The sequence below is a fragment of the Segatella paludivivens DSM 17968 = JCM 13650 genome (assembly GCF_000373185.1).
Taxonomy (GTDB): Bacteria; Bacteroidota; Bacteroidia; order Bacteroidales; family Bacteroidaceae; genus Prevotella; species Prevotella paludivivens.
In genome coordinates this window covers 1-57,671 of sequence record NZ_KB890632.1, presented here as the reverse complement: position 1 = coordinate 57,671, position 57,671 = coordinate 1, and the positions used below count along the sequence as shown (strand labels likewise).

The 57,671-nt window shown below is 39.0% G+C and carries 55 protein-coding genes, 5 tRNA genes and 2 rRNA genes (1 of these 62 running past the window's edge); 7 read left to right on the top strand and 55 right to left on the bottom strand.

What is annotated here, in order from left to right:
- The 36 genes from rplE to B045_RS0103555 all read right to left on the bottom strand — a co-directional run.
- Window positions 1–88, bottom strand: partial view of a 50S ribosomal protein L5 gene (rplE, locus tag B045_RS0103730; protein WP_018462929.1) — the start only. Its footprint begins 467 nt before the window's first position; 88 of the gene's 555 nt are visible here — the first part of the coding sequence; it begins with the start codon at window positions 86–88; the stop codon falls past the left edge of the window.
- Window positions 88–405, bottom strand: a complete 318-nt coding sequence (gene rplX, locus B045_RS0103725; RefSeq protein WP_018462928.1) for a 50S ribosomal protein L24 — start codon at window positions 403–405, stop codon at window positions 88–90. The genes rplE and rplX overlap by 1 nt, the downstream gene beginning before the upstream one ends.
- A gap of 22 nt (window positions 406–427) precedes the next feature.
- Entirely contained in the window at window positions 428–793 is a 366-nt protein-coding gene (rplN, locus tag B045_RS0103720; protein WP_018462927.1) for a 50S ribosomal protein L14, read from the bottom strand.
- A 2-nt stretch (window positions 794–795) separates the two neighbouring features.
- Entirely contained in the window at window positions 796–1,062 is a 267-nt protein-coding gene (gene rpsQ / locus B045_RS0103715) for a 30S ribosomal protein S17 (protein WP_018462926.1), read from the bottom strand.
- Window positions 1,063–1,064: 2 nt separating this feature from the next.
- A complete protein-coding gene (rpmC, locus tag B045_RS0103710) occupies window positions 1,065–1,259 on the bottom strand; it encodes a 50S ribosomal protein L29 (protein WP_018462925.1) in 195 nt (64 codons plus the stop codon).
- 3 nt (window positions 1,260–1,262) lie between these two features.
- Entirely contained in the window at window positions 1,263–1,691 is a 429-nt protein-coding gene (gene rplP / locus B045_RS0103705) for a 50S ribosomal protein L16 (RefSeq protein ID WP_018462924.1), read from the bottom strand.
- Between the two features lie 14 nt (window positions 1,692–1,705).
- Complete coding sequence (gene rpsC, locus B045_RS0103700) at window positions 1,706–2,437, bottom strand: 30S ribosomal protein S3 (protein WP_018462923.1); 732 nt, start codon at window positions 2,435–2,437, stop codon at window positions 1,706–1,708.
- 8 nt (window positions 2,438–2,445) lie between these two features.
- Window positions 2,446–2,850: a 50S ribosomal protein L22 gene (gene rplV, locus B045_RS0103695; protein WP_018462922.1), complete on the bottom strand. Its 405-nt coding sequence runs from the start codon at window positions 2,848–2,850 to the stop codon at window positions 2,446–2,448.
- Window positions 2,851–2,885: 35 nt separating this feature from the next.
- Window positions 2,886–3,155 (bottom strand): 30S ribosomal protein S19, encoded by a 270-nt coding sequence (rpsS, locus tag B045_RS0103690; RefSeq protein ID WP_018462921.1) that lies wholly within the window; start codon window positions 3,153–3,155, stop codon window positions 2,886–2,888.
- Between the two features lie 10 nt (window positions 3,156–3,165).
- Entirely contained in the window at window positions 3,166–3,993 is an 828-nt protein-coding gene (gene rplB / locus B045_RS0103685) for a 50S ribosomal protein L2 (RefSeq protein WP_018462920.1), read from the bottom strand.
- Between the two features lie 7 nt (window positions 3,994–4,000).
- On the bottom strand, window positions 4,001–4,294 hold the full coding sequence (gene rplW / locus B045_RS0103680; protein ID WP_018462919.1) for a 50S ribosomal protein L23: 294 nt from the start codon (window positions 4,292–4,294) through the stop codon (window positions 4,001–4,003).
- A gap of 18 nt (window positions 4,295–4,312) precedes the next feature.
- Window positions 4,313–4,942, bottom strand: coding sequence for a 50S ribosomal protein L4 (rplD, locus tag B045_RS0103675; protein ID WP_018462918.1), 630 nt, complete (start codon window positions 4,940–4,942; stop codon window positions 4,313–4,315).
- On the bottom strand, window positions 4,942–5,556 hold the full coding sequence (gene rplC / locus B045_RS0103670; RefSeq protein ID WP_018462917.1) for a 50S ribosomal protein L3: 615 nt from the start codon (window positions 5,554–5,556) through the stop codon (window positions 4,942–4,944). Before rplC ends, rplD begins: the two co-directional genes overlap by 1 nt.
- A 41-nt stretch (window positions 5,557–5,597) precedes the next feature.
- Window positions 5,598–5,903: a 30S ribosomal protein S10 gene (gene rpsJ, locus B045_RS0103665; RefSeq protein ID WP_018462916.1), complete on the bottom strand. Its 306-nt coding sequence runs from the start codon at window positions 5,901–5,903 to the stop codon at window positions 5,598–5,600.
- 95 nt (window positions 5,904–5,998) lie between these two features.
- Window positions 5,999–8,113, bottom strand: coding sequence for an elongation factor G (gene fusA, locus B045_RS0103660; RefSeq protein WP_025883835.1), 2,115 nt, complete (start codon window positions 8,111–8,113; stop codon window positions 5,999–6,001).
- Window positions 8,114–8,134: 21 nt separating this feature from the next.
- A complete protein-coding gene (gene rpsG, locus B045_RS0103655; protein ID WP_018462914.1) occupies window positions 8,135–8,611 on the bottom strand; it encodes a 30S ribosomal protein S7 in 477 nt (158 codons plus the stop codon).
- Between the two features lie 130 nt (window positions 8,612–8,741).
- Window positions 8,742–9,125: a 30S ribosomal protein S12 gene (gene rpsL / locus B045_RS0103650; protein WP_018462913.1), complete on the bottom strand. Its 384-nt coding sequence runs from the start codon at window positions 9,123–9,125 to the stop codon at window positions 8,742–8,744.
- Between the two features lie 202 nt (window positions 9,126–9,327).
- On the bottom strand, window positions 9,328–9,639 hold the full coding sequence (locus B045_RS0103645; RefSeq protein WP_018462912.1) for a DUF3467 domain-containing protein: 312 nt from the start codon (window positions 9,637–9,639) through the stop codon (window positions 9,328–9,330).
- 557 nt (window positions 9,640–10,196) lie between these two features.
- A complete protein-coding gene (gene rpoC, locus B045_RS0103640) occupies window positions 10,197–14,519 on the bottom strand; it encodes a DNA-directed RNA polymerase subunit beta' (protein ID WP_018462911.1) in 4,323 nt (1,440 codons plus the stop codon).
- Window positions 14,520–14,546: 27 nt separating this feature from the next.
- Window positions 14,547–18,356 carry a DNA-directed RNA polymerase subunit beta gene (rpoB, locus tag B045_RS0103635; RefSeq protein ID WP_018462910.1) on the bottom strand — a complete coding sequence of 1,270 codons (3,810 nt, stop codon included), beginning with the start codon at window positions 18,354–18,356 and terminating at the stop codon, window positions 14,547–14,549.
- 142 nt (window positions 18,357–18,498) lie between these two features.
- Window positions 18,499–18,873 (bottom strand): 50S ribosomal protein L7/L12, encoded by a 375-nt coding sequence (rplL, locus tag B045_RS0103630; RefSeq protein ID WP_018462909.1) that lies wholly within the window; start codon window positions 18,871–18,873, stop codon window positions 18,499–18,501.
- A 76-nt stretch (window positions 18,874–18,949) separates the two neighbouring features.
- Window positions 18,950–19,468, bottom strand: a complete 519-nt coding sequence (rplJ, locus tag B045_RS0103625) for a 50S ribosomal protein L10 (RefSeq protein WP_018462908.1) — start codon at window positions 19,466–19,468, stop codon at window positions 18,950–18,952.
- Window positions 19,469–19,480: 12 nt separating this feature from the next.
- Window positions 19,481–20,179 (bottom strand): 50S ribosomal protein L1, encoded by a 699-nt coding sequence (gene rplA, locus B045_RS0103620; protein ID WP_018462907.1) that lies wholly within the window; start codon window positions 20,177–20,179, stop codon window positions 19,481–19,483.
- A 21-nt stretch (window positions 20,180–20,200) separates the two neighbouring features.
- A complete protein-coding gene (gene rplK / locus B045_RS0103615) occupies window positions 20,201–20,641 on the bottom strand; it encodes a 50S ribosomal protein L11 (RefSeq protein ID WP_018462906.1) in 441 nt (146 codons plus the stop codon).
- A gap of 60 nt (window positions 20,642–20,701) precedes the next feature.
- Window positions 20,702–21,247, bottom strand: coding sequence for a transcription termination/antitermination protein NusG (nusG, locus tag B045_RS0103610; RefSeq protein WP_018462905.1), 546 nt, complete (start codon window positions 21,245–21,247; stop codon window positions 20,702–20,704).
- Window positions 21,248–21,260: 13 nt separating this feature from the next.
- Complete coding sequence (secE, locus tag B045_RS0103605) at window positions 21,261–21,452, bottom strand: preprotein translocase subunit SecE (protein ID WP_018462904.1); 192 nt, start codon at window positions 21,450–21,452, stop codon at window positions 21,261–21,263.
- Between the two features lie 16 nt (window positions 21,453–21,468).
- A tRNA-Trp gene (locus B045_RS0103600) sits at window positions 21,469–21,541 on the bottom strand.
- A gap of 50 nt (window positions 21,542–21,591) precedes the next feature.
- Window positions 21,592–22,782, bottom strand: a complete 1,191-nt coding sequence (gene tuf, locus B045_RS0103595; RefSeq protein ID WP_018462903.1) for an elongation factor Tu — start codon at window positions 22,780–22,782, stop codon at window positions 21,592–21,594.
- Window positions 22,783–22,865: 83 nt separating this feature from the next.
- A tRNA-Thr gene (locus B045_RS0103590) sits at window positions 22,866–22,937 on the bottom strand.
- A 9-nt stretch (window positions 22,938–22,946) separates the two neighbouring features.
- Window positions 22,947–23,019, bottom strand: a tRNA-Gly gene (locus B045_RS0103585).
- Window positions 23,020–23,034: 15 nt separating this feature from the next.
- Window positions 23,035–23,116, bottom strand: a tRNA-Tyr gene (locus tag B045_RS0103580).
- 41 nt (window positions 23,117–23,157) lie between these two features.
- Window positions 23,158–23,231, bottom strand: a tRNA-Thr gene (locus B045_RS0103575).
- A gap of 105 nt (window positions 23,232–23,336) precedes the next feature.
- Complete coding sequence (hpf, locus tag B045_RS0103570; protein WP_018462902.1) at window positions 23,337–23,636, bottom strand: ribosome hibernation-promoting factor, HPF/YfiA family; 300 nt, start codon at window positions 23,634–23,636, stop codon at window positions 23,337–23,339.
- Window positions 23,637–23,657: 21 nt separating this feature from the next.
- The gene (locus tag B045_RS0103565; RefSeq protein WP_025883829.1) at window positions 23,658–24,539 is read right to left on the bottom strand and encodes a tyrosine-type recombinase/integrase; all 882 of its coding nucleotides are present in this window, start codon (window positions 24,537–24,539) and stop codon (window positions 23,658–23,660) included.
- Window positions 24,540–24,618: 79 nt separating this feature from the next.
- A complete protein-coding gene (gene rpsU / locus B045_RS0103560; RefSeq protein ID WP_018462900.1) occupies window positions 24,619–24,810 on the bottom strand; it encodes a 30S ribosomal protein S21 in 192 nt (63 codons plus the stop codon).
- Window positions 24,811–24,947: 137 nt separating this feature from the next.
- The gene (locus B045_RS0103555; protein ID WP_018462899.1) at window positions 24,948–26,732 is read right to left on the bottom strand and encodes an aminopeptidase P family protein; all 1,785 of its coding nucleotides are present in this window, start codon (window positions 26,730–26,732) and stop codon (window positions 24,948–24,950) included.
- A 160-nt stretch (window positions 26,733–26,892) separates the two neighbouring features.
- Here B045_RS0103555 and B045_RS0103550 point away from each other — a divergent pair, with 160 nt between their 5' ends.
- Window positions 26,893–27,903: a malate dehydrogenase gene (locus B045_RS0103550; RefSeq protein ID WP_018462898.1), complete on the top strand. Its 1,011-nt coding sequence runs from the start codon at window positions 26,893–26,895 to the stop codon at window positions 27,901–27,903.
- Between the two features lie 1,166 nt (window positions 27,904–29,069).
- Here B045_RS0103550 and B045_RS0103545 read toward each other — a convergent pair.
- The 6 genes from B045_RS0103545 to B045_RS0103520 form a co-directional block, all read right to left on the bottom strand.
- Complete coding sequence (locus B045_RS0103545; protein WP_018462897.1) at window positions 29,070–29,771, bottom strand: phosphate signaling complex PhoU family protein; 702 nt, start codon at window positions 29,769–29,771, stop codon at window positions 29,070–29,072.
- Window positions 29,772–29,814: 43 nt separating this feature from the next.
- Window positions 29,815–30,597 (bottom strand): phosphate ABC transporter ATP-binding protein PstB, encoded by a 783-nt coding sequence (gene pstB / locus B045_RS0103540; RefSeq protein ID WP_025883827.1) that lies wholly within the window; start codon window positions 30,595–30,597, stop codon window positions 29,815–29,817.
- 7 nt (window positions 30,598–30,604) lie between these two features.
- Window positions 30,605–31,504 carry a phosphate ABC transporter permease PstA gene (gene pstA / locus B045_RS0103535; RefSeq protein ID WP_018462895.1) on the bottom strand — a complete coding sequence of 300 codons (900 nt, stop codon included), beginning with the start codon at window positions 31,502–31,504 and terminating at the stop codon, window positions 30,605–30,607.
- Window positions 31,504–32,355, bottom strand: a complete 852-nt coding sequence (gene pstC / locus B045_RS0103530) for a phosphate ABC transporter permease subunit PstC (RefSeq protein WP_018462894.1) — start codon at window positions 32,353–32,355, stop codon at window positions 31,504–31,506. The genes pstA and pstC overlap by 1 nt, the downstream gene beginning before the upstream one ends.
- Window positions 32,356–33,393, bottom strand: coding sequence for a phosphate ABC transporter substrate-binding protein PstS (gene pstS, locus B045_RS0103525; protein WP_018462893.1), 1,038 nt, complete (start codon window positions 33,391–33,393; stop codon window positions 32,356–32,358).
- Between the two features lie 77 nt (window positions 33,394–33,470).
- Window positions 33,471–34,457: a hypothetical protein gene (locus B045_RS0103520; protein WP_018462892.1), complete on the bottom strand. Its 987-nt coding sequence runs from the start codon at window positions 34,455–34,457 to the stop codon at window positions 33,471–33,473.
- A 541-nt stretch (window positions 34,458–34,998) separates the two neighbouring features.
- Between B045_RS0103520 and B045_RS0103515 the strand changes: the two genes are divergently transcribed.
- From B045_RS0103515 to B045_RS0103500, 4 genes are all read left to right on the top strand, one after another.
- Window positions 34,999–35,841, top strand: a complete 843-nt coding sequence (locus B045_RS0103515; protein WP_018462891.1) for a DUF3737 family protein — start codon at window positions 34,999–35,001, stop codon at window positions 35,839–35,841.
- 2 nt (window positions 35,842–35,843) lie between these two features.
- On the top strand, window positions 35,844–37,043 hold the full coding sequence (locus B045_RS0103510; protein WP_018462890.1) for a MalY/PatB family protein: 1,200 nt from the start codon (window positions 35,844–35,846) through the stop codon (window positions 37,041–37,043).
- Window positions 37,044–37,297: 254 nt separating this feature from the next.
- Entirely contained in the window at window positions 37,298–40,180 is a 2,883-nt protein-coding gene (locus B045_RS0103505) for a M16 family metallopeptidase (RefSeq protein WP_025883822.1), read from the top strand.
- A gap of 58 nt (window positions 40,181–40,238) precedes the next feature.
- Entirely contained in the window at window positions 40,239–40,763 is a 525-nt protein-coding gene (locus B045_RS0103500) for a nitroreductase (protein WP_018462888.1), read from the top strand.
- A 48-nt stretch (window positions 40,764–40,811) separates the two neighbouring features.
- Here B045_RS0103500 and B045_RS0103495 read toward each other — a convergent pair whose 3' ends face one another.
- Window positions 40,812–42,035 (bottom strand): 3-deoxy-D-manno-octulosonic acid transferase, encoded by a 1,224-nt coding sequence (locus B045_RS0103495; RefSeq protein ID WP_025883819.1) that lies wholly within the window; start codon window positions 42,033–42,035, stop codon window positions 40,812–40,814.
- 32 nt (window positions 42,036–42,067) lie between these two features.
- Entirely contained in the window at window positions 42,068–43,585 is a 1,518-nt protein-coding gene (gene gltX / locus B045_RS0103490; RefSeq protein WP_018462886.1) for a glutamate--tRNA ligase, read from the bottom strand.
- A gap of 99 nt (window positions 43,586–43,684) precedes the next feature.
- Between gltX and B045_RS0103485 the strand changes: the two genes are divergently transcribed.
- Entirely contained in the window at window positions 43,685–45,763 is a 2,079-nt protein-coding gene (locus B045_RS0103485; protein WP_018462885.1) for an HD family phosphohydrolase, read from the top strand.
- 166 nt (window positions 45,764–45,929) lie between these two features.
- Window positions 45,930–47,459 (top strand): hypothetical protein, encoded by a 1,530-nt coding sequence (locus B045_RS0103480; RefSeq protein WP_018462884.1) that lies wholly within the window; start codon window positions 45,930–45,932, stop codon window positions 47,457–47,459.
- A 2-nt stretch (window positions 47,460–47,461) separates the two neighbouring features.
- On the opposite strand, the gene priA is transcribed toward B045_RS0103480, so the two are convergent.
- The 11 genes from priA to B045_RS0103425 form a co-directional block, all read right to left on the bottom strand.
- The gene (gene priA, locus B045_RS0103475; RefSeq protein ID WP_026234322.1) at window positions 47,462–49,732 is read right to left on the bottom strand and encodes a replication restart helicase PriA; all 2,271 of its coding nucleotides are present in this window, start codon (window positions 49,730–49,732) and stop codon (window positions 47,462–47,464) included.
- Between the two features lie 95 nt (window positions 49,733–49,827).
- Window positions 49,828–50,445 (bottom strand): porin family protein, encoded by a 618-nt coding sequence (locus B045_RS0103470; RefSeq protein WP_018462882.1) that lies wholly within the window; start codon window positions 50,443–50,445, stop codon window positions 49,828–49,830.
- Window positions 50,446–50,484: 39 nt separating this feature from the next.
- Entirely contained in the window at window positions 50,485–51,528 is a 1,044-nt protein-coding gene (gene porN, locus B045_RS0103465; RefSeq protein ID WP_018462881.1) for a type IX secretion system ring subunit PorN/GldN, read from the bottom strand.
- A 1-nt stretch (window position 51,529) separates the two neighbouring features.
- On the bottom strand, window positions 51,530–53,086 hold the full coding sequence (gene porM / locus B045_RS0103460; protein WP_018462880.1) for a type IX secretion system motor protein PorM/GldM: 1,557 nt from the start codon (window positions 53,084–53,086) through the stop codon (window positions 51,530–51,532).
- A complete protein-coding gene (gene porL, locus B045_RS0103455) occupies window positions 53,086–53,838 on the bottom strand; it encodes a type IX secretion system motor protein PorL/GldL (RefSeq protein WP_018462879.1) in 753 nt (250 codons plus the stop codon). Before porL ends, porM begins: the two co-directional genes overlap by 1 nt.
- A gap of 6 nt (window positions 53,839–53,844) precedes the next feature.
- A complete protein-coding gene (gene porK / locus B045_RS0103450; RefSeq protein ID WP_025883811.1) occupies window positions 53,845–55,281 on the bottom strand; it encodes a T9SS ring complex lipoprotein PorK/GldK in 1,437 nt (478 codons plus the stop codon).
- 4 nt (window positions 55,282–55,285) lie between these two features.
- Window positions 55,286–56,227: a PorP/SprF family type IX secretion system membrane protein gene (locus B045_RS0103445; protein ID WP_373277751.1), complete on the bottom strand. Its 942-nt coding sequence runs from the start codon at window positions 56,225–56,227 to the stop codon at window positions 55,286–55,288.
- 98 nt (window positions 56,228–56,325) lie between these two features.
- On the bottom strand, window positions 56,326–56,547 hold the full coding sequence (locus tag B045_RS0103440; protein WP_004373526.1) for a DUF2795 domain-containing protein: 222 nt from the start codon (window positions 56,545–56,547) through the stop codon (window positions 56,326–56,328).
- Between the two features lie 134 nt (window positions 56,548–56,681).
- Window positions 56,682–57,263: a hypothetical protein gene (locus B045_RS0103435; RefSeq protein WP_025883810.1), complete on the bottom strand. Its 582-nt coding sequence runs from the start codon at window positions 57,261–57,263 to the stop codon at window positions 56,682–56,684.
- Between the two features lie 107 nt (window positions 57,264–57,370).
- Window positions 57,371–57,483 (bottom strand): 5S ribosomal RNA (rrf, locus tag B045_RS0103430).
- An 85-nt stretch (window positions 57,484–57,568) separates the two neighbouring features.
- Window positions 57,569–57,671: ribosomal RNA gene (locus B045_RS0103425) — 23S ribosomal RNA — on the bottom strand; the annotation flags it as partial.

The following is a 57,671-nucleotide window of genomic DNA, read 5'->3' as shown; positions in this document are numbered from 1 at the left end:
TCTGCATTGTTGAAGAATAGTTAAACTGCTTTTGAAGTTCAGGAGCTATTGTCTCCTTGTATACTTTCTTTAACTGTGCTGTATCCATTATTTGATTTCCTCCCCTGACTTTTTAGCGATGCGAATCACATTCTTGCCATCATGCTTGATAGCAACACGAGTAGCCTTACCACTCTTAGGATCGATCAGACTGAGATTTGAAATATGAATTGAAGCCTCTTGCTTAATAATACCTCCTTGAGGATTTTTAGCTGAAGGCTTAGTGCTCTTAGACACGAGGTTTACCCCCTCGACGATAGCACGGTTCTTTTCAACCAACACCTTGAGCACCTTACCAGTCTTGCCCTTGTCACCACCGGCAAGAACAACTACTGTGTCGTCTTTCTTTATATGTAACTTACTCATTACTTACTTGTTTTATGATTAATTAAAGAACCTCAGGTGCCAAAGATACGACTTTCATGTTTACTGCACGAAGCTCACGAGCTACAGGGCCGAAGATACGACTACCGCGAAGTTCACCAGCATTATTGAGCAATACACATGCGTTATCATCGAAACGGATATAAGAACCATCAGCACGACGAATTTCCTTCTTTGTGCGTACGATCAAAGCCTTTGATACTGCACCTTTTTTCAAATCGCTAGAAGGTATGACGTTTTGTACAGCAACTACTATAACGTCACCAACACTAGCATAACGACGACCGGTACCACCGAGAACACGGATGCATTTAGCCTCACGTGCGCCGCTGTTATCACATACTGTAAGTTTTGATTCTGCCTGTATCATAATTACTTAGCTTTTTCTACAATTTGTACTAATCTCCATCTCTTTGTCTTAGATAGAGGACGAGTTTCCATAATCTGCACTGTATCACCTACATTTGCTTCATTATTCTCGTCATGAGCATGGTACTTTTTTGTCTTCTGGACAAATTTACCATAAATAGGGTGCTTCTCTTTGAACTTAGAGGCAATAACAATGGTTTTATCCATTTTGTTGCTGACAACAACACCCTGTCTTACTTTTCTTAAATTTCTTGTTTCCATCTGGACCATTATTATTTATTAAGTTCTCTCTGACGAAGTTCTGTTTCAATACGTGCTATGTCACGACGAGCAGCCTTAATCTGTGATGGATTCTCAAGAGGAGCTATTGAATGGTTCAACTTCATTTGATTGAGTTTTGCCTTTGATGTCTCCAACTTTTCTGCCAATCCCTTGACATCAAGTTCTTTTAATTCTTTAATCTTCATAGTTTAAGCGTTTTTATCGAAATCACGTCTAACAACAAACTTTGTCTTGACAGGAAGCTTCTGAGCAGCAAGGCGAAGCGCCTCTTTAGCGATATCAAAAGAAACTCCCTCTACTTCAAAGAGGATACGTCCCGGTGTTACTGGTGCAACCCATCCAGCAGGATCACCCTTACCTTTACCCATACGGACATCAGCAGGTTTACGAGTGATTGGTTTATCAGGGAAGATTCTTATCCAAACCTGTCCCTGACGATTCATATAGCGGTTTACAGCTACACGAGCTGCCTCTATCTGACGACTATTAATCCATTTTGACTCAAGAGTCTTGATGCCAAACGAACCAAAAGCCAATTGTGTACCTCTGTGCGCGTTACCTTTATTACCGCGACCATCTTGAGGTCTTCTATATTTTACTCTTTTTGGCTGTAACATGATAGCTTCTACTTTTAACGGTTATTGTTTCTCTTACGATTACCGCCGCGACCATTACGGCCACCATTAGAACGGCCACCATTTTGCTTCTCCTGAGTAAAGTTAGGTGTTAAGTCACGCTTGCCATAAACTTCTCCACGGCAAATCCAAACCTTAATACCCAGAAGACCAACCTTAGTGAGGGCTTCTGCCTGACAGTAATCGATGTCTGCGCGGAAAGTGTGCAATGGGGTACGACCCTCTTTGAACATTTCCTTACGAGCCATTTCAGCTCCGTTCAGACGACCTGTAATTTGAACCTTTATACCTTCTGCTCCTGCGCGCATTGTATTTTGAACAGCCATTTTAATTGCACGACGGTAAGATATCTTACCTTCAACCTGGCGTGCTATGCTGTTACCAACTATGTTTGCATCAAGCTCTGGTCTCTTAACTTCAAAGATGTTAATTTGAATATCCTTATTATAGAGTTTCTTCAACTCTTCCTTAAGTTTATCAACATCCTGACCACCTTTACCAATGACGATACCCGGACGGGCTGTACAAATAGTGATGGTGACGAGTTTCAGTGTACGCTCGATGACAATGCGAGAAACACTAGCCTTAGCTAGGCGCTCATTAAGATACTTGCGGATTTTGCGATCCTCAACGAGGCTATCTCCGAAGTTCTTGCCACCAAACCAATTTGAATCCCAACCACGGATAATACCAAGTCGGTTGCTTATTGGATTAACTTTCTGTCCCATTCTATTAATTATTTATCGTCGTTAGTTTTGGCTTCTACAAACAAAGTGACGTGATTAGAACGCTTACGAATTCTAAAACCACGACCCTGTGGTGCAGGTCTCATACGTTTCATAGTAACACCTCCGTCAACGAAGACCTTACTAATATAAAGTTCACCATCTTCAGCCTTGCGGTCATTTTTATTCTCCCAGTTAGCAATTGCTGAGCGTAACAGCTTCTCAACGTCTGCAGCAGCCTGTTTCTTAGAGAACTTAAGTACTCCGAGAGCGCGGTTAACTTCCATACCACGAATCATGTCTACAACGTAGCGCATTTTACGTGGAGAAGAAGGAACGCCTTTGAGCTTAGCGAAGTACAAATTTTTGCGAGCTTCCTTTAATTTTTCAGCTGCGATATGTTTTCTTGCTCCCATTATTTATTCTAATTTGTTAAATGGTTTAAACCCGCTTACTTTCTATTGTTACCAGAGTGTCCGCCGAAACGACGTGTTGGTGCAAACTCTCCGAGCTTGTGACCAACCATGTTCTCAGTAATGTAAACAGGGATAAATTTGTTTCCGTTATGAACTGCAACAGTGTGTCCCACAAAATCAGGGGAAATCATTGATGCTCTAGCCCATGTTTTAACAACACTCGCCTTACCGCTCTCGTTCATAGCGAGAACCTTCTTTTCGAGTGATACGTTTATGTATGGACCTTTTTTTAATGAACGACTCATAATTTACTCTTTATTTTTTGTTAGCTCTTTCGATAATATACTTGTTTGAAAGCTTCTTCGGTGCACGAGTCTTAAGACCCTTTGCGTAAAGACCCTTACGAGAACGTGGATGACCACCACTCTGACGACCTTCACCACCACCCATTGGGTGATCAACAGGGTTCATAACAACGCCACGGTTATGTGGGCGACGACCCAACCAACGAGAGCGACCAGCCTTACCAGACTGTTCCAATGCGTGGTCAGAATTACCAACACTACCAATAGTAGCTTTACAAGCACTCAAAATCTGGCGTGTTTCACCAGAAGGGAGCTTAATAACACAATAACTGCCCTCACGAGAAGTCAACTGAGCAAAATTACCAGCCGAACGAACTAACAACGCACCCTGTCCTGGACGTAATTCAATGTTATGAATTACTGTACCAACAGGAATGTTAGCAAGAGGAAGAGTATTACCAATTTCAGGAGCAGCATCTGCGCCAGACATCAGAGTAGTACCTACCTGCAGTCCATTAGGAGCAATAATGTAACGTTTTTCACCATCTGCGTAATAAAGAAGAGCAATACGAGCTGATCTGTTTGGATCATACTCAATTGTCTTAACTACAGCAGGAACACCATCTTTCTCACGTTTAAAGTCTATCAGACGAAACTTCTGCTTATGACCACCACCAATATAGCGAACGGTCATTTTACCAGTGTTGTTTCGACCACCAGTTGAGCGTTTGCCGTAAACGAGAGACTTCTCTGGCACGGATGCAGTAATATCCTCGAACGTGCCAATAACTTTGTGTCTTTGTCCCGGTGTAACCGGGTTTAATTTACGTACTGCCATTTTTTATTTAAATATTGCTGTAAAAATCAATTGTATCGCCATCCTTTACAGTGACGATTGCTTTTTTGAACGCATTCTTCTGACCCTTAACGAGTCCAGCCTTTGTAAAGCGGCTAGAACGCTTTCCGGCGTAACGAAGAGTGTTCACATCTACTACTGTAACATTATACAGACCTTCGACCTCTTTCTTAATTTGGAGTTTATTAGCCTCAGGTCGAACGATGAAGCCATAACGGCTAGCGTTCTTCTCCGTGATATTGGTCTGCTTTTCAGTAACCAATGGTTTTATAATAAATGCCATATTCTAATTTCTCCTTTTTTACTTTGTTAAGATACCGTCGATAGCCTTTAGTGAGCTTTCTGTTATAACCAAGACTTCAGCATTCAAAACTTTATACGAATTGAGCGTTGAAGCAGTCATTACATCAGCACGCTTTAAGTTACGAGCAGACAAATATACGTTTTTATTAACTTCTGGCAAAACAACAAGTGCCTTCTTGCCATCAACTTTAAGATTTTTAGCAAAATTTACAAAATCTTTAGTTTTTGGAGCTTCAAAGTTGAAGTCTTCAACTACAACTATAGCACTTTCCTGAGCCTTATATGAGAGTGCAGACTTACGAGCAAGAACTTTTACTTTCTTGTTTAATTTAAAGTCATAATTACGTGGTTTTGGACCGAAAACACGACCACCACCAACAAGAATTGGTGAATTGATATCACCACGACGAGCACCGCCGCCACCTTTTTGACGACCAAGTTTGCGAGTAGAACCACTTATTTCACTTCTTTCCTTAGATTTAGCAGTACCCTGACGCTGTTGTGCAAGATATTGTTTTACATCAAGATAAAGAACGTGATCGTTAGGTTCAATTCCGAAGATAGCCTCATTAAGAGTTACCTTTCTTCCGGTCTCCTGACCATTTATATTTAAAACGCTAACTTCCATTACTTATTGATTAAAACGGTTGAACCATTACATCCAGCAACTGAACCCTTAACAAGAAGGAGATTATGCTCTGGAATTACCTTTAACACCTGGAGATTCTGAGTAGTAACACGGTCACCACCCATTTGACCACCCATGCGCATGCCCTTAAACACCTTTGCAGGATAAGAACAAGCACCAATAGATCCCGGTTTACGAGCTCGGTCATCCTGACCGTGGGTACTTTGACCTACACCAGCAAAACCGTGGCGCTTAACAACACCCTGGAAACCTTTACCTTTAGAGGTACCAACGATGTCTACAAACTTAGCATCAGCGAAAAGTTCAACAGTAATAGTATCGCCGAGGTTATGCTCCTCGTCAAACTTGAACTCGGCCAAGTGCTTCTTTGGTGTTGTGCCAGCTTTCTTAAAGGCTCCCATCATTGGCTTAGAAGTACGATTCTCCTTAGCCTCTCCGTAACCTAATTGAACAGCTTTGTAACCATCAGTCTCTTCTGTTTTGATCTGAGTTACAACACAAGGACCAGCTTCGATAACAGTGCACGGTACATTCTTACCGTCGGCGCTGAAAACGGATGTCATTCCGATTTTTTTTCCAATTAATCCTGGCATTTCAATAAAAATTTAAAAGATTAATACTAAACTTAATAAAATTAGACCTTAATTTCAACTTCTACGCCTGATGGCAAATCAAGTTTCATCAAAGCATCAACAGTTTTTGCTGTAGAACTATAGATATCAATAAGACGCTTGAAATCTGAGAGCTGGAACTGCTCACGAGCTTTCTTATTAACGAAAGTACTACGGTTCACTGTGTAGATACGCTTGTGAGTTGGCAATGGAATAGGACCGCTAACAATAGCGCCTGTAGCCTTAACAGCCTTCACAATCTTTTCAGCTGACTTATCAACCAACATGTGGTCATAAGACTTCAGCTTAATTCTAATTTTCTGACTCATTGTTTAATTTAATTATAAATGTATTAATAAAGAAGTAAGAAGATTGTCGCTTAAGAGTCATTCGCTAAGCGACTCTCCCCTGACTTTAATATTCTTTACAGTAGTTCTGAGTGTCCATGAGCTTCCTCTAGGACAGCCTTAGCTATTGTTGTAGATACAGGTGCGTGATGATCGTACTCCATTGAAGAAGTAGCGCGACCTGAAGTGATTGTACGCAAAGCTGTTACATAGCCGAACATTTCTGCCAATGGAACCATAGCCTTAACAATACGTGCACCACTACGAGCCTCTTCCATACCCTGAACGAGACCACGACGCTTATTCAAGTCACCGATAACATCACCCATGTTCTCTTCAGGAGTAACAACCTCAACCTTCATGATTGGTTCCATAAGAACAGGACCAGCCTTAGGGCAAAGAACTTTAAATGCCTGATGAGCTACTAGTTCAAAAGACAACTGATCAGAGTCAACTGGGTGGAAGCTACCATCAGAAAGAGTAACCTTAAGACCAGTCATAGGGAAACCTCCAAGAACACCATTAGACAAACAATCAGCAAAACCTTTCTGTACAGATGGTATGAATTCCTTAGGAACATTACCACCCTTTACAGCATTAACGAATTGTAAATCGCCTTCCTTATAATCATCGTCCTTAGGACCAATAGTAACATCGATACAAGCGAACTTACCACGACCACCAGACTGTTTCTTATAAGTTTCACGGCTTTGTGCTGTGCGAGTAATAGCCTCCTTATAATTAACCTGTGGCTTACCCTGATTACATTCAACCTTGAACTCGCGCTTAAGACGGTCAATAATGATATCAAGGTGAAGTTCACCCATACCAGAAATGATAGTCTGACCGCTCTGTTCATCAGTACGAACTGTAAATGTTGGATCCTCTTCTGCAAGTTTAGCAAGACCAGTATCCATCTTAGCGACATCAGCCTGGCTCTTTGGTTCAACAGCAACAGAGATTACAGTATCAGGGAATGTCATTGACTCAAGAACGATAGGATGATCCTCATCGCAAAGAGTATCACCAGTACGAATATCCTTAAAACCTACACCTGCGCCGATATCACCAGCGTCAATAGACTCCATTGGAATTTCCTGCTTTGAGTTCATCTGGAACAAACGGCTGATGCGCTCACGCTTACCAGAACGAGGATTGTATACATATGAACCTGCAGCAATTTTACCTGAATATACACGGAAGAAAACTAGACGTCCCATAAATGGGTCGGTAGCAATCTTAAATGCAAGAGCTGATGTTGGCTCTTCTTCTGTTGGCTTACGACCCTCTTCCTCATCAGTATCAGGATTAGTACCAAGAATAGCTTCTGTATCAAGTGGAGAAGGCAAAAATGCACAAATATAATCAAGAAGTGGCTGTACGCCCTTGTTCTTATATGAAGAACCAAGAAGCATAGGAGTTAGTTCCATAGAGATAGTACCCTTACGGATAGCAGCAATCAACTTATCTGTTGGAACGTCTTTACCGTCAAGGTAAAGTTCCATAACATCATCATCAAAATTAGCTGCATTCTCTATCATCTTATCATGCCATTCAGTAGCTTCGTCAAGAAGTTCTGCAGGTATATCTTCTACATCATACTCAGCACCCATTGTCTCGTCATGCCAAAGAATAGCCTTCATGGTGATAAGATCTACAACACCTTTGAAGTTCTCTTCAGCACCGATAGGAATCTGAATTGGGCAAGGGTTTGCGCCAAGAACAGTTTTCATCTGGCGAACAGTTTCATAGAAATCTGCACCAGAACGGTCCATTTTATTAACATAACCGATACGAGGAACGTTGTATTTGTCAGCCTGACGCCAAACAGTCTCTGACTGAGGTTGAACACCATCAGCAGCAGAATATGTAGCAACAGCACCGTCAAGTACACGAAGAGAACGTTCTACCTCAGCGGTAAAGTCAACGTGTCCTGGAGTATCAATCAAGTTAATCTTGTATGAGTTATTTTCGTAATTCCAGTTACAAGTGGTAGCCGCAGAAGTAATAGTTATACCACGCTCCTGCTCCTGAGCCATCCAGTCCATTGTAGCCGCACCATCATGAACCTCACCAATTTTATGAGTTTTACCAGTGTAAAACAAGATACGTTCAGACGTTGTCGTCTTACCCGCATCAATGTGAGCCATAATACCGATGTTACGAGTTAAATGTAAATCGCGATTTGCCATTTTCTTTTTACCTTTATATGATTAGAATCTGAAATGAGCGAATGCACGGTTAGCCTCAGCCATACGATGCATATCTTCCTTACGCTTAAATGCGCCACCCTGATTGTTATAAGCGTCCATGATTTCGGCAGCTAGCTTCTCAGCCATTGACTTACCACCACGCTTACGTGCAAACTGGATTAGGTTCTTCATTGAAATACTTTCCTTACGGTCAGGGCGTATTTCTGTTGGTACCTGGAATGTAGCACCACCAATACGGCGGCTTTTTACCTCAACCTGAGGAGTGATGTTATCAAGAGCCTGCTTCCATATTTCAAGAGCTGGTTTCTCTTCTTTTGCCATCTTATCCTTTACAGTATCAAGAGCCTTGTAAAAGATTTCATAAGATGTATTCTTCTTACCATCATACATCAAATGATTAACGAACTTTGAGACCTTTTGGTCATTGTAAACTGGATCCGGAAGGATCACGCGTTTCTTTGGTTTTGCTTTTCTCATTTTGTTTGAAAAATAAATTCTGCATGGGGCTGTTTCTTACTGTCCTTCAATGTTCGCTCCCGAACATTTACTCAACCTGTTATTAACAATATCTCCAGCAAAACGGATAAAAATTTCTTTAATTTCAGAATTACTTCTTAGCTGCCTTTGGACGTTTAGCACCATACTTAGAACGACGCTGAGTACGATTAGCAACACCTGCGGTATCAAGAGTACCACGAACGATGTGATAACGTACACCTGGAAGGTCCTTTACACGACCACCACGTACAAGAACGATTGAGTGCTCCTGAAGGTTATGTCCTTCTCCTGGAATGTAAGAGTTCACTTCCTTCTGGTTTGTCAAACGTACACGTGCAACCTTACGCATTGCTGAATTAGGCTTCTTAGGTGTTGTGGTGTAAACACGAACACAAACACCGCGGCGCTGAGGGCAGTTGTCCAAAGCTGGTGACTTGCTCTTGTCAACAATCACCTTTCTGCCTTTTCTTACTAACTGTGAAATAGTAGGCATAATTTTACTTTTTTAATTTATATATTTATTTTATTATTGTCACTTAATACGAAATCAGGCATCAAAACATGCCCATTTCGGGCTGCAAAGGTACGAACAAAACTTTGAATTACCTAATTATAAAGAATGCGAAAAGTCTATATCTTACTGAAATTAGCAAGATATAGACTTTATTAACATTTATTTTAGAAATGAAATAAATCTATGACTCTTTTTTAGGTAAATCAAACGGAGCGATAATACCAGAGTGCTGTTCTGGTATAACAATTTTACCAAATTGCTGTTCGTACTTATACACATTTTCCTGCAAAGCCTGAAGTAAACGCTTAGCATGCTCTGGAGCCATTATTACACGAGCATTTATCTCTGGCTTTGGTAGACCTGGTAGTATACTGGCAAAGTCAAGAACAAAGTCTGAACTTGAATGTGTTATTAGCGCAAGATTGGCATAAACACCCTTTGCAACATCTGGTTTTAATTCTATCTGTAATCCCTGATTTTTATTATCTTCCATAACTATTAATAATCGAAAGGTTTATTATATATACAAAGGTACGGAAAAACTTTCGCACACACAAGAAAACAAACAAAATTATTAACTACTTATTTGCATTAGTATAATACTATTTCTAGTTTGGGGAATGATAATTTTTTACTTAAGTATTTATATTGCCACATCAAAAAGCAATGTTTAAGATAATATATCTAAAGGAATAAAATACAAAACATATATTATCTGTGACAAAAGAATAAGTATCATACAGATAATATAAATGGTATAGTTCATACTTCATATCATTCATGTCCAATTGAATATAAAATTACGATGGAAATATGTGTGCCCTATAAAATTAACTAGAGTGTCCACTGAAAGTAGATTAGCTTATAACGTAGCAAATGATAAAATAAATGTTTAGAGCTTAGATTTTTCGGTAATGATTTAAATTTCGCACATTTGGGTAGCTTACCTATTTTTTGTGTGTTTTAAGCGAAGCAATAATAACCTTATATAATAAAAAGAGTAGGCAACAATAAATGCTGCCTACTCTAGTATATTAATCCATATCGTTATTATTCTGTAACTACCCCGTGTTCAGCGAAGTCAAGAACATTTTTACGATTAGCTTGCATACGTTCATACTCTTCTTTTGAACCGACAACAAGTTTATCCCATTGACGAAGTCCAGTACCAGCAGGTATCAAATGTCCACAAATAACATTTTCCTTCATACCTTCAAGCTTATCCTGCTTACCACGAATGGCAGCCTCATTAAGGACCTTTGTTGTTTCCTGGAAAGAAGCGGCACTCATAAAACTCTTAGTTGCAAGAGCGGCACGAGTAATACCTTGCAGAATCTGAGTAGATGTTGCAGGGACAGCATCACGCACCTGAACGAGTTTGAGATCGCGACGTTTCAGAGAAGAGTTCTCATCACGCAATTTACGTGCAGTAACAATCTGACCTGGTTTCATAACATCAGAATCACCAGCATCCATGACAACCTTCTTGCCCCAAATACGATCATTCTCTTCTGCGAAATCCAACTTATCAGCCAATTCCTGCTCCAAGAATGAGGTATCACCTGGATCATCGATACGAACCTTACGCATCATCTGACGAACGATAATTTCAAAGTGCTTATCATTAATCTTAACACCCTGTAGACGATAAACGTCCTGAACCTCATTCACAATATATTCCTGCACAGAAGTAGGACCCTTAATTGCAAGGATATCACCAGGAGTGATAACACCATCAGAAAGAGGTGTACCAGCACGAACAGCATCATGTTCCTGAACAAGAATCTGCTTAGACAATGATACTAGATATTTCTTTTGATCACCAGTCTTTGAAGTTACGATTATCTCGCGGTTACCTCTCTTAACCTTACCCATTGTTACTTCACCATCAATTTCAGAAACGACAGCTGGGTTAGAAGGATTACGAGCCTCAAACAACTCTGTTACACGAGGCAGACCACCAGTGATATCACCAGCACCACCAACTGCACGTGGAATCTTAACGATAGTCTCACCAGTACTAACTGTTGCACCATCTTCAATAACAACGTGACCACCTACAGGGAAGTTATATGTACCAATAACATTACCGTCTGCATCAAGAATATCACATGTAGGAACCTTTGAACGGTCCTTAGAATCAGTAATAATCTTTTCTGTCAAACCGGTTGTATCATCGGTTTCGGCATGGAAGGTAATACCCTCGATAACATCATTGAATCTCAATGTACCTGCATACTCAGTAACGATAACGGCATTGAATGGGTCCCATTTTGCAATTAGATCACCCTTCTTTACCAAGTCACCCTGACCGAAATAAAGTGAAGAACCGTAAGGAACATTAAGAGTACTTAGTACTATATTTGTGTTTGGATCGATGAAACGAATCTCAGCAAGACGGCTTACAACCATTTTGCAATCCTTATCGTCCTCGTTCTTAAATGGAACAGTACGAATTTCATCAAATTCTACCTTACAATCATTCTTAGCCACGATACTTGCATTTGCAGCTGCGTTACCAGCAACACCACCAGCGTGGAAAGTACGAAGTGTAAGCTGTGTACCAGGTTCACCAATAGCCTGAGCAGCGATAACACCGACAGCCTCACCTAACTGAACCATTCTTGCAGTAGCAAGGTTACGTCCATAACACTTCATACATACACCATGCTTGCTTTCACAAGTAAGAACTGAACGGATTTCAACCATTTCAATTGGAGACTCGTCAATGATTTTAGCTTTAGCCTCATTGATTTCCTCACCAGCATGAACTATAATTTCGCCAGTTGTAGGAAGAACAATATCATGAACAGAAACACGTCCAAGAATACGTTCATATAATGTAGAGATAATTTCGTCACCATTCTTTAGAGCACGACACTCAAGACCACGAAGTGTACCACAATCTTCCTCTGTGATAATAACATCATGAGAGACGTCAACAAGACGACGAGTCAGGTATCCAGCATCGGCTGTCTTCATAGCAGTATCAGCAAGACCCTTACGAGCACCATGTGAAGAGATGAAGTATTCCAACACAGACATACCTTCCTTAAAGTTAGAAAGAATTGGGTTTTCAATAATCTGCTGTCCTTCAGCACCAGCCTTTTGAGGCTTTGCCATAAGACCACGCATACCTGAAAGCTGCTTAATCTGGTCTTTAGAACCACGGGCTCCAGAATCAAGCATCATATATACAGCATTGAATCCCTGATCAGCTTCGGTCATCTCTTTCATCAAGACATTACCAAGGTCATTATTAACGTGAGTCCATGCATCAATTACCTGATTATAACGCTCAGTATCAGTGATGAAACCCATTTCATAGTTTGCCTTTATCTGATCAACTTCTTCCTGACCTTTGCCTACAATGTCTGCCTTTTCCTCTGGTATGATAATATCATCCAAGTTAAATGAAAGACCAGCAACATAAGACATGCGGTAACCCAAGTTCTTGATTCCATCAAGGAAAGAACAAGCACGAGCCATACCAACAGCCTTGATAACATCAGAAATGATGCCACGAAGTGTTTTCTTTGAAATGATATCATTAAAGAAACCTACTTCATCAGGAATAATCTGGTTTACGATAACACGTCCTACAGTTGTTTCAACCATATGACGAACTGGTTTGCCATCAACAACATCATCAACTATACACTTTACACGTGCATGTAGTTCACAACGTCCCTCGTTGTTGGCAATCATAGCCTCCTCTGGTCCGTAGAAATTAAGTCCCTCACCCTTAGCACCAGGACGCACCTTTGTAATGTAATACAAACCAAGCACCATATCCTGTGAAGGTACTGTAATAGGCGCACCATTTGCAGGATTCAGAATATTATGGCTTTGCAGCATAAGAATCTGTGCCTCAAGTACAGCCTCATTACTTAATGGAAGATGGACAGCCATCTGGTCACCATCAAAGTCAGCGTTGAAAGCAGTACATGCAAGTGGATGAAGCTGGATAGCTTTACCTTCTATAAGTTTTGGCTGGAAAGCCTGAATACCAAGACGGTGAAGTGTCGGCGCACGGTTAAGCATTACAGGGTGTCCCTTCATTACATTTTCAAGGATATCCCAGATAACCGGTTCACGGCGATCAACAATCTTCTTTGCACTCTTAACAGTCTTTACTATACCACGCTCAATAAGCTTACGTATAATAAACGGCTTATATAGTTCGGCTGCCATTAATTTTGGAAGACCGCACTCACCCATTTTCAATTCAGGACCTACAACAATTACAGAACGTGCAGAATAGTCAACACGCTTACCAAGCAAGTTCTGACGGAAACGTCCCTGTTTACCTTTCAGTGAATCAGAAAGAGACTTCAAAGGACGATTACTTTCACTCTTAACAGCTGAAGACTTACGTGAGTTGTCAAACAAAGAATCGACAGCTTCCTGAAGCATACGTTTCTCATTACGCAAGATAACCTCAGGAGCCTTAATTTCCATAAGTCTCTTAAGACGATTGTTACGTATAATAACACGACGATATAAGTCGTTAAGGTCAGATGTAGCAAATCTACCACCATCAAGTGGTACAAGTGGACGCAACTCAGGAGGAGTTACAGGGATAATCTTCATTATCATCCACTCTGGTTTATTGAATTCCCTTGATGCACGGAATGCCTCAACAACCTGTAGACGCTTCAAAGCCTCTGTCTTACGCTGCTGGCTACCATCATTGTTAGCACGGTCACGCAATTCATAGCTCAAGCCGTCAAGGTCAATATTTACTAACAAATCATAAATTGCTTCAGCACCCATTTTAGCGATAAACTTATTAGGGTCGCTGTCATCAAGATATTCATTGTTAGGATCTATTTTATTGTCAAGGATATCAAGATATTCATCCTCAGAAAGGAGATCCATCTTGTGAGAACCGTTAAGTTCCAAACCATCAGCATCCTTCTTTCCCTCCATAGCACCTGCCTTGATAACGATATACTTTTCGTAGTATACCACAGCATCAAGTTTCTTTGTAGGAAGTCCCAACAGATAACCTATCTTGTTAGGTAAAGAGCGGAAATACCAGATATGAGCAACTGGGACAACGAGTTCGATATGTCCTGAACGTTCACGACGAACCTTTTTCTCAGTTACCTCTACACCGCATCGATCACATACTATACCTTTATAACGAATACGCTTGTACTTACCGCAGGCACATTCATAATCACGGGTAGGACCGAAAATGCGCTCACAGAATAGACCGTCACGTTCAGGCTTATATGTGCGATAATTAATGGTTTCAGGTTTTGTAACCTCGCCATACGAATTTTCCAAGATCTCCTCCGGAGAAGCAAGACCTATAGTAATCTTCGTAAAATTATTTTTAACTTTTGTATCTTTCTTAAAAGCCATATTTATCTTTTGATTAGGGTGTTCACATTAATCGAGTTTGATACTTAAACCAAGACCACGGAGTTCGTGCAGCAACACGTTCAGTGACTCTGGAATACCAGGAGTTGGCATAGGATCTCCCTTGACAATTGCCTCATAAGCCTTGCTACGACCAACAGTGTCGTCAGACTTAAGAGTAAGGATTTCCTGAAGAACATGGCTAGCACCAAATGCCTCAATAGCCCAAACCTCCATTTCACCAAAACGCTGACCTCCGAACTGAGCCTTACCACCAAGTGGTTGCTGAGTAATAAGAGAGTAAGGACCGATAGAACGAGCATGCATCTTATCCTCAACCATGTGTCCGAGTTTCAAGAAGTAAGTTACACCAACAGTTGCAGGCTGGTCAAACTTCTCACCAGTTTCACCGTCATAAAGATATGTAGAACATAGATTTGGCAGTCCAGCCTTATCTGTCCATTCCTTCAAGTCGGCAAGTTTAGCACCATCAAAGATAGGGGTAGCAAATTTACATCCCAACTTTTGTCCAGCAGCACCAAGAATAGCCTCGAATATCTGTCCCAAGTTCATACGAGAAGGCACACCCATTGGGTTAAGTACCAAGTCAACAGGACGTCCGTCAGCCATAAATGGCATATCCTCTGTACGCACGACCTTAGAAACGATACCCTTGTTACCGTGTCGACCGGCAAGTTTATCACCAACCTGAATCTTACGTTTCTTAGCTACATAAACCTTTGCCATCTGAAGAATACCAGAAGGAAGTTCATCACCAATAGATATAGCGAACTTCTTACGTTTCATCTCTGCATCAAGAAGTTTATACTTACGTATATAGTTCATGATAAGCATCTGAATCAAGCCATTAGTATGTTCGTCTTCTGTCCAGTTATTACTTTGAATTCCATCATACTCAAGGTTTTTAAGTGCAGTCTTAGTGAACTTACTACCCTTTGTGATGATTTCAGCATCAGTATAATCTTTAACACCCTGACAAATCTCACCTTCAGTAAGAGTCATCAATTTGTCTACTAAGATATCTTTCAAGTCATCATTCTTTGCCTCATACTCTTCATCAATCTTTGCAAGGATTACCTTATCCAGCTTCTTTGACTCACGAGTCTTTATAGCGCGAGAGAACAACTTTTTATCAATAACAACACCGCTCAATGAAGGATTAGCTTTCAATGAAGAATCCTTAACATCACCAGCCTTGTCACCGAAAATAGCACGAAGTAACTTCTCTTCTGGAGAAGGATCACTCTCACCCTTAGGTGAAATCTTGCCGATAAGGATATCGCCTGGCTCAACACGAGCACCAACACGAATTACACCATTATCATCAAGATCCTTTGTAGCTTCTTCGCTTACATTTGGAATATCAGAAGTGAATTCCTCAACACCACGCTTTGTCTCACGTACGTCAAGAGAGTATTCATCTACATGTACAGATGTCAACACATCATCACGAACCATACGCTCAGAGACAACAACAGCATCCTCATAGTTATATCCCTTCCAAGGAATATAAGCAACAAGCAAGTTGCGACCTAGTGCTAATTCACCATTTTCTGTAGCATAACCTTCTGTAAGAATATCACCAGCCTTAACACGCTGTCCCTTACTACAAATAGGACGAAGGTCGATAGTCATATTCTGGTTAGTACGGCGGAACTTAGGAATACGATATTCCTTAAGAACAGGCTCGAAACTAACAAATTCTTCTTCTTCAGTACGATCGTAAAGAATACGAATAGTTGTTGCGTCTACATATTCAATAACACCATCACCTTCAGCAGTAATCATTGTACGTGAATCTTCGCAAACCTGCTTTTCAAGACCTGTACCTACGATTGGAGCATCATTATGAATAAGTGGAACTGCCTGACGCATCATATTACAACCCATCAGCGCACGGTGACCATCATCATGCTCCAAGAATGGAATAAGTGATGCAGAAACAGAAGCTATCTGCTGTGGAGAAACATCAACCAAGTCAACCTGATCAGGTGAAACAACAGGGTAGTCAGCATCCTGACGACACTTAACAGTATCCTTAATAAATGTACCCTCAACAGTTAGAGGAGCATTACCCTGACCGATAATTTTCTCTTCCTCTTCCTCAGCTGTAAGATAAATCACATCTTCGTTCTTCATATCAACCTTAGCGTCTGTAACTGTTCGATAAGGAGTGATAATAAATCCAAGATCGTTTATCTTAGCATATATACATAATGAAGAAATAAGTCCAATGTTTGGTCCTTCAGGACTCTCAATAGGACAAAGACGACCATAGTGAGTATAGTGCACATCACGAACCTCAAATCCGGCGCGTTCACGAGAAAGACCGCCAGGACCTAAGGCTGACAAACGACGCTTGTGAGTAACCTCAGCAAGTGGGTTAGTCTGGTCCATGAACTGACTTAGAGGGTTAGTTCCAAAGAAAGAATTTATTACGCTTGATATTGTCTTAGCGTTAATCAAATCAGTAGGAGTGAACACCTCGTTGTCGCGTACATTCATACGCTCACGGATTGTGCGACTCATACGTGCAAGACCAATAGCAAACTGATTAGCCAATTGTTCACCAACTGTGCGTACACGGCGGTTACTCAAGTGGTCAATATCATCAACAGTTGCGTTAGAATTAACCAACTGAATAAGATACTTAATAATCTCAATAATATCATCCTTGGTCAAAACACGTGTATCCATGTCTGTAGTAAGACCAAGTTTTTTGTTGATTCGGTAGCGACCTACCTCACCAAGATCATAACGCTTATCAGAGAAGAACAAGTTCTGGAATACTTCACGAGCACTTGCATCATCAGCTGGATCAGCATTACGCAACTGGCGGTAGATATAATTAACAGCCTCTTTTTCAGAGTTGCTAGGATCCTTTGCTAATGTATTAAAGATGATAGTATACTTATTAGCAGCCTCCTCATCCTTGTGAAGCAAGATAGAAGAAGCACCGCTCTCAAGAATTTCATCAATATTATCCTCAGTAAGTTCTGTCTCACGCTCCATGATAACCTCATTGCGCTCAATAGAAACAACCTCACCCGTATCCTCATCAACGAAGTCCTCGTTCCAACTCTTCAAGACACGAGCCGCAAGTTTGCGACCGATAGCTGCCTTGATATTTTTCTTGTTAACTTTAACTTCCTCTGCAAGATCAAATATTTTCAGAATATCCTTATCCTGCTCATATCCCATCGCACGGAGAAGAGTTGTAACAGGTAATTTCTTCTTACGGTCAATATAAGCATACATGACATTATTAATGTCAGTAGCGAATTCAATCCAAGAACCCTTAAATGGGATAATGCGGGCACTATAAAGGACAGTACCGTTAGCATGCACACCCTGACCAAAGAAAACACCTGGAGAACGATGTAACTGTGAAACTACAACACGCTCAGCACCATTGATTACAAAAGTACCGTTCTGTGTCATATATGGAATAGTACCCAAGAATACATCTTGAATAAAAGTACCAAAATCCTCATGATCAGGATCAGTACAGTACAGTTTCATCTTAGCCTTCAAAGGTACACTATATGTAAGACCACGCTCAAGACACTCATCAATAGAATATCTAGGCGGATCAATAAAGTAATCCAAGAACTCAAGAACGAAATTATTACGCGTGTCGGTTATAGGGAAGTTTTCAGCGAAAACTTTATATAGACCGTCATTCTTGCGTTCCTCAGGCGGAGTGTCCAACTGTAAGAAGTCGCGGAAAGACTTCAACTGCACATCGAGAAAATCCGGATATGGTAGCGGATTATGCACGCTGGCAAAATTTACTCTGTTATCAACAACTTTTGTCATAAAGTAATATTTAATTGGCCCTACCGGGCTATAAGCTTTATCAGCCTAATAAGGCTAATTATGTATAAAAGACACAAAAAGGTTAGGACCAACCTACTTGGAAGATCCTAACCGTATTTCTAATGAAAGATGTAATTCTGAATTACTTCAGCTCTACCTTAGCACCAGCCTCTTCGATAACCTTCTTAAGGTTCTCAGCCTCGTCCTTAGCAACGCCTTCCTTAACAGTAGCAGGAGCACCGTCTACGATGTCCTTAGCTTCCTTAAGACCTAGGCCACAAGCTTCTTTAACAGCCTTTACAACCTGGAGCTTTGTAGCGCCTACCTCAACGAGAACTACGTCGAAAGAAGACTTCTCCTCAGCTGCAGCTGCACCAGCAGCAGGACCAGCAGCTACAGCAACAGCTGCTGCAGCAGGCTCAATACCATACTCGTCCTTAAGGACTGTTGCCAACTCATTTACTTCTTTAACAGTAAGATTTACTAATTCTTCTGCAATAGCTTTAACGTCTGCCATTTTATTCTAAATTTTAATTGTTCTTGTTAAAAATAATATTTTTGACTCTAATAATTGAATATATGTTCAATCAGAATTATTCAGGACGCTCACCTAAAGTCGTAAGCACACCATGGATGGTGTTTGCGCCTGATTGAAGAGCTGAAACAACGTTCTTTGCAGGAGACTGCAACAGAGAGATAATCTCTGCGATAACTTCGTTCTTGCTCTTAAGAGCTGCAAGCTCAGGGAGTTTATTAGCACCAACGTAGATGCTTTCCTCAACATAAGCAGCCTTGAGTGCAGGAATTTCTTCCTTCTCGTATTCTTTTAGCAACTTAGCTGGAACGTTAGCTGTATTTGTGAACATTACAGCTGTAGTACCCTTAAGTGCTACATATAAAGGCTCAAAATCAATATCTGAAGCCTCGAAAGCCTTGTGAAGAAGAGTATTCTTCACAACAACCATCTTAATTTCACTCTTGAAGCACTTGCGACGGAGATTACTTGTAGCCTCAGCGTTCAATCCGGTAACATCTACCAAATAGAAGTGAGGGAATTCACCCAACATCTTACCAAGTTCAACAATAATAGTATCTTTTACTTCTTTCTTCATTGTACAAAACTTTTAGAGTGATTCAACTGATTTAGGATCAATTTTGATACCCTTACTCATAGTGCTAGAAATAAAGATACTCTTAATATATGTACCTTTAGCAGCAGCAGGTTTCAATTTGATAACTGTAAGAATAAATTCCTTAGCGTTACCATAAATCTGCTCAGTAGTCATATTAACCTTACCGATAGAAGTATGGATAATACCAGCCTTATCTACCTTAAAGTCTATTTTACCTTGCTTTACTTCTTTTACTGCCTTAGCAACGTCCATAGTTACAGTGCCACTCTTAGGGTTTGGCATCAAGCCACGAGGACCAAGGATACGTCCAATAGGTCCAATCTTACCCATACATGAAGGCATAGTAATGATGACATCAATGTCTGTCCAACCACCTTTGATTTTCTCGACATATTCATCAAGACCAACATAGTCAGCACCAGCTTCCTTAGCGGCAGCTTCCTGATCAGGAGTACAGAGAGCAAGCACACGTGTAGTCTTACCAGTTCCGTTTGGCAGTGAAACAACACCGCGAACCATCTGGTTAGCCTTACGTGGGTCTACGCCCAGACGTACATCAATATCAAGAGACGCATCAAACTTTGTTGTGGTAATTTCCTTAACAAGTTCTGAAGCTTCTTTCAATGTGTATGCCTTCCCTGCTTCAACCTTTTCAGCTACTGATTTTTGATTTTTTGTCAGTTTACTCATTTTTTTAATTGAAGTTATAAATTATTCACCAGGGAAGTCCCCTTTTACAGTAATACCCATACTACGAGCAGTACCAGCAATCAGCTTCATAGCAGACTCAACAGTAAAACAATTGAGGTCTGTCATTTTGTCTTCAGCAATACCCTTAATCTGTTCCCAAGTTACAGAAGCAACTTTTTGACGATTAGGCTGAGATGAAGCAGTCTTAATCTTAGCAACCTCTTTCAACTGAACAGCTGCAGGAGGAGTTTTGATTATGAAGCTAAATGACTTGTCTGTATAGTAAGTAATAACAACAGGTAGGATCTTACCTGCCTTATCCTGGGTACGGGCGTTAAACTCCTTGCAGAATCCCATAATATTGATACCCTTAGATCCCAATGCAGGACCTACTGGTGGTGAAGGATTCGCAGCGCCACCCTTAATCTGTAATTTGATTAAACCAGCAACTTCTTTAGCCATTTTTTTGTTAATATTAAAAATTAAATTTGTATAAAGGTCAGTTAACTTCCGTAACGAGGACTAACCTTCCTTTTCAACTTGCATAAAACCGAGTTCTAGCGGAGTCTTACGTCCGAAGATCTTGACCATCACTTTCAGTTTGTGTTTATCAGCATTTACCTCTTCGATAACACCGCTAAAGCCACTGAATGGACCATCTATAACCTTTACCATTTCGTCAACAGTATAAGGGATATCAATGTTATCCTCTATTTCTGTTACCTCGGCAGTACCGAGCATACGATTGATTTCAGATTGTGGGACGGGTGACGGTTCATCTAATCCTCCAAGGAAACCTAAACAGTTAGGGATAAAGCGCAAAGTATGCGCAACATCACCAACAAGGTTAGCCTCAACAAAGATATAGCCAGGGAGAGAAATTTTCTCCTTAACCACTCTTTTGCCATTACACAAGGAAGCATGCTTCTCTGTTGGTATTAATACCTGAGAGACATGCGAGTTGAGCAACTCGTTGTGTTTCATTTCGGCTTCAATGTATTCTTTCAACTTAGCCTCTTTTCCACTAACAGCGCGAAGCACATACCATTTATTTCCTGTTTCAGCCATTTTCCTAAAAAAATTAATTTGGATAGATTGTACTCATCACAAACCTAAACACACTGTCCATTGCGAACACCACAAGAGCAATGACAAGGGAAGCAGATAATACAACCATTGCACTGTGAGTAAGTTCGGCACGTGTCGGCCAAGTAGTTTTATGCGCAAGCTCATCATAACAAGCCTTGCAATAATTTACTATCTTTTTAAACATATTATCTTCTTATTAGCACGGAAAGCAGGACTCGAACCTACGACCCTCGGTTTTGGAGACCGATGCTCTACCAACTGAGCTATTCCCGTAGATGAGGTTCCCGGCGAAGCGGGAACTTCATTTTATTTAGAGTTACGAATTAGTCTTCGAGAATCTCTGTAATCTGACCTGAACCTACAGTACGACCACCTTCACGGATAGCGAAACGAAGTCCTGGATTGATTGCGACAGCGTAGATAAGTTCTACATTGATCTCAACGTTATCACCAGGCATTACCATTTCAACACCCTCTGGAAGAGTAATTTCACCAGTACAGTCCATAGTACGAAGATAGAACTGAGGACGATACTTGTTTCCAAATGGAGTATGACGACCACCTTCTTCTTTCTTCAATACATAGATAGAAGCCTTGAACTTCTTGAAAGGTTTGATCTGACCTGGATGGCAAAGAACCATACCACGCTTAATTTCAGCCTTATCAATACCACGAAGAAGCAAACCAACATTATCACCGGCCATACCTTCGTCAAGAATCTTACGGAACATTTCAACGCCAGTTACAACTGACTTCTTATCTTCACCAAGACCCAATAGTTCAACTTCATCACCTACCTTAATAATACCAGTCTCAATACGACCTGTAGCAACAGTACCACGACCTGTGATTGAGAATACATCCTCAACTGGCATCAAGAATGGTTTATCTGTAGCGCGAGGAGGTTCCTGAATCCACTCATCAACAGTGTTCATGAGTTCCATAACCTTATTTACCCACTTTTCAACACCGTTCAAAGCACCAAGTGCAGAACCGCGAATGATAGGAGTGTCCTCTTCAAAATCATACTGTTCAAGGATTTCGCGAACTTCCATTTCTACAAGTTCTAGCATTTCCTCATCCTCAACCATATCACACTTGTTCAAGAATACAACAAGACGTGGTACGTTTACCTGACGAGCGAGCAATACGTGCTCACGAGTCTGAGGCATAGGACCATCAGTAGCAGCTACAACCAAAATAGCACCATCCATCTGAGCAGCACCAGTAACCATGTTCTTTACATAGTCGGCGTGTCCCGGACAGTCTACGTGAGCGTAGTGACGCTTAGCTGTCTCATACTCAATGTGCGCTGTATTAATAGTAATACCACGCTCTTTCTCCTCAGGAGCATTATCAATCTGATCGAAAGACTTAATTTCTTCAGAACCAAATCCTGCCTCTGAAAGGACCTTAGAAATGGCAGCTGTCAAAGTAGTCTTACCGTGGTCTACGTGACCAATTGTACCAATGTTAACATGCGGCTTGGTACGCTGGAATGTCTCTTTAGCCATAGCTTATTGTTTTATTTATATAAATGAATATCTTTTATTATATTGTTTTTCTTCAGTTACCAAAAGAAGTAGGACTGAAGTAGAGCTGTAACTGAGAGTTGAACTCAGGACCTCTTCCTTACCAAGGAAGTGCTCTACCACTGAGCTATTACAGCATCGGTTAGAGCGGAAAACGGGACTCAAACCCGCGACCCCCAGCTTGGAAGGCTAGTGCTCTATCAACTGAGCTATTTCCGCAAAACTTCCACTGAGTGGGTAGTGATGGATTCGAACCACCGTAGGCATAGCCAGCAGATTTACAGTCTGCCCCATTTGGCCACTCTGGTAACTACCCTTGTTTTATCAACACATAGCAGGAGTTTAATTTCCTTGGTGAGCCTCTTGTCGGATTCGAACCAACGACCCCGAGATTACAAATCACGTGCTCTGGCCAACTGAGCTAAAGAGGCGAGTATCCCTACAGCCGCTAGGCGGCATCGTTTTGGGGTATGCTGTAAAACGGCTGCAAAGATACGACTTATTTTCTAATCGCCAAAACTTTTTCAAGTTTTTTTTTAACGATTGCGAGTTTTTTCTTTAAATTTAGCCAGCTGTACCTTCATCGAATCAACAGTCTGATCAATACCTTCTTCGAAGGTATCACAAGTCTTCTCAGCATATAGCGAGAGCCCCGGACCGGTTACCGTCAGTGACGTTTCTTTATTCAATGCAGCAGCAGGCTTGACAACTTTTAATTGCACCTCTACTTTCTGTATATCTTCGTAAGTTTTTTCCAACTTGGCAACTTTCTTTTCGATAAGTGCCTGTAATTTCTCGGTAGCGTCGAAATGAATCGACTGAATTTTAATTTCCATAGTTACCTCCGCTTTTAAAGGTTAAGCCCTTGGATGGGCGTTAAAATATTCACGTTTCAACTGCTCAAAAGTTGTATGGGTATATATTTCTGTCGTTGACAGACTTTCATGCCCTAGCAGTTTTTTCACACTTTCCAATCCGGCATCGTGATTAAGCATTGCCGTTGCAAACGTATGTCTCAATACGTGCGGCGTGCGTTTTTTTAGCGTGCATACTTTAGTGAGGTTTCGCCTTACCTCGTTTCTCACTTGATTCTGGTTCATTCTCGAGCCGTCTTCTGCAAGAAACAGAGCCTGCGACTTTTTATGTATACGCTCATCGCGTAATTTCATATAGTCACGCAGAGTGGAGTTCAATTCGTCACCAAACGGTATTATCCGCTGTTTATTTCTCTTACCCGTAACTTTCAACTGCTGATTTACAAAATCAACCGCCACATCATCTAGTCCAACCAATTCCGATAATCGGATTCCCGTCTCATAAAATGTTATTATAATAGTACGTGCGCACACGTCCTTATAGCTATTATTCCAGAAATCAGGTTCAAGCAGCCTATTCATCTCAGATTCTTTAAGAAACTGCGGCAGAGGCTTACTCTTCTTAGGTCCCACTATCCCATGAGCAGGATCTTCTGTTACGAGATGTCGCGAAAGAGCAAAACGATAAAAGGAACGCAAAGCGCTCAACCTTCGATTGATTGATGCCGCATTGTTTCCCTTATCCATCATACTCTCCATCCAATCACGGATGACATCTGAGTCTATCGACTCCCAAGAGAGGTGATCATTAAATTTTCCGAAAAACTTTTCAAAGGCCTTAAGGTCTTCTCCATAGTTTTTTACCGTCATGTCTGAGCGATTACGCTCAAACTTCAAGTAGTTCAAAAAAAATTCTATCATCACAAACGCTGCTTTATCATTTATCTTTACGGCAACGAATTTACGAAATAAAATTCAAACCACCAAATTTTTTAACGAGTTTTTAATCCTCGTTATTGTGCAACTGCTGTACGTAGATGGCATGTTCCATCTTGAGTCTCTTCAAAACAGAAGGCTTGTTGTACTGCTGACGAGCACGAAGCTCCTTTACAACACCTGTCTTTTCGAATTTTCTCTTGAACTTCTTGAGAGATCTCTCAATGTTCTCACCATCTTTTACTGGTACAATAATCATGTTTTTTGTTTTTAATTTATTTATAATTATATTACCACTATGGACTACTCCACAATGAGCGGGTGCAAAATTACATCTTATTTGCGAATAAAGCAAGCTTTTAATTGATTTTTTAACCAAAACCCACCAAAATAGCCTTAAATTTCCTTTGTAGCGTCAATCAACCATCGTTTTTCGCTGTCATCAAGATAGGGTAACAGTTTGTCACACACCATTTTATGATACATATTCAACCAGTTTATTTCCTCTTCAGATAGCATAGATTTCACTATCGGAAGTGTATCAATCGGGCATAAAGTGAGTGGTTCCATTTGTAGGAATTGTCCAAATTCAGTTTCTAGATATTTTCTTATAAGAAGAGTATTTTCTATCCTCACTCCAAATTTTCCTGCCAGATATAGTCCAGGTTCGTCTGTAACCGTCATTCCTTCATGCAATGGAGTGCTCATATATTCCATTCTTATCTGATGAGGTCCCTCATGTACACAGAGATAACTTCCTACTCCATGTCCTGTACCATGTAAAAAGTTCATACCTTCACGCCACATAGCTTCTCTTGCTAATGCATCAAGTTGTGTACCACATGCTCCATCTGGAAATTTGGCTAATTCCAACTGTATATGTCCCTTTAGAACAAGTGTATAAACTTTCTTCTGCTCTTCGGTCAATGGACCAAGTGCTACCGTACGTGTTATATCTGTAGTTCCATCCTGATACTGCGCTCCACTATCTATAAGAACGAACCCTGAAGGTTGCACTGGTATATCTGTTTCTTCAGTAGCCTCATAATGCACTATCGCGCCATGTTGTTCGTATCCTACAATTGTATCAAATGAGATATCCTTAAATAGTTTCTGTTCTGCACGCAGTCCAGTCAATTTTCTATCCAAAGACATTTCTGTTTCACCACCAGCCTCAACAGCCGGATTCAGCCACTTAAGAAATTTAACCATTGCAACGCCATCTCGAAGCATAGCGTCATGAAATCCTTTTATTTCAGCAGCACTCTTCACAGCTTTCATCCTTGGTACCGGAGATTTAGCAAAAACGACTTTTGTTTTTTCTTTATCCACCTGAGCCACCATATAACTGTTTGTCTCATCAGGATCAAGAAGTATGTTATAAGCAAAATATTTCCGTTTCAAATATGCAGCCACGTTATCATACCCTTGCACTGATATCTTCTGGTTTTCAAGATACCCCTTCACATCACCAGTAATCTTTTCTTCATTTATAAATAAGGTAGCATTTGATTCCTCAATAAGTAAATAAGAAACAAACACAGGATTACAATGCACATCAGTGCCACGCAAGTTTAATATCCACGCAATATCATCAAGTGCCGATACCAGCATACCATCACAATGCATCTTGCGCAATTCACTTTTAATCCTTGTGATTTTACTTTCTGTATCTTCCCCTGTATATTCCAAAGGTTGTATAGCCACTTTGTTATTTGGTATTGACGGACGATCTTTCCAAATAGACTTCAACGGATCAAAATTGAGCCTGACGGTAATACCTCCTTCATGCCTAAGATCAGAAATTAGATTTTCAACAAAAGAATAGGAATTAACTGTACCATCTACACCAACCTCGCTATTTCCGTCAAGCTGACTACCAATCCATTCAGCCAGAGTTGGAGTACCAGGCATCTTTAATTTCATAAGTTGAAATTCCGTACCGCCAATTTGTTTTTCGGCAGCAAGGAAATATCTTGAATCGGTCCAGAGAGCAGCTCCATGCATCGTAACCACAGCAACACCAGCAGAACCGTCAAATCCAGAAATCCATTCGCGACCTTTCCAATGGTCAGCTACATACTCACTATTGTGAGCATCAGTACTTGGGAATACAAAAGCACCCACATTTTCTCTTACCATTACCTCTCTTAAAGCGGCAACACGTTCGTTTATAGTCATAAATATATTATTTTGCTAAATAGACATTACAAAGATAAAGTTTTTAAGAATTAACAACAAATTTAATGCTAAATAAATAACCGAAATTTGTTATTTTTTAGTAACTTTGCGGTCGCATGAAAGGAAAGAGATTTCTAAAACATTAAAATAAATTGTAGTTATGGAATTTTTAACTAATGACAAACTTTTGATCGTCGGCGCTGCCGGAATGATCGGTTCTAACATGGTTCAGACAGCTCTTATGCTGGGTCTTACACCAAACATCACTCTTTATGATGTATTTTCAGCTGAAGGTGTTGCAGAAGAAATGCGCCAGTGCGGTTTCGATGATGCAAACATCGTTTCAACAACAGATCCTAAAGAGGCTTTTACAGGTGCTAAATACATCATTTCTTCAGGTGGTGCTCCACGTAAAGAGGGTATGACACGTGAGGATTTGCTCGCTGGCAACTCTAAGGCTGCTCAGGAACTTGGTGAGAACATCAAGAAGTTCTGTCCTAACGCTAATTTCTGTGTTGTTATATTCAACCCAGCTGATATCACTGGTCTTGTAACACTTGTACATTCAGGTTTGAAACCAAATCAGGTTGCAACACTTGCAGCTCTTGACTCTACACGTCTTAAGGGCGCTCTTGCTAAGCACTTCGGTGTTAGCCAGGCAGTTGTTGAGAACGCTTACACATATGGTGGTCATGGTGAGAAGATGGCAGTATTCGCATCTCCTACAACTATTGACGGCGTTAAGTTGGTTGACGTTATCGCTGGTAAGGCTACTGTTAATGGTAAGGGTCTTACTTCAGAGGAATGGGCACAGATGCAGAAAGAAGTTACACAGGGTGGTGCAAAGATTATCGAGCTTCGCCGTCGTAGTTCTTTCCAGAGCCCAGCTTACCTTGCAGTTAAGATGATTGAAGCTGCTATGGGTGGTGAGGAATTCAACTATCCTGCAGGTACATACGCTGATACAGCTCGTTACAACCACGTTATGATGGCTATGCCTACACGTGTAACTAGTGATGGTGTTTACACTAAGCCAGTTATCGGTTCAGCTGATGAGATTGCTACTCTTGACGCTAGCTACGATCACCTTCAGAAAATGCGTGATCAAGTTATCGGTATGGGTGCTCTTCCAGCAGTTGCTGAGTGGAACAAGCTTAACTCAAACTTGTAAAAAAGCATTTTCACTTAACTCTTAGTTTATTATAAGATTATAAAGTGAACATTATACAAGCAGACTGACAAATCACTATTGTCAGTCTGCTTTTTTTATTCTTGCAAAAAAGGTCTCCCCCCTTCCCCTACATAATTTATTTTTCTAGCTACGGAGCTACGTTCGCATCAGAATCCTTTTAAATAATAGGAATAGCTACAAAAAACATAGGAATGTTAGCTACGGTAAGCTACGTTCTGGCTACGGCATAAGCTAGCGTTATAATAAAGAAATAATTTCTTTAGACAAAATAAAGAGATGAATTTTAACATCATATTATCAGTGAGATATATTCGCAAAAAGTTTATATATATTAAGTACATACTTAGGGCTTTTCTAAATATAAGCATCGAATATTATATAATATGCAGTACATGTATAAACATAAAAAAAAACGAATTTGAAGTACACAAACTTTTACCTAAATTTTCACAACATTTGTGTAATTTGATTACATCTGCATGCGTGCAATCCGATTACACAACGTATGTAACCGTGTTACACAACGTGAACAACCCAATTACACACGTTGTGTAATCGAATTGCCTAACGTGAAAAACAATATTGCATTGCGCAGGTAAATGAATAATTATTGATAAGACAACAAGAATGAGATTGATGACAATTCCCACTATTTTTATAGTTGAGTTTTAAAATAATAAATAAGCATATTGCAAAATATAACGCACATAATAATGAGTACAGACCATCATAAACAAAAAAGAGTCTATTCACGTACTGCATATTTGGCAAAAAATCACAAAATATTAGTGTGATTCCAATTATATCGTCACTTTTAGTCCGATAATGTCACTTAATGTCACTCGCTCAGCCCTTATAAACAAAGGGTTTGTGACATTATGACATTAGTGGCATTGAAAAAACTTTTTCTGATAGAGTTGTCTTTTGCCGGATTAGGTTTATTGAGAACCCAAAGATACATCATTCTTATCGAAAAATTTACATTCCATCATTAGTGACAGAAGATTAACTAATTACAGAGCCGTAGTATTTTTTCTCTGGACAGTAGTGATAACAAAAAGAAAAAGGCGAACCTCTACGACTCACCTTCCTGCTAATTTCTGACTAACAATTAAAGTTCAGTTATATTTAATTAATAGTCTAGTCTATTTATCTTCTTCATTTTTTGCGATCTTTGGATGTCGCAGGTTCTCTCCCATGTTGGTGTATATTGAAGCCTCAGCTATATTTGTAGCATGATCGGCAATACGCTCAATGTTAGATATAATTCCATTTAGATTTATAAAAGTAAAGAGCAGATGGCGAGTTTCTTCCGAATAATGACTATTCTTGATAGTATCCTTTATAAGTTTGTGATTAATATCATCTACCACATCATCGTTTTTGATAGTCCAGACTGCCGCATCATTGTCATCATTAACAAAAGCTGAGACAGACCTCTTTACCATCAATATACTTGATGCCATCATATTTGATATCACCGGTAGCATATGTTCGAAAACCGTTTTGTCTTCAATACGAGATAAAAATTTGTCTATATTCTTAACCTGATCACCAATACGTTCCAGATTTGAAATCATCTGGTAAGCAGACATTATTTTGCGAATATCAGATGCTACCGGATTCTGCAATGCAATGATATCTATGATTTCATTGCCAAGGCTTATCTCAAAACCATCTATACGATTTTCATTTTTTTCTATTTCCTGTTGAATTTCTGTCGGAATATTAATGGTCCCGTCAACTAGCAACTTATTCACTATTTCCAACTGGCGCATTACCAATTCCACCATTTCGTTGAAATGGCTCAATAAAGAATGTAATGCATTGTCTTTTGTTATTGCCATAATTTCATTTTTAATGCACGAAGCAATTTATAATAAATTAAACTTATCCGAACTTACCTGTAAGATATGCCTCTGTACGTGGATCAGTTGGTGTTGTAAACATTTTCTTCGTATTGTCATATTCCACCAGTTCGCCAAGATACATAAACATAGACTTGTCTGAAATACGCGCAGCTTGAGACATATTATGAGTAACCATTATAATGGTATAATCCTTTTTCAATTCAACGAGCAAGTCTTCTATCTTTGAAGTTGATATAGGGTCTAAAGCAGAAGTAGGCTCATCTAATAATATCACTTTTGGACGAAAGGCGATGGTACGAGCGAGACATAGTCTCTGTTGCTGACCACCAGACAAGAAGTTACCTTTGCTATGCAATGTGTCTTTCACCTCATCCCACAAGGCAACGTCACGCAAAGATTTTTCTACGATTTCATCACGTTCTTGCTTTTTCATACGGATTCCATTAAGACGGTAGCCAGCAATTACATTATCGTATATACTTAGTGTTGGAAATGGATTAGGACGCTGGAATACCATACCTATTTTACGTCGCAAATTCATTGTTGGCATTTCATAGATATTATCTCCGCCAAGTAATATCTTGCCTTCTGTACTGATATTTGGATAAAGCTCGTGCATGCGGTTAATTGCTCTCAATAGAGTTGTTTTACCACATCCAGATGGTCCCATAATAGCTGTGATAGAATGTGCTTCTATCTCTGCTGAGACATGTTTCACAGCATACTTATCGTCACCATAGCTAATAGAAATATCTTCTATTGACATCACCGGTGTTGTTGTATTTTCTTTTGTATTTATCATTTTCTTTTTATTTTCTTTTTGCTCCAATCCATTTTGATATAAGATTGAGTATCAACACAAATCCCATTAGGAAAATCGTGGAACTCCATATCAGATTTACCATGTTAGGGTCGTTATAAAACTGCCAAATCAGCAATGGTACAGCCGAACCAGGCTTAGCAACATTCCAGTTTACATCTGGATTACCCAATGTTGTAAGCATCAATGGAGCAGTCTCACCTAAAACACGCGACACTGCGAGCAGTATACCACTGATTAATCCTGAGAAAGATGTAGGAATAAGCACTCGCCATATCACTTTATAATAAGGTGTTCCAAGGGCTATAGCCGCCTCTTTAAGAGTATCAGGAACCATTTTGAGCGATTCCTCGGTAGAGCGCACAATAAGAGGTAACATCATAATAGCCAAGGCGACACCACCGGCTAATACAGAGTATCCTTTAGTTAAAGGAACAACAACCCATATATAAGCAATAATACCAATAACAATTGATGGTACTCCTTGCATGACATCAGCAATATCACGTATCAAACAGGCATATTTTTTCTTGCTATTTTCTGAAAGGTATACACCTATTACCATTCCTGTAGGTATTGCTATTACAGATGCGATAAGAACCAAATAGATTGAACCAAGTATACCGTTTACTATTCCTCCCGGGATAACCTCGCCATTGGCTGTAGCCATCATTGCTGTGAATGTGTCTGGAGCCACTTGGGTAAAGAAAGCTAAATTGATTTGTTTGTAACCTTTTACCAACAATGTACCGATAATCAGGAAAACCATAGATATTGTAAGGAAAGAAAATACCATTACAAGTATCTTGAAGATATTGTTTTTAGCTTTTCTATAACCAATTGAGGATAACAGTCCTGCCGTTTTCCCTATATTAATAATATTATCCATTATCCCATCTTTTTAATTATATATTTTCCTATCGCATTGATGATAGTAGTTATCACAAAGAGTAATAGAGCAAGCTCTATCAACGCACTCAGCTGTAATCCACTAGCCTCCCCAAACTGGTTTGCAATAACACTAGCCATTGTATTGCCTGTTGAGAAGAGTCCATGTGGTATCGCATTTTCGTTACCAATAAGCATTGTCACTGCCAAAGTTTCACCAATTGCTCTACCAAAAGCCAGTATGTAACTTGCTGTCATTCCAGAACGAGCGTTTGGCAATATAACCGTACGTATCACTTCCAATCGAGTGGCGCCCAAAGCATATGCGGCTTCTTTAAGATCATTTGGCACCATCGCTATAGTCGTATTACTCAAAGATGTGGCATAAGGCACAATCATTATGGCAAGTATCAAGGCGGATGTGAATACTCCGAATCCCTGCGGACTTAAACCAGCCTCAACAACCAACGGACATAGGATATAGAAACCCCATAGACCATATATAATAGACGGAATACCAGCCAAGAGATCTACTAATGTGCCAACAATAGATGCAAGCTTTGTACCGCGAAAATATTCTGCTACAAACAGGGATGTGCAGAACGCCAAGGGGATTGCGATAACCAGAGCCAGAACTGATGTGAGTATAGTACCGACTATAAAGAGTAACGCGCCATAGTTCTCGCTCCCCTGGGTTGGATCCCACTGATCAGAGATCAGAAACCGCCATCCAAATTTGGATATTGACGGTAACGACCCCTTGAACAGTGAAAACACCATCGCCGCGGCTATCAAAATGATAACCAGTGAGGAGAAGAACAATACGCGTTTCAGAATTTTATCGCTATTCATTTACTTCAGAATTCTTTTTCCTTTGTAAGTCACTGTGCGTAATATAGCTTTTGCTCTCGCTGCTACACCTGCTGGAAGTGGAGCATAATTGGTTTTAACAGCCAATCCTTGTGCATTGCGACTTACCATCCAGTCTATCAATTTCAGTGTTGCCTGAGCCTGAGCAAAGCTGCGGTTGTTGTAAGCCTGATCTTTATAGATTATTAGCCATGTAAAACCAGCTATAGGGTAAGCTGTTGGGGCAGAAGAGTTGGTAAGCATAACACGTGTATCTGCAGGAATTTTACCTTTTCCAGCTGCACTTGTAGAAGCGACTGTAGCTTTGATGAACTTTCCAGCCTTGTTTTGGATAAGTGCTGACGGTTCATGTTGTGCGAAAGCGTATTCAGAACCTATATATCCTATAGAACCTTGTGTCTGATGAATAGCACCTGCAACACCTGGATTTCCTTTTGCACCTACACCTACAGGCCAGTTTACAGTCTTACCAGCACCAACCTTAGAATGCCATACTTTATTTACCTTAGTTAGATAATCTGTAAACATATTCGTTGTACCACTACCATCAGAACGATGAACTACAGTAATTTCCTTATTTGGGAATCTTACACCTGGGTTCAATTTTCTCAAAGCAGGATGATTCCAATTTCTAATTTGTCCCAAGAAAATAGAAGCTAAAACAGTAGGAGTAAGTTTAATCTGCTTTACACCTGGTAGATTGTAAGCTACAACTACCGCACCACTACATGTAGGAATATGAACGATAGGAGCCGGCATCTCTCGAAGTTCTTGATTTGTAAGGAATGCATCTGACGCACCAAAATCTACAATTTTATCTTTCAGACTGCGGATTCCACCACCTGAACCAATGCCGCCATAAGTTACTTTAGCATGTGCTGCTCTTTCATAAGTCGCAAATGCTGCATTATAGAATGGTTCTGGGAATGTTGCTCCTGCACCTGATATTGACTGCGCACTAACCTTGTTGCCTAGAGCCATCAGACTCAACAATGCAACTAAAACAATACTCTTTTTCATATAATTTTATATTTAAAAAATAATTTATCTTTTGTTTTTAATAGACGATAGTAATATAACTATCTTCTTTTTTATGTTTATAAGCTATACTTGAAACTTACAAGATAGCTTGTTGATGTTTTAGAACCTGACTTAGAAGGATCACTTATCTGCACGTTAGGTGATATTGCAATACCTTTTGCAGGTAATATTTCAAGACCAGCTGTATAAAGGTTTCCGTCAGTAGCATTCCAGCCATTGCTTGCACCATTGAGTTTCTTTGATGTTAAGTTATCATAGCGTCCAAATACTGCAAATGTCTTACATGGATTGTATGTGCCCCAGAATGATAATCCATTCAAATTATGGTCTTTAACCTTGTTATGGCCAGTCTGTAAGTTGTATTCACCACCTACTGTAAACTTATCGTCTTTATAAGCTATCATGGCATTGAATGTAGTCTGAGCTTCCTGTTTTTTCTGATAATCTCCATAAACACGAAGATATAGTTTTTTTATTGGCTGATATGTTAATCCGGCAGAAACTTTAACAGCGCTATCAGACTGTAATGATTTGTAACCTTCGCCGTTTACAACCTGAGCATCGATACTCAACTCTTGAGCTATTTGATATTTGATGCCTAATCCAAGGTCTGCACTTGATGCATATCCATTAAGGTCTTGGAATGATTTCAAAAGATAACGTTTACCCCATAGAGACTCCTGTAAATTAAAAGTATTGGTACCTATCAAACCAAAGTCAATGGTAAGTCCATTTCTTGAATATTCTCCATAAGCGTTCTTTATATAAGCGGTGTAAGCAGAGCCCTGATAACCGTTATTTTTATCTGTAACATCCATCACTGCCTTTGCAGAGAAATAAGGTGAGAAGTTGTAGGCGTAACCTAAGTAAGCTCTTGAAATCTCAAAAGCAGTGTTTGTCTTACCATCTGTAGATTGCACTCTAAAATCAGTGAACACAGTGACTATTGGACTTCCACTTGGTTTAAATGTGCTAGTGGTTTCCTGTGCCATACCTGCTGCTGCAAGCATAATGCTCATCACTGAAATAAAAATTCTTTTCATCTTTTTAGTTTTTTAATTAATATGACGTTATCATTTCTAAATCATGATGCAAAGGTACAATCGAAATATTTCGCCTTCGTTTCATTAAGATTATAAAGCTTTTACATATTTTTTTCATTTATGTTACAAGCAAAATAAACTAGCCTGAAAAGGCGATAAACCCGAATAAAATCAGAGATTTTACTTTTTGACTTTATTCGGGGGATTGATTATCTATATATAATAAGGTTAGCAACATTACTGATAGAAAACATATTGTACATCTTTCAACTTTCAATATATCGATACAAAGGTATCATGGCTATATTTCATAATCATTATTGCAAAGTTATAATGATAGTACATTATTGTTACGACAATATCAAATATAGCATCATGATACGACATAATGCTGTAGCCAAAAATAAATTCTCATTGAGGGAACACCCCATACTTTTATCATTGAAAATTATCCGTAATTTGTATACAGCAAGTTTGGTATAATGTTTGTATCTTTGTACCGTGAGTTTATTTAATAAATAAATAGGTATTAATAATAAGTATGAAACTAATAAAGAACAAGGAATTTGGCGGAGAGCGCCCTCTCTTCGGCGAAAAAGATACAAGACTCGAGGATATAACCATTATTGATGGTGAATCAGGAATAAAATGTTGCGAAAATCTGGAATGTGATAATTCCAAATTTTATGGCAAATACCCTTGGTGGCATGTAGATAACAGTGTTATAACAAACAGCTACTTCGCACCTGAAAGCCGTTCGGCTATTTGGTACAGTAACAATATGATTATGAAGGACTCTGTAATTGACGGTCCTAAATTTTTCAGAGAGATGAATAATCTAGAACTGGAAAACGTAAAAATCAACGATGCAGATGAAACATTCTGGAAAGTAAACGGTCTGAAACTAAAGAATGTGGAACTACACGAGGGTACCTACCCTTTCATGTTCTCAAATAATATATATGTAGACGGTCTTGTGAGCGATTCAAAATATGTATTTCAATATTGCAAGAATGTAGAGATACACAACGCTAAAATAACAACGAAAGACAGTTTCTGGGAATGTGACAATGTGACAGTATATGATTCTGAACTAAACGGAGAATATCTTGCATGGCACAGCAAAGACATAAAACTAGTGAGATGCCACATAAGTGGCGAACAACCATTATGCTATATTGACGGAATAACTCTTGAGGACTGTACTTTTGATGCCGAATGTGATCGAATATTTGAAGACAGCACTAATATAAAAGCAAATATAAACGGAGCAATAACAGAAATAAAAAATCCTATAAGCGGAAAAATAACAGCCGATGAAATTGGTAAAATCACATACGATGAATATGCCAAAGGAAAAGACTGCGTTATTGAAACAAGATAAATATGAAATATAATTTTGACAAGCAGATTGAGCGACGCGGTACAAACTCATACAAATGGGATTTACCAAAAGAAGATGATGTAATCCCTATGTGGGTGGCCGATATGGACTTTCAGACAGCACCATGCATCATAGAGGCTCTAAAAAAACGTGTCGAACATGGAGTTTTTGGCTACACTCTAGTTCCTGACAGCTATTTTGAAGCAATAACCAATTGGTTCAAGCGCCGCCACAACTGGCAGATAGACCGTTCTTGGATTTTGTATACATCAGGAGTTGTACCAGCATTGACTGCATCATTGCAAGCTCTCACCATGCCTGGTGAAAAAGTACTTATACAGACTCCTGCATACAACTGTTTCTTTACCAGCATAATGAACTGCGGTTGCCAAGTAGAAGAAACTGCATTAAAAAGAGAAGGCAACAGTTTTGTCATGGATTTCGAAGACTTTGAACGCAAATGTGCCGACCCGAAAGTTACAGTATTTGTTTTGTGCAATCCCCACAATCCTTCAGGACGTGTATGGAGCAAAGAAGAAATGCTGCGCATAAACGACATTTGTACAAGAAACGGAGTGAAGATAATCTCTGACGAAATACATTGTGAACTTATAATGCCAGAATATACATTTACAGCGTTTGCAAGCATAAGCGATGAATGTAGAGACAATAGTATTATTCTAAATTCTCCGTCAAAGTCATTCAATATTGCAGGACTTCAAATTGCCAACATTATATGCAGTGATAAAACGATACGCCTACGCATAGACAGAGCATTAAACATCAATGAAGTATGTGATGTAAATCCTTTTGGTGTAATAGCAGTACAGGAAGCATACAATAACGGTGAAGAGTGGCTTGATGAACTAAATGAATACCTATACGGCAACTATAAGGCTTTAAAGGAATTCTTCTCTGAGTATTTGCCAAAACTCGAAGTTATACGTCTTGAAGGCACTTATCTTGTATGGATAGATATTTCAAGAATTGAACTCACCGCTGATGAAGCTGCAAAAAAATTGCTTGACAATGCAAAGGTGATGATAAACAGTGGAACAATGTATGGCCGAAAAGAAGGCTTCTGTTATTTGCGCATAAACATAGCCTGCACCAGAGCTACTTTGATGGAAGGCCTTAAGAGAATGGGCAGGGAACTTAGTGTCTACATGGAAGATGACGATGAACATGGATGCCCCATGTAAAGAATATGGTTTAATAGGTAAAAAAATACAAAAATAATAAAGGCAGATTTCCATCAAAAAGGAATCTGCCTTTATTTATTTACGTTAATCTTGAAGATAAATAAGACAAAAAACGAAAAAAACGAAACTAAAACAGATATTATACCGACAAAAAACAATAATTTTGCACTATCTAAAGTTTACGGCACTTAATATCAGAATGCAAAAATGCCATAACAATAAGGACATCATCAATGATAACAAACATAAACCACATGAGAAAATTATTAGCTTTTCTAATACCTCTTGCGTTTTTAGCCACAGCAAACGCACAGGTAAATCCACTAAAAGTGACCGAAAAGAAGCTTAAAAATGGAATGACCGTTTGGATAAATGAAGATCATTCACAACCAAAAGTATATGGAGCCGTCATAGTGAAAGCTGGTGCAAAAGACTGTCCTAACACAGGAATGGCGCATTATTTTGAGCACATCATGTTTAAGGGAACAGACAAAATAGGCACTGTAGATTATGCTAAAGAAAAGCCTTGGCTTGATTCAATCTCGGCTAAATATGATATTTTGGCAGAAACAAAAGATGCTAAACAAAGGAGTATCATTCAAAAAGACATCAATCGTCTCAGCATTAAAGCAGGAGAATACGCAATTCCAAACGAATTCAGCTCTCTTATAACTTCATTTGGTGGTACGGGACTAAATGCATCCACATCTTTTGACGAAACAATATTCCACAATAGTTTTTCACCACAATATATTCATCAATGGTGTGAACTAAACAGCGAAAGACTAATGTCACCTGTTTTCAGATTGTTTCAAGGCGAACTAGAAACGGTTTATGAAGAGAAAAACATGTATTCAGACAACATGCTGATGCCAGCAGCCGAATATGCAGAATCTATGATCTTTGCAGGTACACCTTACGCTGATCCTATCATCGGCAGTACAGAGAATCTGAAAAATCCAAGACTCGGGGAAATGAGAAAATTCTTCGATAAATATTATGTTGCAAACAACATGACTCTTATACTCACAGGAGATGTAAACACAGATTCGATAAGTAATATACTTGAGAACACATTTGGGCGCATACGTTCTGGAAACTTAGAAAAAGAACAGCCATTCAAACTACAACCTCTTAAAGATCTTGCTACATTGAAATTAAAGCTTCCAATACCTATTGTAAAGGCTGAAGGAATAGTATATCGTGCACCGATAGACAGAGATGCTGACTACAACGCCTTTACTGTTGCACTAGGACTTCTTAATAACAGCTCAGAAACAGGTCTTCTGGACTCACTAAGAAATGACAACAAGCTGATGTATGCGATTGCAATGATGTCACCATTTAAAGAAACAAACGTTGTGGGTATTGGATTTGTTCCGAACATACCTTTTGGCAGTAGGAAAAAAGCAGAAAAAATGTGCATTGAACAGATTGAGAAACTGAAGAAAGGCGATTTTTCTGATGAATTTTTAAAATCCACTAAACTATTACTTGTAAAAGATGCACAAGAAAGTCTTGAAAATATAGACAATAGAGCAGACGTCATGACGACAGCGGCGTCTCATGGTTTATCATGGGATAAAGTCCTAGATAACGGAAAAGACATTGCATCAGTTAGCCGTGATGATATTATGCGAGTTGCTTCCAAATATTTTAGCGACGACTGTGTAAGAGCTATAAAGACATTCGGACATTATCCTAAAGACAAAATAAGCCAACCTGGATACTCTCCGATAAAGCCCAAACATGCTGGAGAACAGTCAGAATATGCAAAAGAGATAAAGGCTATGCCTACACAAGATATTAAGCCTAGGTTAATTGATTTTGACAAAGATGCAAACACAATAAAATTAGCGCCAAAAGCAAGACTATATACAGTGAAAAATCCATCCAACGACTTGTTTAAATTGGAACTGATTTACCATGTTGGCTTTGATAATGATAATCGTATCAATGACGTAGCTGAATTTATAGGAAGTATAGGAACAGAAAAGCATACTAAAAATGAATTTACAAAAGCAATGCAAAAACTAGGAAGTTCATATAGTATTGATGCTAACAGAAACAATTTTATAATAACATTGAGCGGTTTTGACAACAACCTTTCGTCATCTTTGCAACTGCTACGCGAACTTTTAGACAGTGCGAAAGCTGACAAAAAGAAATTCAATGATATATTAAAAGATAAGAAACTAAGCCAAAAAACAGCATTTAAGGACAACAGTAGCATTTCAAATATAATGGAACAGAAAATAATATATGGAAACAATTCCATTTATATGAGAAGATGCTCAAATAAAGACTTTAAGAAAAACAAGCCTGAGGATTTCATCAATCTGTTTAAGGATATACAAACCTATGACATGAGTATTGTATACAGCGGAAAACTTAATGACGCAGAAGTAGAAAAAATCATTAAGCAAGAAGTATCTGTTAACAGATGCACAAAGGATTACGTACCAGTAAACTACAAGTTAGAAGCTTATTCCACTCCTACTGTCTACTTTTACAACAATCCAAAAGCACGACAGACCGTAATAAGTTCATATATAAACATTCCGCAAATGCCAACAGAAGAAGATAGAGCACGACTGGAATTGTGGGGAAACTACTTTGGATCAGGCATGTCATCTGTATTATTCCAAGAGATTAGAGAATTCCGTGCTTACGCATACTATTCACACGGATATACACTAACACCAGCATTGACTCGCTATGCTAATTATCCTACAGGTTTTGCATCAAGAATGGGCGTACAATCAGATAAAAGTATGGCTGCAATAGAAGTTTTGGACAGTCTTTACAAGAATATGCCATTAAGAGAGAACAATATTGCAGCAGCAAAACAGTCTGAGATAAATAGCATAAACAACCGATATCCAAACTTCCGTAGTATGGGAAGCACTATAGATTCTTATATTATGAATGGTTATACTGCAGATCCAAATACGGCTGCCACATCAATAATTCCACAACTAGGCTTTAGTGACTGTAAGAAGTTTTATGACGATTATGTAAAAAACACGCCAATAATATATTATATAGTAGGAAATATGAAGACGATTAATCGTGACACACTCGCAAAATATGGCAAAGTTGTGGAATTGAAGAAAGATGATATATTTCGCAAATAATGACCATAAGTTAAAATAAATTAGTAAATTTGTCACTTCACTTTAAAGAATTACGATTATGGACAACGAAGTTTTAAAAGCTATTAGAGAACGTCGAAGCATTAGACGTTTCAAGCCTGATCAAATAAACGACGAGGAACTGAAAACCATACTTGAAGCTGGAACTTGGGCTGCAACAGGAAAGGGAAAGCAAGACTCGTGGATAGTAGCAGTTCAAAACAAAGAAACATGTGATAAACTGAGAAGAATGAACGCAAAGGTTATGGAAACAGAAGCCGATCCCTACTACGGAGCACCAACAATAGTAATTGTGTTTGGCTCTGCTAATTGGGGAAACAACATAAAAGACGGGAGTCTGGTTATCGGCAATATGATGCTTGCCGCTCACTCAATAGGACTGGCAAGCTGTTGGATTAACCGTGAAGATGCAATGTTTAAAACAGAAGAAGGTAAACAGTTACTTAAAGAATGGAAACTACCTGACGATGTTGTTGGAATCGGAGCAATATCACTTGGCTATGCTTCAGCTCACCCTCACACTGTGAAACCAAGAAAAGAAGACTATTACAGAATTATAAAATAAAAAAATAGCGGTTCCCTTGTAGAACCGCTATTTTTTATTTATTTTTTATCATAAAGATATATATGATATCACCTTCTTTGATGCTCCAGAAAGGCTCATAACAAACTTACCAGCCGACTTACCAGAGTTCTCTAAGAATTCATCTCCATTTTCAAACTTTGACATGAACTCACAGAAACTGTCATAATCTGTAATCTCGAATCCTCCGTTTGCCTTCATTAGTCCCTGAGCTTCTTGGAAATGCTTATTGTTTGGACCAAAGATAACAGGAATGTCCCATACTGCAGCTTCTAATACGTTATGGATTCCAACGCCGAAACCTCCGCCGACATAAGATACCGTACCATAATTATAAATAGAAGACAATAGACCGAAACAGTCGATAATCAATATCTCAGCATCAGCAACATTGTCTACAGTAGCTTGGGTATAGCGCACCACTTTGCGACCTTCAACATGGTTAAGAATCTGTTTTAAATGATCCTCGCCAATCACATGAGGCGCAATGATAAGTTTCCAATCTTTTTTATCATTGAAATACTTAAGGAATATGTCCTCATCAGGCTGCCATGAAGAACCCGCAACAAAAACCTTTTTAGCATTTTTGGTGAAGCTCTCTACAATTGGCAAATGCTTGCTGGCTTCTTTAATTTGGAGAACACGATCGAAACGTGTGTCACCAACGACATCAACTTCTGTTATACCAAATTTACCAAGCAATTCCTTGCTCTCATTATTTTGCACAAAGAAATGCGTGAAACATTTCAATACAGTGCGATACTGGCGACCATACCATTTAAAGAACACCTGATCCGGACGGAAAATACTGCTTACACTGTATACAGGTATATTTCGATGCTTTAGTATATGCAAGTAATTATACCAGAATTCATACTTTATAAAGAATGCCATCACTGGTCTAACTGCACGAAGGAAACGGCGCGCATTGCGTATTGTATCCAAAGGCAGGTAACAAATGATATCTGCACCCTCATAGTTTTTTCTCACCTCATAACCAGAAGGAGAAAAGAAAGTAAGAAGTATCTTGTATTCAGGATAATCTTTACGTATACTTTCTATCAACGGTCGCCCCTGTTCAAACTCTCCAAGTGAAGCTGCATGAAACCAGATGTATTTAGCATCTGGATCAACTTCCTCTTTCAAGATATCTATGGCCTTGCGTTCGCCAGCCCACATTTTCTTAACTTTCTTACTAAAGAGGCTTGCGATTGCCACCCCTAAAAGATAAAGGTATATTATTATATTATACACTATCTCTGATGGTTATTTCTTCTTGTTGTTAGTTACTTCAATACTTCGATTGCCTTACGCAAACGCATTAGAGTCTCTTCCTTTCCAAGGAAGGCGGAAATATCAAACATCCCCGGTCCCTTTCCTATGCCAACAAGAGTTAGTCGGAACGCATTCATAACGTCACCCAACTTATATTCTTTTTCTTCTACCCACTTCATAACAACAGACTCCTGACATTCTACAGAGAAATCCTCGATACCCTCAAGAACTTCTGCCAATTCTGTCATCTGCTGAGCTGAATATTCTTTCCAACGCTTCTTCACCGTCTTTTCATCATACTCAGACGGTTGAACAAAGAAGAAAGAACATAATGGCCACAATTCATTTACGAAATTCACACGGTCCTTCATCATATGAACAACCTCTGTGATTCTTTCTATAGTTTCATTAACTCCATTATCGGCAACAATAGGCGCAAATAATGCAGCTATCTCATCATCGCTTTTGCGAAGAATATACTCATGATTAAACCAAATGCCTTTCTGAAAATCAAACTTAGCACCTGCTTTTGAACATCTACTGATATCAAACACTTTAACCAGTTCATCAAGTGAGAATAGTTCCTGTTCTGTACCAGGATTCCAACCAAGAAGAGCTAAGAAGTTAACAACAGCCTCTGGGAAGTAACCATTTTCACGATAACCTGATGAAATCTCACCAGTCTTAGGGTCATGCCATTCCAATGGGAATACAGGGAAACCAAGACGGTCACCATCACGCTTACTTAGTTTGCCTTTACCTTCTGGCTTCAATAGCAATGGAAGATGCGCAAAGCGTGGCATTGTTTCTTCCCAACCGAAAGCTCTATAGAGCAATACGTGCAATGGCGCACTAGGCAACCATTCCTCACCACGGATAACATGAGTGATTTCCATCAAGTGGTCATCAACGATATTAGCCAAGTGATAAGTAGGAAGTTCATCAGCACTCTTATAAAGCACTTTGTCATCAAGGATATCACTTTTAATAACGACATCACCACGAATCATATCATTGACGTGAACATCAACTCCTGGTTCAATTTTAAAACGAACTGTATATTGAACACCATCTTCAATCAACTTATCAACTTCCTCTTTTGAAAGAGTAAGCGAATTACGCATCAAAAGACGAGTATGAGCATCATATTGAAAGTTATGTATTTCAGTGTGTTTTGCCTCCAATTCCTCTGGAGTATCAAAAGCGACATAAGCATTGCCGTTGTCAAGTAACTGCTTAACATACTGCTTATAAATATCACGGCGTTCACTCTGACGATACGGTCCATGTTTACCACCGAAACTAACACCTTCATCAAACTTTATACCAAGCCAACGGAATGACTCAAGAATATATTCCTCGGCACCTTCAACAAAACGATGAGAGTCTGTATCTTCTATTCTGAATACAAGTTCACCTCCATGCTGACGTGCAAAGAGGTAATTATAAAGGGCTGTGCGCACACCGCCGATATGCAAAGCACCAGTCGGACTAGGTGCAAAACGCACCCTCACTTTTCTTTCTGACATATCTAAAGATAATAATTTTGTGCAAAATTAATATATTTTTTTCAGTATTGCGTATTTTTTTAGTATTTTCGCATTGTAAAACAGATAATACAAGTAATAATGAATATAATAATGAAATACGAGAGTAAATATTGGCGCAATATTTTTACGCGAATTGCTCTGATCGCCATTTCGGTTTTGGTAATTGTTTGGTTTATGCCACGCAATGAAGCACAAAGAATGAAATATGACATTGGTAAACCATGGATGTATGGTTCATTCATTGCTAAATTTGATTTTCCAATCTACAAAACTGACGAAAATATAAAGTCTGAGCAAGACTCTATGCTGAAACATTTCGAGCCATACTACAACTTCAATATGAATATTGCGCGAAACGAAATCGCTAAATTCAAAAACGATTTTAAGTCGGGAGTAGAAGGAATGCCAGTTGAATACATAAATATTATCGCTAATAAACTACTAAAAATATATCAAACAGGAATTATAAACACGCCAGAATACAGTAGTATGGCAAGAGATACTACAAACTTGGTTAGAGTTGTGATGGGAAAACAAGCAAGAAGTGTTCAGATAAACAAGGTATACTCTACCATGACTGCATACGAAGAACTGCTTAAAGATAAAGAACTTGCTAAATACAGACTGGAATTACAAAAGTGCAACCTTACTGATTATATTGCAGCAAACCTAACTTACGACAAAAGTAGATGTAATGCCGAAAGGAACGATCTGTTAGGGAGTATTCCCCTTGCAAGCGGAATGGTTATGAGCGGACAGAAAATCATTGATAGAGGTGAAATTATTGATGAATATACATACAGGGTTTTGAGTTCGTTTGAACGTGAAATGCAGCGACGCAATGCCACTGTAACCGAGATTACAAGCACCCTTATAGGACAGATAATGTATGTAACCATATTGATTACGCTACTAACAATATATCTCGGACTATTCCGGCAAGATTATTTTTCTAAGCCTCGAAGCATTATGATGCTCTATTCCATCATAACTATATTTCCGGTTTTAGTATCAATAATGATGGTGCATAACATATTTAGTGTGTATATTATACCGTTTGCCATGGTTCCTATTTTTGTACGTGTATTCATGGATTCGCGAACGGCGTTCATTGCCCATGCCACAATGGTTCTGATATGTGCAGCAGCCGTGAAATATCAATATGAATTTATCATTATCCAACTAGTTGCAGGACTAATTGCGATATACTCACTTAGAGAAATGTCAAAGAGGGCACAGGTTTTCAAAACGGCGTTATTAGTGAATATAGGAAGTATCGTTGTGTATTTTGCTTTGCAGATGATACAGAACAACGATGTATTGAAAATGGACCATGACATGTATTTGCACTTTGTATTCAACGGAATATTCCTTTTGCTTGCATATCCATTGATGTACTTGATAGAAAGGACGTTCGGATTTGTATCAGACGTTTCACTATTCGAACTTTCAAACACTAACAGAGGTATACTTAGAGATCTAAGCGAAATAGCTCCGGGTACATTCCAACACTCTATAACAGTGGGAAATCTGGCTGCGGAAATAGCAAACAAAATTGGTGCTGAAAGTCTACTCGTGCGTACGGGTGCATTATATCATGACATAGGAAAGATTTTAAATCCTGTATTCTTTACAGAGAACCAAGCTGGTGTGAATCCTCACAACAACATGCGCTGTGAAGAAAGTGCAAGAATTATTATTAGCCACGTTAACGACGGAGTAAAACTTGCCGAAAAATATGGCTTACCAAACATAATAAAAGATTTCATACTAACGCATCATGGCAAGAGTATGGCAAAATATTTCTATATTAAATACAAGAACGAACACCCTGACGAAGAAGTTGACGAAAAGATATTTGAATATCCTGGGCCAAATCCATTCACTCGTGAACAGGCTATACTTATGATGGCTGATACCACAGAAGCAGCTTCGAGATCTTTGGAAGAATATACCGAAGAAAGCATAAGCAATCTGGTAAACAAACTAATTGACGAAAAAGTGTCAGCTGGATATTTCACAGAATGTCCTATCACATTCCGTGATATAAGTGTTGCAAAACACATTCTAATAGAACGTCTGAAAGCAATTTACCATACTAGAATACAATATCCTGAACTTAAGAAAAATACCATACCTGATACTTTCTCTGTATAGTTGTTGCACATTATTTTTTAATGCGTGCAACATTCCTGCACAAAATCGCCTATATGAGCATAAATTTCGTTCGCATTTGTTAACTGGTTTTAAATAAACAGCATATTTTGTTGCATTTAGAACAATTCAGGTAACTTTGCGACGAATTTTTTTATAGGTTTTTAAAATGAATAAATTAAAATTTGCTTTTATAGCACTTGCAGTTTCTGCTTCACAATCAATTTGGGCTGGCGGACTGCTCACAAACACAAACAACAACATTGCATTCAATCGCAACTTCGCACGTGATGGTGCAATTGGCATTGACGGTGTTTATTCGAACCCTGCTGGTGTAGCTTTTCTAAGCAAAGGATTACACCTATCTTTCAACGTTCAGAATGCATATCAAACACGTACTATAGTAAGTGGAATGACAATACCTGGATTACAAGGAACACCATATTACCAGCCATTAAAAATGAACGGCGGTGATGAGAATGGCAACAAAAAGTTCAAAGGAGAGGCTTCTGTGCCTTTTATTCCTTCATTCCAGGTAGCAAAGAACTACGATAAATGGGGATTTCAAATGGGATTCTCACTAATTGGTGGCGGTGGTAAATGTACGTTTAATGACGGCTTAGGTTCTTTTGAACGTCAGGTTGCTCTTATTCCTGCAATGCTTCAGAAGATGGGAATCACAACAACGAGTCCTGGATATAGCGTAGACAGCTATATAAAAGGTCAGCAATATGTTTTCGGTCTTCAGTTGGGAACTACTTATAAGTTTAATGAACATATAGCAGCCTATGGTGGTTTCAGATTCAACTACATATATAATAAATATTTTGGTAGTATCACAAATATACATGCAAATATTGCAGGTCAGGATCAGAATCTGTATGATTACTTTGGAGCAGCAGCAAAAGACTACAGCACAAAATCTGCAGCATATTCAGCACAAGCAGCAGCAACTACTGACCCAACAGTAAAGGCTCAGTTGGCAGCTGCAGCTGCAGCATATCAAACAGGAGCAAATAAAATGGCTGAAGCACAACCAAATTTCGCAGATCATCATCTTGACTGTACACAGACAGGATGGGGTATAACTCCTATCATCGGTCTTGATGTTAAATACGGAAAGTTGAATATTGGTACACGTTTGGAGTTCACTAATCACCTGAACATCGAAAACGATACTAAGGTTGATGATACAGGTTTGTTTAAAGACGGAGTCAACACTCCAAACGACCTTCCTGGATTATTTACTCTTGGAGCACAATACGAGGTGTTACCTTCTGTTCGTGTAATGGCTTCATATCATTTCTTCTTCGACAAGGACGCAAAGATGGCTAATGACAAACAGAAATATCTTTCTGGAAATACACAGGAGTATCTTGCTGGTGCTGAATGGGATATCACAAAGGGTATTACAATCAGTGGTGGTATGCAGCGCACTAAATACGGACTTGGTGACGGAACTTATCTTAACGATATAAGTTTCGTAACAAGCAGCTATTCTTACGGTTTTGGAGCAAAGATAAAAGTTACAAAGAATGCAAGTCTTAATATCGCTTATTTCTGGACTAACTACAGCCACTTTAAGAAGGAATACACACAGACAATCGCTGCTGGAGGAAGTTCTATCAGCGCACAATGCAGTGATGATTTCACTCGTACAAATAAAGTACTTGGAGTAGGTCTTGACATCGACTTGTAAACCTACAACGGGTCTACATCATAATATATATGCAGGGCAGCGTAACGTTTGTCCTGCATTATTTGTTTTTGAACATAACGCAGCACCTCCCTTACTTGCTTTTGATTGATACCATTCTCTAGTTTGATTACTATCTTACGTATATTCATAGCCTTTACACGAGCAACAGCAGGCTTATCAGGGCCAAGTATTCTATCACCTAAATACTGTCTCAATCTACCCCCCATTTCCAAGCTAGCCGATTCAACGACTTCATTCTTTGAATGTTTTAGGAATACATATACAAGATGATAAAATGGAGGATAATGAAATACAGCACGTTCATCAAGTAAATCTTTCTGGAAGTTCTTGAAATCATGGTTAACCACCTGATCAATTACGGGCAGGTCTACACTCTTTGTCTGTAACATCACAAGTCCACGTTCCCCTTTACGTCCAGCTCGCCCACTTACCTGGCTCATCATCATGAAAGCATGTTCATAAGCCCTGAAATCAGGATAGTTCAACATTGAGTCCGCATTAAGTATTCCTACCACACTAACATTATCAAAGTCTAGTCCTTTACTAATCATCTGTGTTCCGATAAGAATATTCGTCTTACCAGTAGAGAAATCAGTAATTATTCTCTCATAAGCATTACGCGTACGAGTAGTGTCAAGATCCATTCTGGCGACTCGCGCATCAGGGAAAATATCACAAATACGTTCTTCTATCTTTTCGGTACCATAACCTCGACCATTGATTTTTTCACTGCCGCAGTTAGGACACACCTTTGGTACGGTATATGTAAAACCACAATAATGGCAAGTAAGCTGATTTAGATTTTTATGGTAAGTAAGTGACACATCGCAATTTGAGCATTTCGGAACCCAACCACATTCGCGGCACTCAATCATAGGCGCAAATCCGCGTCTATTTTGAAACAGTATTACTTGCTTGCCACTCTGTAAAGCATCATTAATTGCAGCCAACATCTGCGGCGAGAAAGGTCCTTGCATCATCTTTCTATGCTGCAAATCCTTCATATCGATAACTCTTATTTCAGGAAGTTCTATTCCTGCAAAACGTTTCTTCAGCTCAACCAATCCATACTTTCCCTGTTGAGCATTGTAATAGCTTTCCATAGATGGTGTAGCCGTTCCTAGTAACGTTTTTGCACCATACATTCCTGCCAACACTATAGCTGCACTCCGGGCATGATAACGTGGTGCAGGATCTTGCTGTTTAAAACTAGTTTCATGTTCTTCATCAATAATAACCAATCCTAAGTTAGTAAACGGCAAAAAGACAGCACTCCTGGCACCAAGGATAACATCATAGTGAGACTCAGAAAGTTGTTTATTCCATATTTCTACCCTTTCGGCATCACTATATTTGGAATGATAAATGCCTAAACGATCTCCGAAGACTCTTTTAAGTCGTTCCATGATCTGCACTGTTAACGCTATTTCAGGTAATAGATATAACACTTGCTTATGCTCTTCTAAAGCTTTTTTAATAAGATGTATGTATATCTCTGTTTTACCGCTTGAAGTAACACCATGCAAAAGAACTACTTTTTTTTCTTCAAACTGAGAATTTATTTCATCAAACGCTTTCGCCTGAAACTTATTAAGTTGCTTTATATTCTCAAAGTGAGGTTCTCCCCCATTGTTAAGTCTTCCAACTTCTTTCTCGTATGTATATAAAATTTTTCTTTCTATAAGATTCTTTATTGATGGAGCATTACAATGACTGAAGTTCATAAGTTCTTCTTTTGTTATCTCTACAATATCTTCAGTATTAGTTGTACCGTTCAAACTATCCCAATGCGACATCGCCAGAAAATCCATAAAAGCCTTTTGCTGTTTAGTTGCACGAGAAAGAGTATTTATAGCTATATGTAAAGCTTGCTCATTACGATATGGCTCAGTTAGCCCAACGTATTGTTCTGTTTTAGGTTTATAACTATCTTGTGTCTTTAGTCCTGAAGGCAATGCTGCTTTTAAAATATCACCAAGTGGAGACAGATAATAATTAGAAATCCATTGCCACAATTTAAGTTGATTTGGAAATACTACTGGTTTATCATCCAAAACATCAACAACCTCTTTTACATCAAAATCAGGCTTTACGTCAATCATACTTACAGCTACGCCAATATAACGTTTACTCTTTCCCAATGGAACTAGTAAGCGAACACCAGGTTTTACCTTTGACGATAATGCATCGCCAACGGCATATGTAAACGTCCCGTCAAGTGGCAGCGGTAAAATGACTTCAACATACATCATAGGCACACAAAGATAAACAAAAAAAAGCAGATATTCGTATCAGAATATCTGCTTTTTTACATTTATATGAAAATATATCTTTTCGTTGACTGGGTTTAGAAATAATAAGCAGCACTTATCTGCCATGAATTATAACGACTACGAGTAGTACTTGTTATGGCACTTTTTGATGCATCCCATACGTTTATTTCACCTGTTTTTCCACATACAATATTGTATGCTGCACCAATTTCAAGATGCTTCAGCAAAGTAACTCCTGCACCAAGATTAACACTGAAGTTGGACTTCTTCATCTGAAATGTATTCTTATATGAATTAGCGTCTGTCCAATCATAACTATCGTCACCAACATTAAAGCCAAACTGAGGACCTGCTGCAAAATAAATTCCAGCCAAGCTACCAAGTCCAATATTATAACGAAGATTTACAGGAATGTTGATTGACTTTTGTTTCACTGTTGTTTCGTCAACTTTACCATCACGTTGGTCGAAAAGTGCGGCAGCATCTACACCAAGTCCAATAACAGGAAGCGTAAACTTAACAGTTGGACCTACAAAGAAACCAGTACGATTTGATGTATTGAACGCATCTTGGCTAAACGACATATTTGTCAAATTAAGTCCGCCTTTAACACCGAACTTGATCTGTGCATTGGCAGTTGAAACAAACATAATTGCCATAGCCAACACTAGTAAATTAATAGTCTTTTTCATTGTTCAAAAAATTTATTATTATTATAAGTTGAATCTCTTTTAATGTCTCTGTCTTCTCACAGTAACACGAGCGTTACCACTTGAAGAAGATGATTGTTTCTGTCTGCGTATCTTGACGGCAGTATTGCTACCAGAAGATCTTCGGTTCATGGAACGTGATGCTTTTAATGCTTTTTTGTCTCCACTATTTTCCTTATCTAGAGAATCCTTTTTAGCCTGGTCGCCCCAGATGTTCTTTTCGAACGAAACAATTTCATTCTCTATTCTTAACTGTTCTTTATTCAATGCAGTGTCATTCTTGCAATATTGCGCAAGGTTTCGTCCCTGCATATTTGCCGTCTTATATATTTTGCCCTTGTATCTGTTCATCGTAAAATAATCATCCAGCGACATCACTGCTGCATTATTAATATTGCTGACCATTATTGTACGCTTTGCAAGCAATGGCGCCAAATCATCATATTTAACCCAGAACAATGGATACTTTGTTGTTCCATCACCAAAATCATCGGCTCTCTCCATTATTGGACATAAAGCTATAATTTTAGTATGGAATGTTGCTGATATCTGGTCATAGTAAGAACATTCCTTTATATAATATCCCTTTACTTCTGATGAAGGAATATCACTGTCATCAATATGAACACCACGATCAGTTCGCTCATAAAAAATATGATGATCATCCAAAAACGTCAATGGCTTTACAAGTGCATCATCCGTGAAGCGCTCATTACCGTCAAGACGATACTGATATACATTTATTCCACCATGTGATGGTCCCACCATCATAAGTTTAAAGATATACGTAAAAAGATTCATCTGACTTCCAGATGATTCTGCGGGATAGTAAAGCCCTGCATTAGCATCATCATTGAGATTTAGCTCACGATAAACATCTCTGCGCCACACCACATCCTCATTCATTCCTGCTGATGTCGGGAATGAAATCTGTGAGCGCAATGTGACATTATCAGCATTCGTCTTCTGTGCTTTTTCAGCCTGCTCGGCACGACGCAAAGCCGATTGTGCCGAAACATTCATTGCAAGAACTGCCATAAATAGCATAAAATATAACTTTCTCATCTTATCTTACTATTATTTCTAATGCGCCGTTAAGGGTTCGTGTTATTCCATCTGGACCAACAGCCTTAACATGAGTTATATAAAATCTTCGATTACGAGACAAGCTACGGAACGTATCACGCTGCCTGTCAGAGAAATTTGAACCCAACGAAGCTATTGGAAGAGCATTTCCCATATTATCAAAGAATACCGTCTCAAAGCTTACTACTTTGAACTGTATATCAAGCAGTCCGTCATCAATTGCAGCATTAATACCATGTGCTCCCATAAGTGAAGCCTTTGACATCGCCCCTCCTTTAAATCTTGTCGTTCCTAAAGCTACATAAGCTGTTGGATCAGGAAGCTTTCTCACATGGAAGATAAACGGAGGCAAAGAACGTACCTGTCCTTTATCACGTGCTGTTACATGTATTGTTACATCTTTGCCAACAGCCGAAGGAACAGCAATAAAATGTCCGTTACCTTTTGAAATCATACTTCCACCAGTCATTGATATCGACACTGCATTTGCAGGAACACCAGGAACACTTACACTCATAGGATTATGATATCCAGCATAAAGGACATTCATCATATCAGCAGCAACAGTTGCACTATTTGGTGCAGGGATAACGCTATATTTCTGCAAGAAGTTTCTCTTTAACACGTCTCCGTTGCGATTTTGCATCAATATATATCCACCAAAAGAATGTTCTCCCACTCCGTTGGCAGTAAATGAATACTGCCCATTTCGTGTAGCAATTCGCTGTCCATTTACGTATATCTGAGGTTGCTGAGTAGTATCAACTGCTGCCATTACGATATTTGCACTGAAACGTTCTCCTGGGTAAAGAGTTGTCTTATCAGGTATTACGAAAGCAGAGAGTTTATTTACCCTAATATCTTTCATATCTATATTAGAGACTAAAGTATGCAGCACTTCACCTTCAGCATAACGCACATCACTCTGCAATTTAGATAACAGTGTTATGGATGCAGCCACCGGCATATTCTCAAACATATATTCCTGCCAATTCTTCCCTAATAATCTAGACTGTCTTGGGACCTTCGTTGAAAGGTTGCTATTAATAATCTTTTTTTGTATCGGATCGGCTACCATACCAACAATGCGATTTCGGTATGAATTGATTGCATTAAACAATTTTCCACCCTTACCTCCTATAGGTGAAAGCATTACTTCTCCAGCAGCTTCAAGATTATCCTTGTTTTCTATATTATAGACGTTTCCGTTCTTACCATCAGCCTTCCTTACAATAGCGACTTTCAGTTCCTGCGCAAAATTATATAGCGAGTCACTCATCTGTTTCACAGCTGTTGCCTTAGCAAACCACGCCTCCACCTTCGCTGGGTTCTTTCTCATAAGACTTGCGAAGTCGGTATACATAGACTCATTCTCTTTTGATGAATTATCAGTAGTACGATTAAGGCTTTCTTCCACAATAGAGAAGCCATTAAGTACCTCGGTTGATATATTCAGCGCAAGCATTGCCATCAAGACGATATACATGAGGTTTATCATCTTCTGACGTGGAGATACAAGTCTTTTCTTTATTGCCATTACAACTGTGTATTTTGAGTAGGAGCTGCGGCACGCATATTTATGGTCATTGCCTCTATCATACGTGTATAAATTCCGTTAAGCTGCTCAATATGTTTTGCAAGCAACTTGCTCTGTTCATTTATCTGATCTATTGTACCAATCTGTTGACTGGCACTCTTCAACTGCATTTCGTAAACCTTACTTATACCAGTAAGAGTTCTGTTAAGGTTTTCCATTTCCTCACTATCACGGGCAAGGCGTGAACTTTGATCACCAACCTTTCCTAAAACTTCTGTAAGTTTTTTAAGTTCGGTAACATAGTTATTCTGAGCTTCCTCCATTTCTGGATTGGCAGAAGGCATCACTATTGTCGATTTCGCCGGCATCACAGGAACATTGTCTGCAAACGAAACTTGTGATTGCACCATTTGTGGTTTTATCGGCTGAGGATTTACAGGTTGTGTCTGTTTAGATTGTTCTGTCTGACCCTCCAGATACTCTTCAGTTACATGTGTTGGGAGATCCATTCCATCTGTTGTTTTATCAAAAGGTCTATCAAAAGCTGAAATAAAGAACACCAAAACTTCAGTACCCATACCCAAGAACAACATAATATTGGCACCTGGTAGATGGGTCAACTTAAACAATGCACCAAGCACAACGATTGATGCACCCCAGCTATACGCATAGTTTAGGAAAGTTTGTCCAGGGACACTATCCATCCACTTTTGCAGACGATAGACTATATTGTATTTACTATATTCTGTCATTATCTGTTATTTCTTTTTAGTACTAGTTGTATTTGCAAGACTTCTTACACATCTGAATCCGATAAATGATCGTGGCTGGTTTTGATATTCCCAAGAACGCCACGCTGAGCGTATAAAGCTCTCAGGATCTTTCCAAGAACCACCTCGCACACTTTTTTTCTTTAATCTATATGGATCTTCTTTTGCTGCATTATATTTCAATTCAGGATTTAGGTCATTCATTGCAGCTACACCAGATGCGGTATATACCGTACTAGTCCATTCTGCTACATTCCCCGCCATGTCATACAGTCCGTTTGAATTAGAACCGTATATCCCAACCTTACTTGTAATAAGGTTACCGTCTTTGGTATAATTTCCTCTATCCGGTTTAAAATTAGCGTAATAACAACCGTTACCATTCTTCATGTCAGCATTATCCCAAGGAAACTCATTGCCATTTTTACCACGTGCAGCATATTCCCATTCAGCTTCTGTAGGCAAGCGATAACGCTGCACATACTTAGCCTCTGTCCCAAGTCCCTTTAACAAATAATCCGTACGCCACGCACAATAGGCATTTGCCTGTTCCCACGTCACACCGACAACAGGATAGTCGTTATAAGCAGGATTACTATAATAGTTGCGCAAATACATTTCATTATCTGAATTCGTAAAATCATTTACCCAACATGTTGTATCAGGATAGATATTAACAATGTATGTATTAAGGAAATCCCAAGGACCACTACGCTGGCGATCAATAGTCTTAGTAACAATATTTCCACCGTCGTCAACATAAGCAGTATCTTTTGATATCATCACAATATCATTAGAAACAGCACGGTCGGTATTGAAAGAACGTTCAGCAGGATTTAATCGATTACGTCGAAGTGCTGCCGTAGTATAATCGTATATTTCATAACGATAGTTCATCTGTCTCCAGTCTAGTAGTTTGTCTCCAGTTACAGGGTTTGTAACATACAAACTTTCTATGGCACGTTGTTCGTCTTCATTAGGCTTACGTGGTAAAGGCTTATTCCAATTTAAGTGTGGAGTAATAGCATTACCATTCTTGTCTTCAGAAATCATATAACTTTCGTCTCCGGCATATGCAGGGTCAGCAAGTCGTGTACGTAAGATACTGTCACGCACCCACATCACAAATTGTTTATATTTAGAATTAGTAACTTCAGTTTCATCCATCCAGAAACCATCAACAGAAATATCCTTTGTTGGGATCTGGGCTCCAAAGAGAGAATCCTGCTTGTCTAATCCCATATGCAAAAATCCCCTATCAATTTTTACCATGCCGAAAGGTGTTGGCTCAATGAAACTTTTGCCTCCTACACCAACGACTTCGCCGCCACGACCAGCCATAGACATTGCTTTACTTCCAAAGCAACTTGTTAAGGCAAATGTCACCATGACGACACTTATGAATATCAATGTTTTATTCTTCATATATTTATAATATACGCACATTCTTATGTTTATTTTTCCCCTTCTTCACCATATTAATATCCATCTGATAACCGACAAATAGTTCATGGCTTCCGTTTCCAGGATTAATTGCAGATGTATAAACTTCATAACTATATCCCAGTACCAATCCATGAAAAGTTCCTCCTATCAAAAATGTCACAGAATTAGTTGGACTATATGAAAGTCCGGCATACAACATTTTATCCTCATAACTATAGACCAACCTACTGGTAATGTCTGCTCTATAAGCTGTTCCGTCAGTTCGAACAATACAAGATGGCTTTATTGTTACAAACGGATTATTAAGTTTTATATTGTATCCCCCTGTCAAATAATAGGTTGGATCAATTTGGAGTTGATTACTACCACCTAACTTTATCAAAGGCGAATTAATATGCTGTGCAGAAACACCAGCATACCATTGTCCTCTAACGTAATACATGCCAAGAGCCAAGTCTATACCATTACCATTTAGTTGAGTTGTTGAGAATGCAGGATCTGAACTTTCATCTAAATCTACTTTGGATCCATCAAAGTCCTCACTAATAACTCCAACCTGAGCACCAACACTTATTACACCCTTAAAAAGTTTATGTTTGTAAGCATATTGTACTGCCAATTTTTTATGAGTAAACAGTCCGATTTTATCATTCATAAATTGCACTCCGGCTCCATTATCAGACCTCATAAAATTAAATGGAATATCGGCTGCTGCATACATCGTTTGGGGATTATGCTCAAATCCAGCCATGTCCATTGCGTAAGCAGCATTAATATTCAATTTGTTATATTTGCCAACAGATGCTGGATTGAAAGATGGCTCCATATCAAAATAATGACTGAAAGACACATCATATTGCGCTTTCATCCCAAGGAAGACGAAAGTAAAAAAAATAGTAAATATAAATCTTGTAAAACTGCGCACGATAATATAACGTAGTAACAAGGAAATTATTGTAAATATAATAAGACACAAAAAGGTCACTCATTGTAGAGTGACCTTTCTGTTTTATCAGAGTTTATTTAATACTCATCATCATTCCATAAGAAATCATCCTTTGAAGGATAATCTGGCCAGATGTCCTCTATACTTTCGTAGACATCACCCTCGTCTTCTATTTCCTGCAAATTCTCTAACACTTCAAGTGGCGCACCCGAACGGACAGCATAATCTATCAGTTCATCTTTTGTTGCAGGCCATGGTGCATCTTCCAACTTTGAAGCTAATTCCAGTGTCCAATACATAGTGTTCAATTATATTTGTCTTTAATTTTGCGTGCAAAAATAACAAAATATATTTTATTCACAAGAAAATATACAAATATTTTTATAAATAGCTATTATTATTATGAATTTTATAGCTTTAAAGGCATATATTGTCAGAAATTCACTTTATAATTGCATTTACACTTATTTGAATCAAAGAAAACTACACCGCAATAATATAAATCATACGTTACGAAAGTGCGATTATCTTCTACTACTTGTTTCCAAAATTTACGTGTTATTTTATCTCTCTTAATATTTTCTATGATAAGTAATGAATCATTATTAGCAATTGAAGCTAAATGATTATACACTTTTTGATAATCACCAGAAAGCGACATTCTTGCTATCTTAAAAGTATCAATTTCACCAACTTCATCAAAAGGCACAAATGATGTTGATTTACTTCCAGCAACAACATACCTCTGATAGATATCATTGGATGCTTTGTAATCATACCAAAATTCAGACTGGCTAAAATTTGCCATTCTAAAATAAAAACGAGACAGTTTTGTTACAAGCGGATTAACATCTCCCGACTCATCTTTCAAATTTTGATAGGCATAATATGGATAATGCTCATTCACCACATAGCGAAGAAAGCTATATGCTGAAGGTGATTGCACACCAAAGCCACGTGAGTAGCCTATGCGAAACACCCATAAGATGATTCTTTTCAGATAATATCCTAACATTGTTATAAGATTTATCAGATTACCCAGAGTTTTATAATTATCGAATCGCTTCAATAAAGCCAAAAAAGCCTCGAAGAATATTGCTATCCTCGAGGCTTATGTTTAAAAGAAGGCGGCTACCTACTCTCCCGCATTGNATTGCAGTACCATCGGCGCAAGTGGGCTTAACTTCTCTGTTCGGAATGGGAAGAGGTGGGACACCACCGCAATAACCACCTGATATGGGTTATGACGTATTTTTCACAAGCAAACTGTAAGAAACCTTAGTTCTTACCACTATCTTAAACAACTCAAAGTATGACCTCCCGAAAGAAAGTTTCGGGCAATTAGTAGTGCTCGGCTTTGACGTCACCGTCTTTACACCTGCACCCTATCAACGTTGTCGTCTTCAACGACCCTCTATGGAGT

What these genes read in the sequence shown, in the direction of transcription:
- rplC (WP_018462917.1), bottom strand. Translation starts at nt 5,556, where the DNA reads ATGCCAGGATTAATTGGAAAAAAAATCGGAATGACATCCGTTTTCAGC.
- B045_RS0103510 (WP_018462890.1), top strand. Translation starts at nt 35,844, where the DNA reads ATGAAATATAATTTTGACAAGCAGATTGAGCGACGCGGTACAAACTCA.
- B045_RS0103520 (WP_018462892.1), bottom strand. Translation starts at nt 34,457, where the DNA reads ATGAAAAGAATTTTTATTTCAGTGATGAGCATTATGCTTGCAGCAGCA.
- rpsG (WP_018462914.1), bottom strand. Translation starts at nt 8,611, where the DNA reads ATGAGAAAAGCAAAACCAAAGAAACGCGTGATCCTTCCGGATCCAGTT.
- B045_RS0103550 (WP_018462898.1), top strand. Translation starts at nt 26,893, where the DNA reads ATGGAATTTTTAACTAATGACAAACTTTTGATCGTCGGCGCTGCCGGA.
- rpmC (WP_018462925.1), bottom strand. Translation starts at nt 1,259, where the DNA reads ATGAAGATTAAAGAATTAAAAGAACTTGATGTCAAGGGATTGGCAGAA.
- porM (WP_018462880.1), bottom strand. Translation starts at nt 53,086, where the DNA reads ATGGCAATAAAGAAAAGACTTGTATCTCCACGTCAGAAGATGATAAAC.
- hpf (WP_018462902.1), bottom strand. Translation starts at nt 23,636, where the DNA reads ATGGAAATTAAAATTCAGTCGATTCATTTCGACGCTACCGAGAAATTA.
- pstA (WP_018462895.1), bottom strand. Translation starts at nt 31,504, where the DNA reads ATGGATAATATTATTAATATAGGGAAAACGGCAGGACTGTTATCCTCA.
- rplD (WP_018462918.1), bottom strand. Translation starts at nt 4,942, where the DNA reads ATGGAAGTTAGCGTTTTAAATATAAATGGTCAGGAGACCGGAAGAAAG.
- rpsC (WP_018462923.1), bottom strand. Translation starts at nt 2,437, where the DNA reads ATGGGACAGAAAGTTAATCCAATAAGCAACCGACTTGGTATTATCCGT.
- rpsQ (WP_018462926.1), bottom strand. Translation starts at nt 1,062, where the DNA reads ATGGTCCAGATGGAAACAAGAAATTTAAGAAAAGTAAGACAGGGTGTT.
- B045_RS0103470 (WP_018462882.1), bottom strand. Translation starts at nt 50,445, where the DNA reads ATGAAAAAGACTATTAATTTACTAGTGTTGGCTATGGCAATTATGTTT.
- secE (WP_018462904.1), bottom strand. Translation starts at nt 21,452, where the DNA reads ATGTTTAAAAAGATAGTAAATTATTGCAAGGCTTGTTATGATGAGCTT.
- B045_RS0103435 (WP_025883810.1), bottom strand. Translation starts at nt 57,263, where the DNA reads ATGTTAGGATATTATCTGAAAAGAATCATCTTATGGGTGTTTCGCATA.
- rpoC (WP_018462911.1), bottom strand. Translation starts at nt 14,519, where the DNA reads ATGGCTTTTAAGAAAGATACAAAAGTTAAAAATAATTTTACGAAGATT.
- tuf (WP_018462903.1), bottom strand. Translation starts at nt 22,782, where the DNA reads ATGGCTAAAGAGACATTCCAGCGTACCAAGCCGCATGTTAACATTGGT.
- porL (WP_018462879.1), bottom strand. Translation starts at nt 53,838, where the DNA reads ATGACAGAATATAGTAAATACAATATAGTCTATCGTCTGCAAAAGTGG.
- rpsS (WP_018462921.1), bottom strand. Translation starts at nt 3,155, where the DNA reads ATGAGTCGTTCATTAAAAAAAGGTCCATACATAAACGTATCACTCGAA.
- rplJ (WP_018462908.1), bottom strand. Translation starts at nt 19,468, where the DNA reads ATGAAGAAAGAAGTAAAAGATACTATTATTGTTGAACTTGGTAAGATG.
- B045_RS0103515 (WP_018462891.1), top strand. Translation starts at nt 34,999, where the DNA reads ATGAAACTAATAAAGAACAAGGAATTTGGCGGAGAGCGCCCTCTCTTC.
- B045_RS0103480 (WP_018462884.1), top strand. Translation starts at nt 45,930, where the DNA reads ATGAATAAATTAAAATTTGCTTTTATAGCACTTGCAGTTTCTGCTTCA.
- rplW (WP_018462919.1), bottom strand. Translation starts at nt 4,294, where the DNA reads ATGGCATTTATTATAAAACCATTGGTTACTGAAAAGCAGACCAATATC.
- rplX (WP_018462928.1), bottom strand. Translation starts at nt 405, where the DNA reads ATGAGTAAGTTACATATAAAGAAAGACGACACAGTAGTTGTTCTTGCC.
- B045_RS0103645 (WP_018462912.1), bottom strand. Translation starts at nt 9,639, where the DNA reads ATGGAAGATAATAAAAATCAGGGATTACAGATAGAATTAAAACCAGAT.
- nusG (WP_018462905.1), bottom strand. Translation starts at nt 21,247, where the DNA reads ATGGCTGAAACAGGAAATAAATGGTATGTGCTTCGCGCTGTTAGTGGA.
- gltX (WP_018462886.1), bottom strand. Translation starts at nt 43,585, where the DNA reads ATGTCAGAAAGAAAAGTGAGGGTGCGTTTTGCACCTAGTCCGACTGGT.
- pstB (WP_025883827.1), bottom strand. Translation starts at nt 30,597, where the DNA reads ATGATAAATACAAAAGAAAATACAACAACACCGGTGATGTCAATAGAA.
- fusA (WP_025883835.1), bottom strand. Translation starts at nt 8,113, where the DNA reads ATGGCAAATCGCGATTTACATTTAACTCGTAACATCGGTATTATGGCT.
- pstC (WP_018462894.1), bottom strand. Translation starts at nt 32,355, where the DNA reads ATGAATAGCGATAAAATTCTGAAACGCGTATTGTTCTTCTCCTCACTG.
- rplA (WP_018462907.1), bottom strand. Translation starts at nt 20,179, where the DNA reads ATGAGTAAACTGACAAAAAATCAAAAATCAGTAGCTGAAAAGGTTGAA.
- rpsU (WP_018462900.1), bottom strand. Translation starts at nt 24,810, where the DNA reads ATGATTATTGTACCAGTAAAAGATGGTGAGAACATTGAGAGATCTCTC.
- rplK (WP_018462906.1), bottom strand. Translation starts at nt 20,641, where the DNA reads ATGGCTAAAGAAGTTGCTGGTTTAATCAAATTACAGATTAAGGGTGGC.
- rplN (WP_018462927.1), bottom strand. Translation starts at nt 793, where the DNA reads ATGATACAGGCAGAATCAAAACTTACAGTATGTGATAACAGCGGCGCA.
- rplL (WP_018462909.1), bottom strand. Translation starts at nt 18,873, where the DNA reads ATGGCAGACGTTAAAGCTATTGCAGAAGAATTAGTAAATCTTACTGTT.
- rplB (WP_018462920.1), bottom strand. Translation starts at nt 3,993, where the DNA reads ATGGCAGTACGTAAATTAAACCCGGTTACACCGGGACAAAGACACAAA.
- rpsJ (WP_018462916.1), bottom strand. Translation starts at nt 5,903, where the DNA reads ATGAGTCAGAAAATTAGAATTAAGCTGAAGTCTTATGACCACATGTTG.
- rplV (WP_018462922.1), bottom strand. Translation starts at nt 2,850, where the DNA reads ATGGGAGCAAGAAAACATATCGCAGCTGAAAAATTAAAGGAAGCTCGC.
- B045_RS0103505 (WP_025883822.1), top strand. Translation starts at nt 37,298, where the DNA reads ATGAGAAAATTATTAGCTTTTCTAATACCTCTTGCGTTTTTAGCCACA.
- B045_RS0103500 (WP_018462888.1), top strand. Translation starts at nt 40,239, where the DNA reads ATGGACAACGAAGTTTTAAAAGCTATTAGAGAACGTCGAAGCATTAGA.
- priA (WP_026234322.1), bottom strand. Translation starts at nt 49,732, where the DNA reads ATGATGTATGTTGAAGTCATTTTACCGCTGCCACTTGACGGGACGTTT.
- rplP (WP_018462924.1), bottom strand. Translation starts at nt 1,691, where the DNA reads ATGTTACAGCCAAAAAGAGTAAAATATAGAAGACCTCAAGATGGTCGC.
- B045_RS0103440 (WP_004373526.1), bottom strand. Translation starts at nt 56,547, where the DNA reads ATGTATTGGACACTGGAATTAGCTTCAAAGTTGGAAGATGCACCATGG.
- pstS (WP_018462893.1), bottom strand. Translation starts at nt 33,393, where the DNA reads ATGAAAAAGAGTATTGTTTTAGTTGCATTGTTGAGTCTGATGGCTCTA.
- B045_RS0103485 (WP_018462885.1), top strand. Translation starts at nt 43,685, where the DNA reads ATGAATATAATAATGAAATACGAGAGTAAATATTGGCGCAATATTTTT.
- rpsL (WP_018462913.1), bottom strand. Translation starts at nt 9,125, where the DNA reads ATGCCTACTATTTCACAGTTAGTAAGAAAAGGCAGAAAGGTGATTGTT.
- porN (WP_018462881.1), bottom strand. Translation starts at nt 51,528, where the DNA reads ATGAGAAAGTTATATTTTATGCTATTTATGGCAGTTCTTGCAATGAAT.
- rpoB (WP_018462910.1), bottom strand. Translation starts at nt 18,356, where the DNA reads ATGACAAAAGTTGTTGATAACAGAGTAAATTTTGCCAGCGTGCATAAT.
- porK (WP_025883811.1), bottom strand. Translation starts at nt 55,281, where the DNA reads ATGAAGAATAAAACATTGATATTCATAAGTGTCGTCATGGTGACATTT.
- B045_RS0103545 (WP_018462897.1), bottom strand. Translation starts at nt 29,771, where the DNA reads ATGGCAATAACAAAAGACAATGCATTACATTCTTTATTGAGCCATTTC.
- B045_RS0103555 (WP_018462899.1), bottom strand. Translation starts at nt 26,732, where the DNA reads ATGACTATAAACGAACGTGTTGCCGCTTTAAGAGAGGTAATGGTAAGA.